Source organism: Paraeggerthella hongkongensis (assembly GCF_003726035.1).
Classification (GTDB): Bacteria; Actinomycetota; Coriobacteriia; order Coriobacteriales; family Eggerthellaceae; genus Paraeggerthella; species Paraeggerthella hongkongensis.
The window spans coordinates 1-57,488 of sequence record NZ_QICD01000001.1 but is presented as its reverse complement, the minus strand read 5'-3'; the positions used below and the strand labels follow the sequence as shown (position 1 = coordinate 57,488).

Genomic DNA, 57,488 nt, shown 5'->3' with positions numbered 1-57,488 from the left:
GACACGTGCGGCAAGATGGCGGGATCCGCGCCGCCAGCTGCCTGCTGGAGAGCGCGGAACATGCCGATCATCTGCGATTCCGAAATGTCGTCGCCGCCCAAACCTCCTATGAAGTTGTACGTGGGAACGCACACGCCCGCCTGCTGCAGCGCCGAATTGACGTTCGTGAACACGGTTCCCTCCGAGCCGAACGAAATGTCTTTCTCCAAAACGCCCACCGCCTTCGTGCCTCGCAACGCCTCGGCAATCAGTTCCGAAGGCATGGGGCGCAGGTAGCGAATGCGCAGCATGCCCGCGCGGACGCCCTCGGCGCGCAACTGCGCGACCGCAGAGCGCGCAAGGCCGGCAGCCGACCCCAGCGTAACAAGAACAACGTCGGCATCGTCGCAGCTCAGCGTTTCGATCATGCCGGTATACTGACGCCCGAACACCTCGGCGAAACGACGCTCGATCTGCGTCACCACGTCAGGGGCGTTCAGCATGTCGCGATGCTCCCAGTACTTGAAATAGCGGTTGTACTCAGGGCCTGCCGAAAATCCGATGTTCACGGGATGCTCGAAATCGAAATGGTTTCCAGCGGGCTCGTAGGGAGGCAGAAACGCATCGGCCTGCTCTGGTTCAGGCACGTCCACGGTTTCGTACGTATGCGTGAGCGCGAAGCCGTCCAGGTTCACCATCACCGGCGTCATGACCGCCGGGTCCTCCGCCAGCGCATACGCCATGAGCGCAAGATCGAGCGCCTCCTGATTATCCTGCGCATACACCTGAATCCAGCCGTGATCCAGCAAAGCGAGCGAATCTCGCTGGTCGCCGTAAATGTTCCACGGCAGCGCGGTCGCGCGGTTCGCGTTCATCATGACAATGGGAAACCGCCCGCCCGATGCGTAGGTCAGGCATTCTGCCATGTACAGCAAACCCTGGCTCGACGTAGCCGTGAACGTGCGGGCGCCCGTGGCCGAAGCACCGATGGCGCACGACAGCGCCGAATGCTCGGACTCCACGTGCACGTACTCGGCGGCAAGCGCGCCCTCTTCCACCATCTCGCTCAAACGCTCAACCACCACCGTTTGCGGCGTGATGGGATACGCGCTGATGACCTGCGGACGCGCCAGGCGCACGCCCTCCGCCAGCGCTTCGTCGCCAGAAAGGAACCTCTTCATCGGGCATCCGCCTCGCTTTCAGGAATCATGGCGATCGCATCGAACTTGCAAGCCTTCGCGCACACGCCGCAACCTTTGCAAAAGTCCAGGTCAATGGCAACAGGAGCGCCGGTGGGCTCAACCTGGTCGACTTTGAACACCGTGCCGTCCGGGCACAGCCAATAGCACTGGAGGCAACCCGTGCACGCAGCAGCGTCGATCACGGGGCGCACGTTGCGCCAACCGGCGTTCTTGGCAGTCAGATAACCCGCCTCGAAGCACGTGGTGCGCGCGAACACGGCGGGGTCCAAGGCATCCCCGCTGCGCAAGGTGCAGATGCGCGCGGGCGGGCGAACGGGCGATCCCAAGGACGAACTCCCCGAGCCTTCGGCCGCCTCGAGGTCTTCCGCGCGCAGATCGCCTTCGTCGGATTCAACCGCAATCCCCGCAGCAGCCATCTGACCGGTCGCAACCGCATCGGAAGCATCGGCCATCCGTCGGAGCGCTTCCTTCACGATCGCCAGGTTCGTCCCGTGCAGTTTTTCCGGCATGTACTGGCGAATCGCCTCGCCCACGTCTTGGAGCGACACCCGATCGCACAGGCCCGCGATCGCTCCAAGAAACACCGTATTGGGAATGGAGCGCCCCAGAAACGAAGCGGAAATGCCATCGGCGTCGATGGCTAGGATACGCTCGTCATCGAAAGCTGCAGCGCTGTTCACCAGCACGCGCCCTCCAGGCTTGAGCTCATGCTCCCAGCCAGACCCCAGCAGCGTTTCATCCAGATACACCACGTAATCGGCGCGCGCGACAGCGCTCCGGTCGCCGATAGGCGCATCGTCCATCTTCGTGAACGCGCGCATCGGCGCACCGCGCCGCTCGGGTCCAAACGATGGAAACGCCAGCGCGTAACGGCCTTCGGAAAGCGACGCTGCCGCACCCAGCAGCCGCGCCGCCGTGAATGCGCCCTGGCCGCCGCGGCCATGCCACAGTACCTCGATCATGCCCTATCTCCATTCGTGCCAAGCAGTAATCATCCCAGTATAGCGTTGCCCTCGCGCGTTCACAGGCGCGCGCAGACGACCAGCCGTCAAACTCCCCCAATTGGGGAGCGAACGCTTTCGACCGACGACGCCGCGCACGACCTCCCCCCCCATTTGCTCCTGCTATGAATCTTGGAGGCCCATCGAACCCGACCCCTATAATGCTTGGAGTGAAACGAATCAGCCTATGCAGCGAAGGAGCTCGACGCAGCCTATGGATCGCATGCCAACGCGAGACGCGCAAACAAACGCCACGGCCAATCGTCGGGAGCGCATGCGCCGCGCGGGCAAGAAGCCGCGCAAACCCAGCTTCATCACGCGCGCCGTCAACCATTGGTGCAATCGCCTGCTAGGAGCAGTCTCGGAGCGCTCCCTTTCAGCGCAGCAAGAGGAATATGCCGCCGGACGCACCACGCGCGACTACGTGTGCAACACGCTGGGCATCGCTACGTGGGGCATGGTATTCCCGTTCCTCACCATCGTAGCCACGCAGCTGGCAGGCGTCGAGCAAGCCGGCATGTTCTCGCTCGCATTCGTCACCGGCACGCTGCTCATGATCCTTGCCAACTACGGCGTGCGCACCTTTCAAGTATCCGACCTAGCCGAAGATCACTCGTTCGCCGACTACCAAGTGAACCGCTGGATCACCTGCGCCATCATGGTGATAGCGGGCGTGGCATACTGCTCCATCCGCGGTTATACCGACCAGATGCTGGTCATAAGCTTGGGCGTATACGCGTACAAGATGATCGACGGCTTGGCCGACGTCTACGAGGGGCGTCTGCAGCAAGTGGACAAGCTCTACCTTGCCGGAATATCCCAAGCTCTTCGTTCGGTAGCCGTGTTCATCGTGTTCTCGCTGGTACTGCTGGTCACGCGCAATCTTGGAGCCGCTTGCATCGCCATGGCCATTGCCGCTGCGGCCACGTTCCTGTTCTTGACGTTTCCCTTGGCATTGTTCGAAACGCCGAAGTCGCGCCGCGTGAGCATGGGCAGTGTCGCAGCATTGTTCAAGCAGTGCTTTCCCCTGTTCGTGGCGCTGTTCATGTATGCGCTCATCGACAATATGCCGAAGTTCGTGATGGAAGGCGTGCTCAGCTACGACAACCAGTTGTACTTCAACGCGCTGTACTTCCCCGCCCAAGCCATCTTATTGACCATCGGTCTCATCTACAAGCCCATGCTGGTTCGCATGGCCGAAGCTTGGGCCGATCCCGACAAGCGCAAGCGGTTCGACCTCACCATTATCGCCGTGCTGGCCGTGATCGTCGCCATCACGCTGATCGTAGCCGGCATCATGGCCACTATCGGCATTCCCGTGATGAGCTTCATGTACGGTTTGGACTTCGAGCAGTTCCGCGGCCTGTGCTTCATCATGCTGGCCGCAGGCGGCGTTACGGCGGCAATCGACTTTCTCTACCAAGTGATCACCGTCCTGCGTCGTCAAAAAGCCGTTACGCGCCTCTATGTGATCACGTTCGGATTCTCGCTCTTCGTGCCCATCCTGCTGGTGAACTTCACCGGCTTGCCAGGCGCCATCATCGGCTACCTCATTGTCATGTGCATCTTGTTCGTGCTGCTGGTCAGCGAATACATCGGCATACGCATGGGCTTCTCCAAGGCCGAGGCCCCGCATGAAACCGCTCCGCAGCACGTCGACCGTCCGCGTCCCAGCGAAGCGCGGGCCGAGCGAGCACGACGCGAACGCGTGCTGGAAAAACGCGGCGCACATGCAGGCCCCATCGTGAGCGAAGAGGCTCGCGACCTGGCCGGCAGACGCCATCCAAACGACGACGAAGGATGAGACGAAGGGACGGGGTCAATGACTCATTTTCTGGCCTGCGGCCGAAAATGAGTCATTGACCCCGTCCCTTCGTCTCATCGAGCGATTCGCCTAGAATCGCGCGTACTTGATCAGATTCTTTTTCAGCGTGTCAACGAAACGCTGGGCGGTTTCGTCCAGCTGCTCGCCCTTGCGCACCACGTAGCCCAAATGCAGCGACACATCGGTATCGAGCGGCACGGTGTTCAGCCCAGCGCCGTCGGAAATGCCCACCAAAATGCCGCTCGTCACCGTATAGCCGTTCAGCGCTACGATCAACTCCGAAAGCGACGCACGGTCGGTGCAGGCGATGCTCTTGGCACGCGGCACGCCCGCAAGCGCTTCCTCGGCGAAGGCAACCGGAGAATCCTCGTCCTGCTCGAAGTACAAGTAGGGATAATCCTCCATATCCTCCAGGGCAAGGCTGGCAGCGTTCACCATGGGATGGCTGGCCGGCAGCGCAACGCGCGGGGCCGACTCGATAAGCTCCACGAATTCAAGGCCCGCCTGGTCAAGCGCGACGTTCAGAGCCTCGGCAGAAGCCGACGTCTGGAACAGCACGCCCAACTGGCTTTTTCCCAACGCAACATCATCGATGACGCCTTGCGTCGTGCGATCCCGCAGCGCATACGCGTACGCATCGCCGCCCAAAGCCAGAACCACATGGGCGAACGTCTGAACGTTGAACAGGTAGTGCTGACCGGAAACTGCAAAGGTGTTAGCCATGGGTAGAATCCTTCCCTATCGAGTCTGGCAGCTGCGCTCGTCGATGAAGCGCGAGGCCTTGTGCTCCGACGACGTTCCCAGCTTGCCCGCATCATACACGATGACCTTCTGCGGGCGCACGCCCACATGCGCCTTGATGGCCGCCATCGTGCGCTTCGCTACCTCGTCGTAAGGCTCGTCGCTGCCCAGCGCGCGCTCCACGGACACCTCGTATTTGCACGTGAAGTCCTGCTCGTACACGCGAATGGAGTACTCGCCCGTCAGGCCTTCCAGGCCGCGCACCACGAACTCGATATCGCTCGGGAACACGTTGACGGCGCTCACGATGAACATCTCGTCCTTGCGGCCCGTAATGTGAATGCGCGCAAGCGTACGGCCGCATTCGCACGTGTCGGTGCTCACGTAGCCGATGTCGCCTGTACGGAAGCGAATCATCGGGCGCGCCTTCTTGCTCAACGTGGTGTACACCAGCTCGCCCGTCTCGCCCGGAGCCAGCACCTCGCCCGTGTTCGGGTTCACCGTCTCGACCAGAATCTGGTCCTCCACGATGTGCAGGCCGTCGTGGGCCTCGCACGCCGCAGCGCATGCGCCGTAAATGTCGGACAGACCGTAGAAGTCAACAACCTTCGCGCCCCACAAGTCCTCGATGCTTTCGCGCGTGGATTTGATGGAACCGCCCGCCTCGCCAGCAACAATGATGGTGTGGATGTTGAAGTCGGTGCGCGGGTCGTACCCCTTCTCCTTCGCCACCTCGCCCAAATGCCATGCGTACGAAGGCGACGTCCAGATGACGGTGGGTTGGTACTGCTTCAGCACGAACAACAGACGGTCGGACGGCACCGCACCCACCCAGATGGCCAGCGCGCCCAGTCTCTGCGCACCGATGACGTCGGGGCCGCCCACGTACAGCGCGAAGTTGAGCGCATGCACGTACCGATCGTTCGGGCGCATGCCGGCCTGCCAGAACAGACGCGCCTCAGTATCCTGCCACAGGTCGAAGTCCTCCTGCGTGAACGGGCTCACCGTGGGCACGCCCGTGGAACCCGAAGACGTGGCCATGAAGATGACGTCCTCTTCGGGCACGGAGCACATCTCGCCGAAGAAGCTTCCCACGTGCTGCGTATCGCGCTCGGTCTTCTTGTCGATGAACGGGAACTTCGCAATGTCCTCAAGCGTTTCGATATCGGAGGGCTTGACGCCGGCCTCGTCGAACGCGCGCTTGTAGTACACCGTGTTCTCGTACGCGTAGGCCACCATATCCTGCAATCGCTGCAGCTGCAGCTCCTCCAGCTGGGGCCGCGGCATGCACTCGATCTCCGGATCGTAGTACTTCTGATCGTAGGGGATGTCCTTCGCCATGAGATGCTCCTTGTTCGCTTCGTCTTTCATGCCGCCGTCGCGCACGGTCGACCGAAGTCGCTCGAACGATTCGCCGAGTTACGCGGCGCGCGCCTCCCTGAAGAAAGAAACGCCCGCATGCGCCGAATCGTTTTGCGCGCGAAGCAGCGTATTGCATGAAACCACGAACAGCCGCTCAATACAACCATATAAGTCATTCAATGTTTTGATGCTTTGCTATCGATATCGACGATAACCCGGTAGAATAGCGATCAGAACGAAGAAAGGGGTCCTTATGACGCTTCAACAGCTCCGCTACTTAATTGCCATTGCAGAGTACGGATCCATCAACGCCGCAGCGCAAAACCTGTATGCCTCGCAGTCGAACCTATCCACCGCCATAAAAGAACTGGAAAGCGAACTGGGCATCACCGTGTTCACGCGCAGCAACCGCGGCGTCACCCTCACCAACGACGGCACGGAGCTTTTGGGGTACGCCCGCCAAGTGGTCGAACAGGCCGACATGCTGGAGGCGCGCTACCAGAACAAGGGAGCCGCGCACCTGCGCCTTGCCGTGTCCACGCAGCATTACGCGTTCAGCGTGCAGGCGTTCGTGAACGTAGTGGAAGCATGCGATGCCTGCGACTACGAATTCATCCTACGAGAAAGCACCACGGCGGAGATCATCGACGACGTGCGGGCGTTTCGCAGCGAAGTAGGCATCCTCTACACCGACAGCTTCAATCGGCGCGTCCTGCAAAAAGCCTTCGACGATGCCGACGTAGCGTACGCGCCCCTTTTCGATGCCGACGTCCACGTGTTCGTCGGCGAGCATCACCCGCTCGCAAAGCGCAACCGCATCGCACCCGACGACCTGGCGCCCTTCCCTCGCTATTCGTTCGAGCAGGGAACCACCAACTCGTTCTACTACTCCGAAGAGCCCTTGAGTTATCTTCCGCACGCGCGCAATATCCGCATTTCGGATCGAGGCACGCTCACCAACTTGCTGACCAGCCACAACGGCTACACACTGTCCACCGGCGTGCTTTCGGCCGAAATGCAGTCCGGCATAGCCAGCATCCCCTTGGACACCGACGAAGGAGAGCGCATGCAAGTGGGCTACATCATGCACAACGAGCGACGCCCCAGTCCGCTGCTGCTGCGCTACATCGAAGAGCTGCATGCCATCATCCACGCGAACCCCAGCGTAGAGGCCCGGGAAGACTGACCGGACGAAATCCCCCCGCTGCTCCGGGCGGCACGTCCCGCCTAAAAAAGCAGGACGACCCAAAGGTCGCCCCGCTCGCAAATCCGTTTTTTCGACCGCGTCCTAGTGGCCCGTGTTGCTCACATAGGGAGTCTTGTCCTTCAGCAGAACGTCGTGCGCGCCGCCTTCCACGATGGACGTGCTGGACACGATGGTCAGCTTCGCCTTGTCCTGCAGCTCGTCGATGGTCAGCGCGCCGCAGTTGCACATGGTGGAGCGCACCTTGGAAAGCGTGAGAGCCACGCCGTCCTTCAAAGCGCCGGCATACGGCACGTAGGAGTCGACGCCCTCTTCGAACGTCATGCCCTTCTTGTCGCCGCCCAGGTCATAGCGCTGCCAGTTGCGGGCGCGCGCCGAGCCTTCGCCCCAGTACTCCTTCATGTACGAGCCGTTCACCATCACCTTGTTCGACGGGCTCTCGTCGAAGCGTGCGAAGTAGCGACCCAGCATGACGAAATCGGAGCCCATGGCCAGCGCAAGCGAGATGTGGTGGTCGTACACGATGCCGCCGTCGGAGCAGATGGGCACGTACACGCCCGTCTCCTTGAAGTACGCGTCGCGCGCGGCGGCAACCTCGATGGTAGCCGTGGCCTGGCCACGACCGATGCCCTTCGTTTCGCGCGTGATGCAGATGGAACCGCCGCCGATGCCAACTTTGATGAAGTCGGCGCCCGCATCGGCCAAGAAGCGGAAGCCTTCGGCGTCCACCACGTTGCCTGCGCCGATCTTCACGGTGTTGCCGTAATGCTCGCGCACCCATTCGATGGTGAACTTCTGCCAGTCGGAGTAGCCTTCGGAGCTGTCGATGCACAGCACGTCAACGCCGGCTTCCACCAATGCGGGAATGCGCTCGGCGTAGTCGCGCGTATTGATGCCGGCGCCCACCATGTAGCGCTTATGGCTGTCCAGCATTTCGTTGGGGTTGGACTTATGGGAGTCGTAGTCCTTGCGGAACACCAGGCTGACCAGGTGATCGTTCTCATCAACGATAGGCAACGAATTCAGCTTGTGATCCCAGATGATGTCGTTGGCAACCTTCAGCGACGTGCTGACCGGGGCCACGATCAGCTTCTCGCGCGGGGTCATGAAATCGGCGACCTTCTCATCCAAGGACATGCGGGACAAGCGGTAGTCGCGCTCGGTTACCACGCCGAGCAGCTTGCCGGTAGCAGTGCCGTCCTCGGTCACGGGCATGGTGGAGTGGCCAAGCTTCTCCTTCAGCTCTACAACCTGGGCCAGCGTCATGTCAGGAGACAGGTTGGCGTCGCTCGTAACAAAACCAGCCTTGTAATCCTTCACGCGCGCCACCATCGCGGCCTGGCTTTCGATGGACTGAGAGCCGTACACGAACGACATGCCGCCCTCGGTAGCAAGGGCCACGGCCATGCCGTCGTCGGACACGGCCTGCATGATGGCCGAAATCATGGGGATGTTCAGCGAAATGGGGCACTCTTCTTCACCCTTGCGGTACCTGACCAGCGGCGTCTTCAGGCTGACGGCAGCCGGAACGCACGTAGACGGCGAGTAGCCGGGAACCAAAAGGTACTCGTTGAATGTACGGGACGGCTCGTCGAAATAATAGGCCATGAACTCCTCCATCTGCTGTCGGCATGTCGCTTCGCCCGCGCGGCCGGCGCGGGCGACGGTCGGCAAGGGGGCGATGTGCGCGAACGCCCCGCATAGCAACCGTTACTCAAGTGTTATCCGCTATTATAGCCACGGGGGAGCCGGAAACGCGAGGTTCCGCCCGGGAAAACTCCGAATATGAAGAAATATTCGCGCCACGGTTCGCGAAAGGCGCTACCCAAGTCCCATCCACGTGCGCACGATGGGCACGTAGCCCATCACGAACACGGCCAAGATAAGGACGGGCAGCACGAACCGCATGTACCCTCGAGCCCACCGGGGAAAGCCAAGGCCCTTGCCGGTGTCGGCCTCGGCCACGAACGCCTTCCAGCCCCATCCGCGCTTGCTCGTGCAGAACAGCAGAAACACGAGCGCGCCCAGCGGCAGCACGTTGTTCGACATGAGGAAGTCCTCGATGGCCTGGATGTTGCCGATGCCCGGCACCTCCACGCCGGCCCACACGTTGAAGCCCAGTACGCAGGGAAGCGACAGCAGCGCCAGCGCAACGCCGTTCACCAGACAGGATTTCTTGCGCGACCAGCCCCACTGGTCCATGCCGAAGCTCATGATGTTCTCGAACACCGCGATCACGGTCGACAGGGCGGCGAAGCTCATGAACAGGAAGAACAGCGTCCCCCACAACTGACCGAACGGCATCTGCTCGAACACGCTGGGCAACGTGATGAACACGAGCCCCGGACCGCTTCCCGGCTCCACTCCAAAAGCGAAGCACGCAGGAAAGATGATAAGGCCCGCCATAAGCGCAACCAGCGTGTCCAAACCCGCGATGCGCACGGCTTCGCCCGCCAGCCGATGGCGCTTGTCAATGTAGCTGCCGAAGATGGACATGGATCCCACGCCCACCGAAACCGTGAAGAACGCCTGGCCCATAGCGGCAAACACCGCATCGGCGAACGTCCCCCATCCGCCTGCGAACAGCTTTCCGAAGTCGGGCATGAGATAGAACTCAAGACCGGCCTCGGCGCCCGGCAGCGTGACTGCGCGAGCGCACAACACGGCGAGTACGGCGAACAACGCCACCATCATGAACTTGGTCACACGCTCGACGCCGTTGCGCAGCCCGGCCCGCGTGACCAGCACGCCGATGACAACTACGGCCAGCATGAACGCCGTCATCTCCAAAGGATTCGCCAACAAGCCGTTGAACACGCCCTCGACGCCGGCGGCATCCATGCCGTTGAACGTCCCCGTCACAGTGAGCAGCATGAACGCCAGCATCCAGCCCGCCACCGTGGTGTAGAACATCATAAGCAGGTAGTTGCCCGCCAAAGCCGCCCACTTGAACCGATGCCACTTAGAGCCTTGGGGCTCCAAGGCATCGAAGCTGCGCGCGACGCCTTTTTGGCTGGCACGGCCGACAGCGAACTCCATCACCAAAATAGGCAAAGCGAAAATCACCAGGAAGAGCAGGTACAGCAAAACGAATGCCGCTCCGCCGTACTCGCCGGTGATGTAGGGGAAACGCCAAACGTTGCCCAGTCCAATAGCGCATCCAGCGCTGATGAGGATGAACCCCAACCTTGATCCGAATTGCTCTCGAGCCATAAACGCCTCGCTATCTAAAAAGCGCCCGGGTCGAACAGCGGCCCGGGCGCGCGCGTACAATGCGAGCAGTGTAGCGGAAAGGTGACGCAAGCACCAGCAATACAATCGACATGTGCATGCACAATCGACCAGGAGCGAGCCGCTTCCGAAGAAGCAGCATCGCTAGGCGTTCTTCAAAAACGCTTCGTAGCCCTTGAACGCCTCGTAGATGTCGGCCTTGCTCGTAACCTCCCACGGCGAGTGCATCGACAGCACGGCCACGCCGGAATCGATGACGTCCATGCCATGCTCGGCAGGGATATAGGCGATGGTCCCGCCGCCGCCTGCATCCACGCGACCCAGTTCGGCCGTCTGGAACGACACGCCCGCATCGTCCATGATACGGCGGATGCGCGCCATGTATTCGGCGCTCGCATCGTTCGATCCGCTTTTTCCCCGAGCTCCCGTGTATTTGTTGAACACCAGGCCGCGACCCAAAAACGCAGAGTTCTTCGCTTCGAAAACACCAGCGTGAGCAGGATCGAAGCCGGCGGAGACGTCAGACGAGAGCATGCTGGAAGCCGCCAGGGCGCGCGCAAGCGGAAGAGGGCCGCCCTCGCCGGCAAGCTCCATGATCTCCGCTATGGTGTTTTCGAAGAATCGCGAGGCCATGCCCGTAGCACCCACGCTGCCTATCTCCTCTTTGTCCACCAGCACGCATACCGCGGTCTTGTCGAGCACCTGATCCGCCATGGCCAGCTGCGCGGCCAGGGAAGTGAACGCGCATACGCGGTCATCCTGCCCGTAGCCGATGACCATGCTGCGATCGAATCCCAGGTCGCGGGCACGACCTGCCGGCACCACCTCCAGCTCGGCTGAGAGAAAGTCCTCTTCCGAAATATCGTATTTTCCAGCCAACAGCTTGAGGGCAAACGCCTTGACCGGCTCTTTGTCGGCCAGCTTTTCAAAAGCCGGCCGCTCGTCGGCAGCGCTCGATTCCGGTTGCGCGTCCTTGTCCTTCTCGATCAGAAGGGGGCGGTTGCCCACCAAAAGATCGAGCGCCTCGCCTTCGACGACTTCCGAGGCCTTCTTCCCCATCTGCTGGCTCGCCAGGTGAATAAGCAGGTCCGTTACGCAAAACACCGGGTCGGAGGGGTCATCTCCCACCTGCACGTTCACCACCGTGCCATCGGTCTTCGCCACCACGCCATGCAGCGCAAGCGGCAACGTCACCCATTGATAGTGCTTGATGCCGCCGTAATAATGAGTGTCCAGGAGCGCGAAATCGTTCGCCTCGTACAGCGGATTCTGCTTGATGTCCAAGCGCGGAGAATCGATATGGGCGCCCAGAACGTTCAAACCGGCCGTCAGCGGACCGGCGCCTAACTGCACCAAGATAAGCGCTTTGCCATGGACGAGCGCCCATACCTTGTCGCCCGGCTTGAGCGTCCGACCTTCGCTCACAGCCATCGCCAAAGGCCGATAACCAGCCGCCTCCGCCATAGCCAACGCGGTCGCCGCGCATTCCCGCTCGGTTTTATTGTCGGAAATGAAATCGATGTACTCCGCGGCCAAATGCTCAAGCGCCTCGATATCCGCTTCGTCGTACTTCTTCCATGCCGTCTCGTGTTCCATATGCGTCCTTTCAAGAGGCTGTTCGTTCGTGCGCATTATCCCCCAAAATCCCCCCGTCAAGGCAACTATTCGGTAACTCGGTGGAGATTGGCGATTCCCATAGGATTCGGAGCGGGAAAATCTACCATAGGAAACAAATCTCCCATAATCGCGTAACGCGCGCGTACTTCTTTACGCGCCGACGAGCCGCGCACCGAAAGGCGCACCATGCTGCAACTGTTGAACATCTGCAAGTCCTATACCACGGCCGATTTCACCCAGACCGCGCTCGACAACGTATCGGTATCCTTTCGCGACAACGAATTCGTCGCCATTCTGGGGCCGTCCGGCTCGGGCAAGACAACGCTGCTCAACATTGTGGGCGGCCTCGACCACTATGACTCGGGCAACCTCGTCATCGACGGCATCTCAACCGAACAGTACAAGGACCGCGACTGGGATGCCTATCGGAACAACCGCATCGGATTCGTGTTCCAAAGCTATAACCTGATCCCCCACCAAACGGTGCTCGCAAACGTGGAACTGGCTCTCACGCTATCGGGCGTGTCGCGCAGCGAGCGGCGCGAGCGCGCCATAGAGGCACTGCGAAAAGTGGGGTTGGGAGATCACGTCAACAAGAAACCCAGCCAGCTGTCGGGCGGGCAAATGCAGCGCGTCGCTATCGCGCGCGCCCTCATCAACGACCCCGAGATCCTCTTGGCCGACGAACCCACCGGCGCGCTCGACTCCAAAACAAGCGTCCAGATCATGGACCTGCTCACGGAAATCGCGAACGATCGCCTGGTCGTCATGGTCACGCACAACCCCGAGCTGGCCGAACAATACGCCACGCGCATCGTCACCCTAACCGACGGCGTGATTCGCTCCGACACCGATCCGTTCGTTCCAAGCCAAGACGAGTTGCGCGTCAGCGAAAAGCCCGCGCGCAGAACGAAGATGTCGTTCTTCACCGCGCTTGCGCTCTCCTTCAAAAACCTGATGACCAAAAAAGGGCGCACGCTCATGACGGCGTTCGCCGGCTCCATCGGCATCATCGGTATCGCGGCCATCCTGTCGCTTGCCAACGGCGTGAACAACTACATCAAGAACGTCGAAGAAGAGACGCTCTCCGAATACCCGCTGCAAATACAAAGCACCGGCTTCGACATGGCTTCGATGATGCTGGGAGCAGCAGGCGTCGAAAGCGATCTATCCAAGAATCAAAGCGCTGCGGCCGGGGACGGGCAGGACACCGTGCGCGTGGCCGAAATGGTCACCAATATGGTATCGAGCATAGGCTCGAACGATTTGGCATCGCTCAAGGCGTACTTCGAAAGCGGCGAGAGCGACATAGACCGCTACACGAACGCCATCGAATACACGTACAACGTCGCGCCGCAAATATTCAGCTCGAACACCGAGAAAGTTCGCCAGGTTAACCCCGACAAATCGTTTTCGGCACTGGGACTGGGATCTTCCACGAGCACCAACAGCCTCATGTCCATGTCCATGAGCACCGATACATTCTACGAAATGCCCTCCGACCCCGCTCTCTACGAATACCAGTACGACGTGAAGGCGGGCAGATGGCCCGACAACTACAATGAAGTAGTGCTCGTCCTGACGGGCAACGGCGCCATCAGCGACCTCATGCTGTACACGATGGGCTTGCGCAATTCGGCCGAACTTGACGATATGGTCAAGAAGTTTGCCGCAGAAGAAGAGATCACGGCTCCCACCGACATCGAACAACCCTCCTACGACCAAATCCTCGGCGTAACGTTCAAGCTGGTGAGCGCAACCGACTACTACGTCCGCGACGACGAATTCGGCGTATGGAAAGACAAGTCCGACGATACCGCGTACATGCGCGACCTGGTGTCGAAGGGCGAAGACGTCAAAATCGTAGGCATCGTGCAGCCACGCGAAGACGCAACCGCGACCATGCTCAGCTCCGGCATCAACTACCCCACTTCCCTCACCAATCACGTGATCGACCAGGCTGCCAGCAGCGCCATCGTAAAAGACCAACTCGCAAGCCCCGGCACCAACGTGTTTACCGGCAAGCCCTTCGGCGAAGAAGACCAGGGCGATAGCGGCTTCAACATGGAGTCCCTGTTCACCATCAATGGCGATGCGCTCCAGGCAGCATTCACCATCGATCAAAGCAAGCTTTCCGTCGACATGTCCAATGCGCTCAATCTTTCCGCCGGCCTTCAAAACATGCCAGCCGTCCCGCAGCCGAACATGGACGAAATCGCCAGCAAAATCAAGTTCGAGATCACGCCCGAACAAACACGCGACATCGTGAACCAAGTCATGGCCGGATACAAAAAATACCTCATTGCCCACCCAATCGATCCCAGCGACCCCGATGCGTTCAGCAAGAGCTTCTCCGAATACATGGCAACGCCCGAAGCCCAAGCCATCATCGTGCAGGCCGCAGCCGGAATCGCGACCGAGGGCAACCTGCAAGCACAGATCGCGGCCGCGCTGCAAGGCTACATGCAAACGACCATGACCACGTACATGAACGCTATGGCCACCGAGCTTCAAACGCAGGTCACCGCAGCGCTTCAGCAGTCGATGAACCAGATGGCCAACAACATGGCATCCGCCATGTCCATAAACCCCGACAAGTTCAAAGACGCCTTCCAGATGAACATGAGCCAAGAGGACCTAGGGGAGCTCATGATGTCGCTCATGAACACGGAGGACGCCTCGTACGACGGCAATCTCAAGAAGCTGGGATATGCCGACCTCAACAAGCCGGGCGGCATCGATATCTATCCCATCGACTTCGAAAGCAAAGAAAGCGTCATCAAAATCCTCGACGACTACAACGAACGCATGACGGCCGACGGGCAAGATGACAAGGTCATCACCTATACCGACTTCGTGGGCACGCTCATGGCCTCGGTTACCGATATCGTGAACATGATCAGCTACGTGCTCGTGGCGTTCGTGGCAATCTCGCTTGTAGTATCGTCCATCATGATCGGCGTCATCACCTACATCTCGGTTCTCGAACGCAAAAAGGAGATCGGTATCCTACGATCCATCGGCGCGAGCAAAGGCGACATCAGCCGCGTGTTCAACGCCGAAACCATCATCGTAGGCTTCACGGCGGGCGTCATCGGCATCGGAGTGACCGCGCTCGCATGCATCCCCGCCAACGCGATCGTGTACTCGCTGTTCGACGTGACGAACGTAGCATCGCTGCCATGGCAAGCGGCCGTCATCTTGGTGGCCATCAGCGTGTTCCTAACGTTCCTGGCAGGCCTCATCCCCTCAAGTGCCGCGAGCCGCAAAGACCCGGTGGAGGCGTTGCGCAGCGAATAGCGCGACAACCCTCGTCCGCGAGCACTCGCACTTCGCAGCGTCTTTTCGAGCGAGCGACCCAAACGGGCCGCTCGCTTTTTCATGCGGAGCACGCGACGGGGAGCACGGCGCGACGAGGAGCAATGCGAAGACGGATGCCGCAGCCCCTCATCCCCCTGTTGCGCCTTGCCCCCGCCCCTCACTTTGAACCAGCCCATTCCGTCACGAATCGTTCGTACAGTTGCGTCTGATGAAAGAGCCGCAAAAACCAAACCACCTCACCGTCTATGCGATACACGATGACATACTTGAGAACGTAGTGCTCCCTGTAGGAACGACCAAGCCAACGAGGTCTGCTGGAAACAGCATTCATAAACGGGCTGCATGTTAAAAGCTCCTTTGCACGATCAACGGCACGCACCATGCGCTCAGCAGCATTCGGCGAACCGCAATCAACCATCAGGTACGACAGGACATCTCGAAGATCATCGTCGAACGCATCCGTTACGCAGATACTAAAATCCGTATTCATCCCGAATCCTAGCGCGCATATCTTCGTATGTCATATAGCGTCCCTCTTCGATATCTCGCTCTGCTTCCTCGACCTTCTCCCTCACCGAGACCACTTTCTTTTTCAAAGAGCAGTATTGCTCAATCAGTTCCTCGCCTTCGTAACCTTCCGAGATCAAATGGCGCAGGATATCAACCGTCACATCCTCGTCTTCCACCTCAAGAGGCTGAAGGAACATCCCTTTGTCGGTCCAGGTGCACAGGGCGTACTCCCCAAAGCCAGCCTTTTCATATATTTTCGCCGGGATGGTGATCTGCCGTTTGCTCGATATTTTGATAGCTTGAGGCTTTTCCAAAACCGCAACGTTCATATCCTTCTCCTTACCAAGCGCTTGGTTCTTGGCGGCAGTATACCATAAGGGTACATTTGTTCGCAATATAAGGGCCGTATGAACTTTGTGCGAAGCCTTGTCATCCGTTTCGATTACCCTCTTGCATGCACCTGGCGTTCAAGGTAGTATTCCAGTTAATGAGATTTATTCTCATTAAGATTTTAAGATGAGAAAACGAACCAAGACGAGAAGGAGCATGCATCCATGAAAGTGCGCGCGCAAATCCCTACCGCTGACAACTCCACGAACATGAACGGCTTCGGCACGTGCGAAGTCGGCTCCACGCTCGACAACCTGAAGGCAGCCATTGGCGGCGAGACGGGCGCTTCCGCAAAGTACGCCGCATTCGCCAAGGCCGCCAAGGAGCAGGGCTACGATCAGATCGCCCGCCTGTTCGAAGCCACCTCGGCAGCCGAGCAGATCCATATCGGCTTGGAATACGCGTTGGTAGCCGAGATGGAGCCGGGCTATGAGAAGCCCGCAGCCCCCGAAGCCGAAGGCGCTCAGACCGACTTGAACCTTATCATGGGAGCCCAGGGCGAGATCTTCGAGACCTCTGACATGTACCCGGCGTTCATCAAGAAGGCCCAGGAAGAGGGCAACGCCAAGGCAGTCCAGGTGTTCACGCGCGCCAAACTGGCCGAGTCCGTGCATGCCGAGCGCTACCTGGCCGCCTACAACGACCTCGACGCTGCCGACGACGACGCGTTCTACCTGTGCCCCATCTGCGGCTACATCCACAAGGGCGAGGATTTCGAGAAGTGCCCCATCTGCTTCTGCCCGAAGGCTTCCTTCAAGGCGTTCTAAGCTAACCTTTTCACCTACACAAGAAACGGCCGCCTCATCGGGCGGTCGTTTCGCATTGTTTCATACCATGCGCCCAACAACACGGACGACGCGAAATCCCGGCAAACGTCCGTCGCCGCCCACCATGTCACCCTTCAAACAAGAGAGGGCACCATGAACCAACGTCGATGCATCACCGCATCCTCCACCGTCGAAGACATCCTCGCCCACAACCGCTCGTTCGTCGAGCAACGCGAGTTCGAACGCTACGCCACCGACAAGTACCCTGACAAAAAACTCGCCATCGTTTCGTGCATGGATACGCGCCTGACCGAGCTGCTGGCGGCGGCTCTTGGCTTGAAGAACGGCGATGCGAAGATCATCAAGGTAGCAGGAGGCGAAGTTTCTCACCCATTCGGCAGCGTGATGCGATCGCTCTTGATCGCCGTATGCGAACTGGGCGTGGAAGACGTCATGGTGGTCGCGCACACGAACTGCGGAGCGCAACACATGAGCGGCGCGAGCATGGTAGAAAACATGAAGCGACTCGGCGTATCCCCCGAACGCATCGAATTCGCCCGCCATTGCGGGATAGATTTCGACCATTGGCTGGCAGGCTTCGGAGATACCGAAGAGGCCGTGCGGAAAAGCGTCGACATGGTGCGCAAACATCCGGTCATGCCTCCGCATGTACGCGTAGGCGGATACGTGATGGATTCCAAAACCGGCGAACTCACGGCCATCTGCTAAGCCCCGAACGTACAACGAAAAATGGATTGTCGCCCGAAACGTACGGTTTTCGCGGCAAAACCGTACGTTTCGGGCGACAATGCGCCTGCGGCAGTGCGCGCACAACGACCTATGCCCCTCTACCCCTTCGGCGTTTTAAGGGAATCCGCCATGCTGCTCAACGCAGAATCGCTGAAACCTTCGCTGTAGGCACTCGGAATGACCACGGTGCCGCCCGAGCCTTTCACGCTTTCGTACAGTAGGTGCATCGTGCGCAAGCGCAAGGCAACTTCGTTCTCCTCGTACACGTGCGCAGCGTCAACCAACATAGAAGAAATATCCTTCTCCACCTCAGCCAACATCATGCGAGCGTTCTTTTCGCGCTCAGCTTGAGCTTCGGTGGACATGACTTCTTGCAGCTCCTGCGGAATAACGATGTCGCGAATTTCCACCGACAACACGGTTATACCCCACAATGACGTGCGATCCTCGATAACCTCTTGGAGCTCCTGATCAAGCTGATTGCGACGAATAGCCACCTCACTCACGCTGGCCCGGCCGATGGCGTCGCGCAAAGCCGTCTGCGCCGCCAGCGAGACGGAGTTGTAGTAGTTCTCCACCTCAAGACACGCTTTCTCAGCATCCCATACCATCCAAAACAACACCGCATCCACGTTGATGGGAACCAAATCGCTGGTCAACGTTTCTTCTGCACCGAAACCCGTCACCATGATGCGCTGGTCAGCCTTGAGCGCAGTTTGTTCGATAAACGGAATGGTGAAGTACAGGCCGGGACCTTTCGTGCGGCTGAATTTGCCGAACCGCAGCACCACGACCTTCTCCCACTGCATAGCAATATGGACCGACATAATGGCCAAAGAAGCAAGGGCGAATGCCGCAACCATGCCCCATACGTTGAACCCATCCGCTACGACATAACCAACAGCAAGCGATATCGCGAACACCGCCACGAATACAAACACCGAAAACGCAAGCGGCCCGTTCTGAGACGTCCTGCGGTCCGTGCGCGAATTGTACTGCTCGATGGAAAACGGCTTGCTCGCTACCGCTTCAGTCTGTTTTTTCCCTTTGCGACTTTTCATACAGCCCCCGCCTCATGCTATCGCTCGAACCTGTTTCCCGCTGAATCTTATGGGCAACATCGATCATTCTGAGCATGACCTCGTCGATCGTCATCCCAAGCGCCAAGCACCGCTTGATGCTCTCCTCTATTTCCGTGTCAGCAATAGATCGCACGTCATCGGCAGCAAGACCCCCGATATCGCGCACAAATACGCCTCGCCCGCGAACCGATTCAACATAACCGTCATGCTCAAGATTAACGTACACCTTGCTCACCGTGTTGTAATTGATGGCCGCCTCAGCGGCAAGCGTGCGCACGCTGGGCAGCTGATCGCCCGGATTGTAGTGGCCCGTCTTGATCAAGTAGACGAACCGGTTGCGCAACTGCACCCACACGGGCAGCCCGGATGATTCGTCTATCTCGAATAACGCCATACCACTTCCCTTATCCGTGCGCATAATGATTATTCGCTCTGCATTGTACAAGAATCAAGCCAGGCCCGCGCCCGCAACCGCACGACCTCAATGCATCCCCGACCAAACAACGCAGAAGCGCAAGATAAGACCGCCCACGATGCATAGCGCGTCCACCGGAAGCAAGCGGAGGGAGCGCTTCGAAAGCGCCATAAACGCCTCCACTCCAAGGGGAAGAGCCAACCCCATGCCCACCACGCCAACAAGAAACCACGCGCCGAGCCCTTCCCCACCCAAAAGGATCCGCATCGATCCTTCCGCAAACGGATCCACAGCGGCGGCGGCAACAAACGCAGCCAAAGCGACCGATTCCAAGCACAGTACGCCAAGATGCACCCGATGAAGCGCCGTCGTCCAACCCTCCAACAGCTGAATGCCCTGCACGAACGGCACCACTAGAAACACCGTCGAAAGCCCCGCTGAAAGCGACGAGAACGCGAACAATGCAGGAATAGCCAGATTGTTCCAAAGTGCAACTGCCTCTACGCACGCCACGTATATGCCGGTATACGTCATCATGCCGATAGACACGACCACGCAAGCAACCTCGGCGATCTTGCGAGCAGCTGCGCGAATGGACGGCATGTACAACATGTTCGACGCCGCCAGGAAGCCGCTTACCAGCAGACTAGCGAGCAGAACGAAAGAGCCAAACGACAGAATTGACCAAGTTGGCCGTGTGAACAGCAGGAAAAACAATTCCGGCCTGCCCAAATCCAACAGCAAGCACAAAGCCGCCAAACACAGCATAGCAAAGCCAATGCCATAACAGCGAGCCTTCAATGCGCCGAATGACTCAGTTTGAGCCTGCGAGCGACTTGTCGTACCATGAAATGCAAGCGACCACAGAGCTGTCACACACAAAACGCCCGCTCCGCATCCTCCAAGAAACAGATACAAAATCACGAACGTCCCCAGCATGGTCGCCTCCCTCCGTTAGACGTTGCCGTCCATGATAGGGTGTTTGCTCTATGTTGCCTAGCCGCGAGCCTTCTTGAACACCTGCGCATCTTCATCAAACGTCACATCAAAGCGCCCTGCGTACAGCTCGCAAAGGCCGAACACGAGCTCTCCAACCCCGCGGAAGTAATCCGAGGTTGCGCTCTTCTCGACACTGTAGCGCCACGCCGCCAGCCAAGGCAGAACATGCTCAGACAAAAATTCTTCCTGCTCGGATGCCGCTTTACCGGCAGCCTCTTCGTCGTTGGCGGCAAGGGCGTCCGCTTCAAGCGCAACCAGCCGGCTCACGAAACCCAGCATAAGCCCTAGATGGTCGTCCGGCTCAGAGTAAAGCTTTTCTATTTGCAAGCCGTATCGGCGATACCAATCCCGCACTTCAAGCGTACGCTTTCCGAACAAGTGACTATTCGGCTCGCGGTAGAACGACTCCCAGCAAGGCGCGTCTGGCGTGCCCACACCAAGGAACAGCCGAAACCACTCCCGACGAAGGGAACCCATGCGATCCTCGAAGGCCGCGGCATCTGCATCGGGAGCGCACTCGTCAAGCCAGGAGCTCATGAGCTCCAGACCATGGCAGACGCGCTTGCTTTCCATGCCATAAGGCGCGGTTGCAAACATCCGACTACGCGCGCAGTTCGCCACATTTTGGCTGTCAGGCTCGCAATACAAAAGCTGGGAAGCCTGCGCAAACACGACTTCCGCTGACGAAAGCTGGTCTTCGCTGTACGAAATTCCCATAGTGACCTCCTATAAACACGTACCGCCAAAAACCGAACGGGGAGGGAGGGTCATCCGGCTTTTGGCGGCAGCGTTGATCGATACCCCGCCGCCAAACGTACGGCGGCGGGGCAGGTTGCTCTACACTTCTTCTTCCAAGTTCACAAGTGCGCCCGTACCGCTGCCAGTCTTCTGCGCGTCGCGGTGCGGCTTCATGATAAGGTTCGGGTGCGTCGTATCCTTTGGCAGAGGCTCAACCTCGATGTCGCCCTCGCCGTACTTCGCGATCATGTCCTCGCGCGTGCCGAAATCAAGCGCACGCATGGGGCAACCGGTGACGCAAATAGGTTTTCCACCAGCTTCGATCTCGGCCTTGCACATGTCGCACTTCATCATGTAGCCCGTTTCTTCGCCAAACGTCGGCGCGTCATAGGGACACACAGTCGAGCATGTCTTGCAGCCGATGCACACTTCATGATCGGTCCACACAATGCCGGTTTCGCCGTCTTTCTGCATGGCGCCCGTCGGGCAGTTCTTCACGCACGCCGGATCAACGCAGTGGTTGCAGGCGATGGACGTGAAGTACCCGAACACGCCATCGGGAACGTAACTACCCGCTTCGTTTTTCGCCCAGGTACCACCCGCATAGTTGAGGACCCTGCGGTACAGGTTGTTCACCGGCAGTTTATAGGTCTCCTTGCAAGCAACCTGGCAGGTCTTACAACCGGTGCACTTGCCCTGATCGAAGTAGAATGCGTACTGGGTCATGATGCGCCTCCCCTATTCTCCGATGCCCACGGGCATAACGATGGGCCTGTTCTTATCGGGGTCAAGCTTCAAATTCCCCGTGTACTTCTCAACTTGGACGAGCGTGCCCGTCCAAGCTTGGCATCCACCACCCGAAGATTTGGGAGCCTGCAAGACGTTAGGACACCCGCCAAGATCAATCCCCGTTTCTTCATCAATCTGGAACCAAGATCCATCCTGAATTGCAACCGCACCGGGAACAAGCGTAGGAATGACCTTCGCAGGCCTGAGAACTTTTCCGTGCGGGCTGGTCATAAGCACCGCATCGCCATTCTTGATGCCACGCGCTTCTGCGTCAACCGTACTTATAAAGCACTCCTGCGGGAAAGCCTCTCGCAGCGACACCACGTTATCGTTCACGGAGTGAGCTCGACGCAAAGAATGGGGGGTCCAGAGGAGAAGCGGGTACTCTTCGGTCTGGGTTCCCGCTCCCTGCTCCGGATCGCCGATTTGGTACATACCAATAGGCGCAATCGTAGAATAGCCAACGGAGTTAATCATGAAAGCAGCTGTCTCGCAATAAATCTCGAACTTGCCGGAAGCGGTCTTGAGCGGATTCGCTTGCGGGTCGGAGATAAATGCCATGTACGGCTCGGGAATAAACATGTCCTCGGACAAATCGGCTTTCAAAATACCTTTTTCGCGGAACTCCTGGAACGTGAACTTACCTTCCTGCGGGGCGCCTTCGACGCCAGGGAAATACTGGTCGATCTCATCCTGGGTAATCGTAAGCAAAGGCGAAGCCTCGAACGTCGTTCCATCCATATACTTTGCATCGCGAACCGTAGCGTAAGTGCGCTCGGCATCGCTCAGTGTATTAACGACCTTCGGATCAAGCCCCAAACGAGCAGCAAGCTCTTCGGCAATCCAGCTCTCGTACTTCGACTCGTACAAAGGATCGATCACTTTGTCATACCACAACGCGGAAGCATAATCTCCGCTGAATGCTTTGCCGGGCTTTTCCCAGAACGTCGAACAAGGAAGCACAACATCACAATACTGGCGAGTTGAATCAAAGAACGGATTAACGCCCCAAACGAAATCCATGCCTCGCACAGCCTTGATGCCGTTCATGGTGTCGGGGATCTGGTTGAGCGTGCTCATATGCCCGCCAAAGTACGCTGCATGAATATCGACCTTACGCTTGCCCGTAGGCCAGCAGTCGCGTCCGTACTCGCCAGAAAGAATGGAACGCCAGCATTCGGAAGGCTCCAGGTTCAGCCAGCCATCCGGATCCTTCAACGTGGCAAAAGAAGGGATGGGGTAATACATGTAAACCGGAGCGCCAGCAGGCTGAAGCGGATTTGCAGGATCCGCGTCGACGGGGCAGTATTGCCCAGGGTTAACACCGCTGCTGGCAAAATCCTTCACGCCCGACCAACCAAAGTAGTGGCCAGGGGTGCCAATGCCGCCGTGCATGAGGGCCATGGTATAGAAGCTCTGCACAAACTGCTCGCCGGCAGGGATCTTCGATGCCGACTGCGCGCAGTTGAAATCCACCTTATCTACCGAGGCAATCTCGGCGGCCAAGGAGCGGATTTTGTCAGCGGGCACGCCGCAGATCTTTTCAGCCCACTCAGGAGTCTTCGGCGTCATGTCATAGCCAGTTCCCATGACGTAATCTTTCCAGGAAGCATTCTCGGGAGCGCCTTCGGGCATATGGTCGCCATCGAATCCGATGCAATACGTATTCAAAAACTCCTGGTCGTACGTCCCGGCGTTGATCCATTCGTAGCAAATCGCAATAACGAGTGCCGTGTCGGAGCCGGGAAGAATCGGGATCCATTCGTCAGCAGCCATTTGAGCCGTCTGGCTCAGCCACGGATCAATAACGATAACCTTGGCCCCGCGCCTACGGCATTCATCAAGATATAGGGTATGGTTGCCGGATTTGTTCGCCGCCCAGTTGCACCCGAATACCACATGGAGGTCGCTGGTGACAAGCTGCAAATGATGCGGGGTAACGGTCATAGCCATACCACCGAGCATATGGGTATCGATGACCGACCATGAACCGAAAGACACGGTACCAGCTTCAGCATGGACCGATCCGCCAAGCGCATTCAAGAGACACACGTTCTGGTCATAATAGCCGTCGCCGATATTGCTGGATGCACCGCACAGGATTCCCGTCGGACCATACTTGTCGAACATTTTCTTAATGCCCTCGGCAACAAGATCCAGAGCCTCGTCCCACTCCAGGCGCTCCCATTCATCAATGCCGCGCAGCTCGCCATGAGGGTCGTCCAAACTGAAGTTCTTTCGCTTCATGGGATACTTGATACGCGCAGGAGAAAGCACTTCGCTGATCTTAGCGCGACCGCGAAGGCAGGATCGGCGCTGAGGCACTGCGTACGTATCTTCTTCCGCCTCGTCCGTTCGGATCTTCAGCGGTACGCCGTCCTCAACGTATACCCTGTTCAAACAACGGGAAGAACCGCAGCTACAGTTGTTGTAGCAAGGAGCATTAAGCCACTGACCCGCTTTTTTCCCAGCGCCGTCTTGAGAAGCGGCGTCGCCATCGCTTCCGCTCGGAGTACAACCAGCGAAACCCACCAGCGCTGTCGCACCCGCAGCAGCCGTGCCCCATTTGACGAAATTACGTCGTGTTAATGTCGTTCCCACATTACCCCCTCCAGATCGCATTCCGGAGAACAGTCCCGACCGAGACCGTCCTCCAACAATTCTCCGTCGACCCATGCATGAGCGTAACCGTCACAACTTCGTATGATAGCTACCTCAGCCATACTATCACCATAGTGTAGGACAGTCAACGAAAGACCGTTGCCCCTATAAACCTATATTGAGCATAATTCACTCACTCAATCCGCTGGTTTACTTTCAATTAGAAATGATCACACTATCATCTATACTATGATAGTGTGACAGTATTCGCGATCAAAGGGGGATGGTCATGAGGTTCATAATCGCACTTATCGTATCCGCCGCGCTCGTTTTTCTCTGCGCAAAACCGCTCAAGAAACACCCGGTCCCGTTCTATTTAGGCGCGCTTGCGCTCGTTGGGCTATATCTATACGGGACAACAATAAACTCCAGCGCAGGGCTTTGGCCTTATTTCATGCCCCTTATGCAACGATGCGCATTGGCGTTCCTCTTGTTCACCGTTGTCATGTTTGTCGGCGTGCTCAGAGAGAATTCGCCTCTGCGATCGCGCCTCATGCCTGTTCGCAGACAGCTCTCCATCCTGGGCTGCATATTCGCCGCAGGACACATCGCGTTTTACACCGCCTCGTACCTTCCTCGCATTACCGCAGGGTTTACAGGCAATCTTACGATCGCGCTTCTTTTGGCCGCTCTCCTAGTTATCATGATGGCTATACTGATGGTAACGTCGTTTCAGATCGTTAAGCACCGAATGACCGCCGCCGCGTGGAAAAGAATCCAGCTCTTCGCGTACCCGTTTTACCTGCTCACGTATGTGCATTTGGCAATGCTCCTAGCACCGTCCGCCCTAGCCGGAAACGAAACCGCCGTAATTAGCCTTACTGTGTACTCCCTGATCACATTTCTCTACGTGATCCTAAGAACCAAAAAGGCCCTTTGCCGCAAAACCACGCACGCCAACGCAACTCCCGCTGCGATGCACTAGCAACTTCCACACGCCCTCCCCTCCCCAACGGGGCGCTCCCCACCAGGAACGCCCCGTTACTCTTTTCGCGAGGCGAACCACGCCCGTGCGCCAGAGCGTCGACATGGTGCGTGCGCATCCCGTCATGCCGCCGCACATGCACGCCACGGGCTGCGCAATGGACTCGGAAACTGGGGAGCTCACCGTCATCCGCTAAGGCCAAGCTCCGAACATACGGCGAAGAGTGCATTGTCGCCCGAAACGTACGGTTTTCACGGCAAAACCGTACGTTTCGGGCGACAATGCGCCTGCGGCAGTGCGCGCACAACGACGTCGACAGCCCCGCAGCGCTATGCCCACAAGTACGTCACCCCGCGCCCTTCGGCGGCGGCCTCGACTCCCCACTGGGCGAACAGGCTGTCGTGATACGTGTCGGGACGGTACGTTTTCGGCTGACCGTAGCCGTCGATCACCTGAATGGCATTCAGCATGTCGCGCGCGATAACGGCAGGATCGTCGGCCTCGGCGGCACTGGCGGGCAGGGCTCGCCACACGTAGGCAAGCGGACGACCGTACTTGTCAATCTGGTTGGTATCGTGCTGCAGCCACAACGTGTCGCCCTCGCCCACAAGCCCTTTCATGTGGTCGGACGCCCATACGCCCTCTTCGCGATTCCGCTCCTTTTGCGGCGCTACGCTTTCGGGCGTGTCTATGCCAATAAGCCTCACCGACGCACGCTCGCCATCGGCAAAAATCACCGCCAGCGTATCGCCGTCTACAACGTGCCGGACCGTCACCTGGTCGAACGCAGCAGGATCCGCGTTCGCACGCTGAACGTCGGTCGAGCGCTTCGCGTCCTGCTCGGCAGCACGGCGCGCATCTTCCGTTACATGCACGGCCTCCCATCCGACAGACGCAGTCGGACGCGCACCCGACCCATCGGGCGAGCCCCCTCCCGACAAAGCAAGCTGCGGTCCCGCCCATGCAGCAACCACCAGCGCAAGCAGTAGCAAACCGCTCGCAATCCTGCCCGCCGGACTCCTTCCCAGCCGCTTCGCCACGCACCGTGCTGCTCGCCGAACGTCCCGCTCCTTCACCGGCGGAAAGCGCCGGTCGCTCACGCCCGCTCCCCTGCGCTCATGATCACGTCGCCGCTCAACGACATGATGTGCACACGCAACACGCGCCCGTTCTCAACCTCCATCCGCCCCGTGCAACGGGGAAACCCGCCGCGCGGGCGAAATGCAGCTCCCGGACACAGAAAATACTCCGCGGGACGAGCGTCTGCGCCGGTCAGCAATTCCGGAACGTGCGTGTGCCCGTGAACGCACACCTGCGGAATGGGATCGCCCGCCGCCAAGGCCGCGCAGCCATTGAAGCCGATGCGAACATCACGGGGGTAATGCGCGACCAAGAAACGCACGCCGTCGATCACCGGATGCGCGAAGCGGCTCACACGAGAACCGTACTCATCGAAATCGTTGTTCCCCAATACTGCCGTTGTGGGGGCAAGCGCCTCCAGGGCGCACAGAATCTCAGGGCCGCCGATATCCCCCGCATGAATGATATAGTCGACGTCGACCATAGCCGCCAGCGCGTCGTCGGACAGATTTCCGTGAGTATCGGATATTAGGCCGATTACCGTCATGTGCGCATCCTTTCCTCGAATGCGCACCAGTATAAGGCATCCGCCAAAGACAAGACTCGCCTTCGTCGAAGCGCCAAAACCAGCGAAGCGCCCCGCACGCGAGCACGACGTTCCCGAGGGTCAACGAGAATGTTACGTTTTAGCACTCTCACTTGACGAGTGCTAAAACGCGTACTATAAATGAATCGTACAAACAAACGACGCAACCGAGGCTTGAGTCACGCCCATGCGACGACGTACCTGCATGACGTGCACGCAAGCCGCACGAAATGGAGATGATGAACATGGCAATGATGGTACCCATGCGCAGGAACCGCAACCTTCTCAGCGAGTTGATGACCGACCCCTTTGACGCATTCCTCAACACGGCAGCCGCGCCAATGCAGGCAATGCAGAAGATGTCGCCCGCCCTCATGCGCACCGACATCAAGGAAACCGACGAGGCATATCAGCTGACCATCGACCTTCCGGGCTTCAAGAAGGAAGACGTGCAGGCAGAGCTCAAGGACGGCTACCTTAGCATCACCGCGCAAACGCAATCCGAATCCGAGGACAAGGATGAAAAGGGCACGTACGTGCGCAAGGAGCGCTTCAGCGGAAAATGCAGCCGCACCTTCTACGTGGGAGACGATATCGAAGAAGACGACATCAAGGCTAAATTCGAAGACGGCGTGCTGAAGATCGCCGTACCCAAGAAGCAAGAGCAGCCCAAAATCGAGGAGAAGAAGACCATCTCGATCGAAGGCTAGCGCAGCATCGGACCGCACTGAAAACGCGGACGGCAGCAAAAGAAACGAGCAGGGCGGCCCCAAAGCCGCCCTGCTCTACGAATGAGGCGAGAGGGCGGAGTCATCGACTCCGCCCTCTCGCCTCATTGCTACACTATACAAAATGCAACAATCGCCTAAGGAGACCCCGTGACCGCAACCGCGCCCCGCCTCAAAGACATCCGACTGGTAGCAGACGGATGGATCAAGAAGTACGTGCTCACCTACACCATGCCGGACGGATCGTTGTACGAATACGAAAGCGCATCCAGAAAAGGAGAAGACGCCTACCGTCGCGCACTCGAAGCAAATGCCGCCGGGAACCCAACTCCTCCCGATGCCGTATCCATCGCGCCTCAAACCCCCGACGGAAAACTGCTCCTGATCAGGGAATTTCGCTATCCGCTGAACAGTTGGTGCATCGCGTTTCCGGCCGGCCTCATGGAGCCGGGAGAAAGCCTGGCGGAATGCGTCGATCGAGAGCTTCGCGAAGAAACAGGGTACGCGCTGCGAACCAACCTAGGCGCTCAAGCAATCGACCCGCTGCCGCAAGCCGGCTTCTCGTCCACGGGGCTAACCGACGAGACCGTGCACGTTGTGTTCGCCCAGGTCGAGAAAGCGGCGGACGCGCAACCGGAACCCACCGAGCTCATCGAGCCGTTCCTGCTCGACATCGCCGACGTCCCGCGATTCCTTGCAGAAAACACCACCCCGTTGGGCACCCGCGTCCAGTTGGTGCTGGAAGCCTTCGCGCGCAGACGGTAGCCGCCAGCGCAAAGACGCCCCACACCAGCGGCCCACGCGACTTCGCGCCTTCGCACGCCGCAAGCAAACCAGCACGGGCCTCGCCTTCGGTTTTCAAGCCAGGCGAGGCCCGCACGTATCACGGAAAAACGCACATCGCACGCTTCAGCTGCTAACTCTCCAACTTACGACGATAGGCGCGCACCGCAATCAGCGACAACGCTGCCGCCGCACCGGCAATGCCGGCAAATGCCGCAGCGGGAAAAACAGCGTCTCCTGTCTTGGGAATAGCTTGCGCCGCTGCACGGCTGTCCGTTTTTGCAGCAACGACCTTCGCCGCATCAGTCGACCCGGCGGCCTGGCCCTGGCCGCCAGACGGCGCAGGCGAGGATCCGGACGTCCCGGCATTTCCAGGATTCGATGGGACAGGCTTGTCAGACGCGTTGGAATTTCCCGGGGCGTCCCCGCCCGGAGTGCTGGGATCGTTCGGCTCCGGAGCCGGAGGCTCCTCGGCATCGGGAACGCTCACTTCTACGGGCATCGTTGCGATATTGCTCTCGGCACCTTCGCCAATTCGCTCTGCGAACAGGTAAAGCTTGTCGGTTTCTTTATTGAAATCGGCGGGCAGCTCAAATGAGACCGAACCGCTCTCGCCCGAAACCTTGCCCACGGTGCCATAGCCGACAGGGGTACCGGTCCTCCAATCGCTGCCTCGCACCACAAGGGCGGACACTACGCGATCATCCTGATCGAGGGCAGCGCTTCGCGACATTCGACCAGAAGGGGAGGCGTTGGCCGCATACTCTACGGAGATCTTTTCGCCGTCAACGCGAGGGCAGCTCGCATCGAACTTCCAATCATCGTTGATCAGCGTGAGTTTCCAAGCGTTATCTTCGGTGGCCAAAGGCTTCTGAATGCCCGAAGGAGCCGCCGCAGACGCCGGCGTAGTCAACAAAACCTTGCTCGGATCAAGCGTGATACCGGGCTGAACTCCCAGATTGGGGGTATAGGGCATCATAGTGTTAAAGCCGCTTTCAAGGTCTCCGTCTGGCAGAACAATCAAGACCATCGTCATGAACGACGCGCTTTCGTCGGTCGTGCGAGTCAAAAGCGATATCTCCTTCGCCGCACGCGATTCATTGGAAACGAACCCGTAAGCCTTGTTCCGGTAATCCTGTATCGAAAGCGCGAAAACCTTGTCCTGCGTGGCAGGCGCCACCTCTTTCGATGCGTCCGCCAAAGACAACGACTTCACTTCCGTGGTCTTCACCGCTTCCTTGGACAGTGCGTCGAACGTCTTGTTGAACCACTCGTCGTTCAGGTACGTACGCAGCGTGGCGGTATTCCAGAACAACTCGCTGGCAGGAATGGACATATCGGTGTTCCATGCCTGACCGGTAACGGTGTGCTCCGAATTGAGCAGGACCCCATCCTTGGAAGTCTGCAGAACCCTCCAGGAAATCGGCTTCCCTTGGTCGTCCTTGCCGAAGTACACACGGCTGCCAGCCCAGGGCTTGCCCGGAGCGCTCTCGTCCGAAAACGGGGCGTTGAATCCGGAAATACCCAGGTTAACCGTATTGCCGCTACCCGCATTCTCCGCAATGGAAAGCTTATCCATCGCCTCGGTCAACGCCGCGAGCGCGTCGTTGACCGTCGTCTGCGAGTGAGAGGTGTCGGCAGCAACGTCCTTGGCTCGAGCAAGCGCCTCGGAAAGCACGGCGAAGCTCGACGCCGTGTAGGCCGGCGCGGCAAGACCGGAAGCCTTTTCTATGGCCGCGGCAAGCTTGCGGAAGTCTGCCGTGGTGCGAATCGTGCTCCAGTCGAATGCCAGGGTATGTATTTTGTCGGGACTGGCCGAAGTTGCCGTCACCTTCGCCTTGTACAGACCGGTGCTTGCGAAGTAAGGCAGATCGAACGTCCAGGTTGCCCCGCCGTTGTCATGCTGCTCGATCGCATTGTTCGCAGCGACCTCCCCTTCGCGATCGAGAAGCGTTGCCGCCGACACCTGATAGGCTCCTAGAAAATCAGAGTACGGATTGAAACGCAACGTCGCCTTGATGGTGCCGGCTTCGTCAACGTCGAACCGGGCTTCAAGGTCAAGCGCTCGACTTCCCGTGGGGTCCTGATCGGTCACGTCGACATAGTAGGTACGACCCGCTTCAAAGGGGCTTTTCGCCGCAGCGTTCAGCCCCTGAACAGCGTTGTTGACGGCGTCGATCGACGCCTGGAATTGTTCGGGCGTCGAATCAGGATTGGCAAGAACCGCATCCGCATCCGCAATCGCGGCCTTCAACTTACCGAAAGAATCCTCGGTGTAGTCGTTCGCGGAGTACTTTTTGGCGCTTTCCACCAAACCGGCCAGCGTATCGCCCAAGCCGCCCGTCTTCTTCAACGTGGGCCATTTCACGTACAGCAACGCGTCTCTGTTCATGATGTCAGAGCGCATCTCAACGCGATACAAGCCGTCATTGGGCACATACGGCAAGACGAACTGGCAGATAGCGGAGTTGTCTTCGCCCAACTTGAACGAAACCCCTTCGATGAAGTTGCTCTGGGAACCCTCTTCATACACGCCAAGGTCGCTCGCATGCACATCAAGGCCCATGATCTGGGCGGGCACGAAGTGCAGCGTGATGCGCGCCCGTCCCGAACCGTCCACGTCGATCTCGGCGTTTTTAGCCAACATGCCGGCAGACATCGACGGCTCGGAAGGATTGCCGGCGTCATGGACGTCAACCGAAACCGTATAGCTTGACCCTGCATCGAGCGGCGGCGCGACGCCCTCCGCTCGAGCCACGCTCGGCGTAATGCTCAACCCCGTCAGCGCTATCATAAGCGCCAACGCAGCCGCGCATACCCGGCGAACCGGTTGCAACGTACTTGTCATATCGTTCGCTCCTTTCTCATGATTCTTCGTATAGCTTGTCCTTTTGCGGAAAGCCGCTTTCATACCGCCAACACGTACGGCTTGCCCCGTACGCGCACCACGTCCAGGTCAACTCCGTACACCTGGCTTAGAAAACCGGGGGTCACCACATCGTGCGGCGCTCCCTGCGCAACAATCCGCCCCTGCACCAAGGCCACGATCTCATCGCTGTACTCGATGGCTTGATTCATATCGTGCAGCACCATGACCACGGTCATGCCGTGCTCTTCGTTGAGCATGCGCACCAACTTGAGTATTTCCAGCTGGTAGCGCACATCCAAAAACGTGGTAGGCTCGTCAAGCAGCAGCACATTCGCCCCCTGGGCAAGCGCCATGGCCATCCACACGCGCTGGCGCTGTCCGCCCGAAAGCGACGAAATGACGCGATGCTCGACATCCTTCAAATCGCAGGTAGCAAGAGCCCACTCGATCATGCGAGCATCCTGCTCCCGATCGGGCAAAGACCGTCGCACCCCCAGCTTTCGATAGGGAGAACGCCCGTAGCCGACCAAAGTTCGCACCTCCGCGTCAGCCGGAGCCATATTGTGCTGATGCACAACCGACACCAACTTGGCGAAGTCCGCAGGACGCACGTCCGCAACGTTTCCGGCGCGCAAGAACACCCGGCCCTCCTGCGGCTTGAGGCGCTTGGTCATCACGTTGAACAGCGTTGTCTTTCCGGAACCGTTCGCTCCGAGCAGCGTGGTCACCGCCCCTTCGCGCACGACAAGATCCAGCCCCTTGAACACGCGGGTCGACCCGTACGAAAATCCAACGCCCTCAAGGGTGAACGCGTTACCCGCCATACGTATCACGCGCCCTTCTCAGCAGCAAAATGAACGCGGGACCGCCCACTACCGACATGACGACAGCGGCGCTAATCTCGTACGGTGCGGCAATGGTTCGTCCCACGGTGTCGGCCAACAGCAGGCAAAACGCGCCAAGCACCATGGAATACGGAATAAGCAGCCGGTGTCCCGACCCCACCAAAATGCGCGCACAATGCGGGACCACCAAACCCAAAAAGCTGATCGGCCCCACGATAGCCGTGGCAACCGATGCCAGCAAAACGGCAAAAGCGGAAACCACCAGGCGGTTTTTCGTCACGTCCACGCCAAGCGAAGCAGCCGTCTCGTCGCTCAGCGACAAAAGATCGCAACGCCTGGCAACAAACAGGGCCGGAACCAACCCGGCAAGCGCATACCCCGCAAGCGTGAAGAAATCGCTCCACGTTTTAGCCGAGATGTTCGCATCAACCAAGCTGGCAACACCCGTCAACACCCCGCCCGATCCCGTGCTGAACGCCGAAGAAAGCCCGGCGAACAGAGCGCTCACCGCGATGCCGGTCAAGATGATGCGCACAGGCGCGAGCGCTCCCCCTTTCCACGACAACGCGTACACCAGCGCAAACGCAAGAAGGCCCCCTGCGCACGCGGCAATCGGCATGAAAAAGAACAGCGAGGGTGCAAACGCCGTCACCAAAATAGCAGCGAACGACGCGCCCGCGTTGACGCCGATAATGCCCGGATCCGCCAAAGGATTGCGCACGGCCGCCTGCAGCAGCACGCCCGACACAGCCAAGGACGCGCCGGCCACAAGCGCAATGAATATACGGGGGAAGCGCAGGTCGAAAATGGTTGCAACCCGATCGTCGTAGGCCACAAACAAGCCCGCAAGCAGCTCGTCGACAGGCACCTTGAGCGTGCCCGCATTGACGGCGAACGCAAACAGCGCTGCCACGGCACCTACCGTAAGCGCGAATGCCGCGATATTTCTGGCTTTACGCATAGCTCCTTGTCCTAAACGGTTTCGCCGTTGCCGTACAGCAGCGGCTTAAGTTCTTCGAGCGCTTCCGGATAGGCAAACGTCGCGCTCATTCCGAATCGCTCATGCGAAAGGTCGTAGACGCGCCCCGCACGCACGGCACGGAAGTGCTTCCACGTGTCGTTCGAGGAAAACTCCTGAGCGAACATCTCCATGACCTGGTCGGGAAGAGCATGTGACGTACGCAAAATGACATCCGGGTCGCGATCGAGCATGTCCTCGACGCTCACGTTAACGAATGCGTCCGCAGCATCTGCGTACACGTTTTCGCCACCGGCCTGCTGCACAAGGCTGCCCGCGTAACTTCGCGGCGTCGCCACCAAATACGACCCGGGAACGCCCATGAGAACCAGAACGCGCGGGCGGACAAGCCCTTCTATTCCCTGCCGATACGCAGTCATGAACGCTTCGTATTCAGCGCGCGCCTTCAGCGCCTCGGCTTCGCGCCCGAAAGCGATGCCCAGGTAATCCATCGAGCGATGCAAGCCCTCCACGCTGTTCAGGTCAACGAACATGGAAGGCGCTCCTATCTGAGCGAACTTCGGCTGCAAGTCGTTCAGCAGCGATCCGGGCGCCACGATGCAATCGGGCCGCAACATCGACAATTTCTCCAGGTCGGGTCCCATAGGAGGGCCTACCACCTCCGCATCGCCGTATCGCTGCGGCAATGCGCGCGACGTAGCGGGAACGCCCACCAGGTCAAGGTCAAGCCGATCGCACATGCTTGCAACGGCCGGCGAAGTGGCCACGATGCGCTTTCCCGATCGCTCGTCCCCGCCGTCGCGCGCAGGATGCTGGTCCACGCACGAGGAAAGGGCGCACAGCACAGCCAGGCACAGCGCCGCAAGCCCAGCCCGGGCAAACGTCTTCCTGCTCATGCAACGAAGCCCTAAGCCTCGGGCGGCGCGCTGCCGCCATGCCCCGCTGCCGCTGCGGCAGCGCTATCGCTTCGCGCCTTGCGCTTGCGACCGTACGCCAGGTAGTACGTCGCAGCCACGGCCGCGACTGCCGCCGTAGCTGCGACCGCGGCAATCGCATACGTCTGCGGAGAAGCGAAGATCGGGGCGGCAGAGCCCGTCACCTCGCGACCTTCTCCGTCGAACTCCCTCACGCCCGAACCTGCGGAATCGCCGGACACGGCAGTTGAAGCGGCAGAACCCTCCAACGCTTCGCTCGATCCCCGAGCCGTTCCACCGTCCGGCGCTTGGCCCTGCTCGGACCCCTGGCCAGCAACGATGCTTTCGACAAAACCTTCCGAGTTTCCGGGAGCCGCATCGGACAACTGCACGAAGTACACCACCGAGCGCCCCATGGGATGCACATACATCGAAATGCGCAACGTAGCCTGCGCCGATGCCACCTGCGCACGATAGTCCGCCGTATTGAGCTCGGCATCGCGCTGCATTACCTCGGCCGCAACGTCCTCGGCATAAACGCCCGTACGATCGACGTCGGAGGCAATGCTGACCTCGCCGATCTGGTCAGCTTGGGAAAGCCTGATGGTCACGAACTCGCTTCCGTCCGCATCTTTCTCGACAAGCGCCGAGGATCCGGTAATGCCTTGGCTCATCGACGTCCCCAAAGCCTCGCTTGCCTGCCCGCCCGAATCCTCGATCACGCCGGTGTCGGGATTAGCGTAGCTCGCATGAACCGCAGCTGTCGAAACCGATGAAACTACCGCATGAGCAGGAGAACCGCCAACGGAAAGCGCAGCAGAGAACGCCAGGGCAACAACGGCGACAAACGCGCGCGAGGACTTCACGGCGAACGATGACCGCACGTTCAACGACCTTCCCCTCGCCCCTGCAGCGAAAAGCGTCGCCGCGCTGCCGCGCCGACCGCAACCGCTCCCGCCGCAACCGCAGCGGCTCCCGCGGCAACAGACAAGCCGTCGTCACCGGTCTTCGGCAGATACGAACCTTGCGCACCGCCGGAAGCGGGACTATTGCCGGTCTTTCCGCTGGTCGGAACACCTGCGTCGCCCGACCCCAAATCCTTCACCTTTGCATCTCCCAAATACAGATGCAGGTCGGCAGACACGTCGCCGCCGCCCATTTCGCGCATGGGCTTGATGGTCATCGTGATGGGCAGCACCACGGTATTCTTCGAAGCTGCGATCACCACGCTGTACGTACGGCTTGCGCCGTTTTCGCTCACCACCGAGGCCGCGTATCCGCCGTACGAGAGTTTTTCGACGTAGTCCGACCTGTTCGTCGTGAAGCGCACTTCGAACATGCCATCGGAACGAGGAACCACGTAAGCGGTGTCGCCGAAATACTGATCGGCCATCGACAGCTCGCCGGAATTTGCCTTGTAAAACTTCATAGGCACGGCATACGTATGCCCGGCAACGTATTCGGCGCGAGAGGAAGCGGCGCTCGGCTGCTGAGGCTGCGAGGGAGTTGTCGTCGAGTTCCCGTTTCCGTTCGAGGCATCGGTATCCGGCTTTTCAGGCGTCGGAGCAGGCTGTTCGGTTCCGGAACCCTCCGGAACAACGGGGTCGACCGCATCAGGCGAGCCGTTGAACGTCTCGATAGCCGACGCTAAATCCGCTTCGGCAGCCACGATCTCCTCCGGCGTTGCAGCGGCGCCCTTTTCCACAACGGCACGGGCGCGCGCGATAGCATCCTGCAAAGATCGATACGCCTCGTCGCTCTTGCCACCCTGCGCGATGGCGGCGGCTTCATCGACAAGGGTCTCCAAGGGTCGGCCCTCGCCGTCAAGGCTGTCAACCGTCAAGCCGCTCCAGTCGATCAGGACCGCAGCGGTCTGGCGATTGTCGCCCATGGCCTGCGCGCCAAGTCGCAATGCAACGTAACCGGAAGTCTTGGCAACCTCGCCCAAAGGAACATCCGCCACGAACGGCCTACCGGCTTCGCCGCCAAAGTCCACAACTGCAACATCGGTTCCGTTGGTGACAAGCGCGTTCCCACCCACGTGATACGACCCGAAATATCCCAGGTAGTTGCAGTACTGACCCAGAACCTGCCCGCTCATATTGAGGCTGAGCGTGTACGCCCCATGACGCACCGTCAGCAAACCAATCGGATCCAGCGCACTGCTTGCAATCGAACCCTGAGACGAACTCAAGTTGGAAGCCTGCAGCATACGCACCGGAACCGCATAAGTTCCGTTCGCAAGATTATCCTTATCCAAGGAGATAGAGCTTCCCGTCGCTGCCTCTGCAGTCGGCATCGGCGCTGCGCCAACAGCCATGGCCTGCGCCGGCACTGCGCCCGCCGCCAAAGCAAACGCCAGCGCAACAGCGGAGCCTCGCGCGACAACGCCCGCCTTCATCGAATGTTCCATGGATATCCTTTCGTGTCGAACCGCCCGCTTCAAAGGGCTTTCCCCTGCATTACATGCATGCGAAGTATATTATTAGCTTAGTCGTAATATGTTATCTAAGGCTAACTTTTTGACACGATACCACAGAACTTTACAAATTCCTATGCAAAAGTTTTTCCGAACTTTGCCGCTACGCCAAAATCGGCACGGCTCGAAGGCGCCGTTTTGCCACGCACCTCGCTCGCTCGAAGCGGCAATCCCATCAAATGGGTGGCAGCGTTTCCTATGCGGAGAAGGCGCGCGCACGAAAAATCGCTTTCCGTGGCAGGTTTTGACGGTTTGGGGGTGCGGCAGGATTCTTGGACTGCTCAGGCTGTCAGCCCGAGTCTTTTGCGACGACCTTCGATGGTCTCGTAAGACGTCTTCTTCCCATTGGCCTTGAACGCCTTGAGACGACCGTCATTGTACCAGGGAACGTAGTGCTCGACGGCCTCGAACAGCTCGGCCACCGAAGCCCCCGCCCGAACGAGCGAATGGAAGAGCTCCACCTTCGCCCGGCCGAAGAAGCCCTCGCACGCCGCGTTGTCGGGGCTGTGCCCCTTGCGCGACATCGAGCGCACGAGCCCCGCCTCCTCGCACAGCGCGATCCATTCCCTCCAACGGTAGTGGCCCCCGCGATCGGAGTGTATGATCGGGCGCTGCCCGTCTCGAAGCGTCGCTATCGCATCGCGGAGCGTGTCGTTGGCGAGCGCCGCGTCGGGGCTCTTCGACGCCCGCCAGGCGACGGCCTTGCCGTCGAAGCAGTCGACGATGGCCGACAGGTAGCACTTGTCGTCGCGGCCCTTCATCTCGGTGATGTCGGTGAGCCACACCTCGTTGGGCGCGTCCGCGACGAACGCGTGCCTTCCGCGCTCGTCGAGCAGGAGGTTGTCCGGCGCGTCCGACGCCTCGCCCGCATAGGAGCTCCATTTCTTCTCCGACCTCGAGCAGCGGGCGACGAGGCCGAGCCTGGCCATCGCCTCTCGCACCTTGCGCTCGGGGGCGCGGACGCCCTCGCCCTCGAGCTGCGCTTTGAGGCGCCGGTAGCCGTAGATCCCCCTGTTCTTCGAAAACGCCTTGGTCACGGCCCTGTCGAAGTCCTCGTCCGGCATGCCGGACGGGCTATCGAGCCTCGCCCGGTGGTAGTGGTAGGTACTCTTCGAGATGCCCAAGAACGTCAAGATCCGGGCCAGGGAGTACCCGAAGTCCCGCCTCAGCTTCTCTCCTAACCCGACGAGCCGCCTCTTCGAGAGGCTCTCCGGGCTTGCGGCTTTTGGGTCGCGCATCAGCTCCTTGTAGACGCTCACTTCGAGAAGCGCCTCTTCGAGCTCGGCCCGGAGCTCGGCTGCCCCGTCATCCGGTTCTTTGGCTTCCATCATGGACGGTCCCGCCTTCTGCGTATCCTTGTCCGGCGCAACCGATGCGCCCGTTTCGGACACGATAGCACGCTTTCGGTCCTTCCGGACCCAGCCGGTGATGACGCGCGCGTCGGTGATGACGCGCGCGTCGGTGATGCCGAGGCGCCGGGCGATATGGGCGCGCTTCTCGCCTAGTTTGTAGAGGCGGACGGCCTCGTCCACGGTGCCCTGGGGATAGCGGGCGTGGGGCGCATGGTCGACTTGCCCGTTGACCCTGGGCCTTTCGGCCGGAAGCTCTCCCCGCTCGGCTTGCCTCGCCCATTCGGACAATGCCGTGCGGGACGGACGCCCCCATTTTCTCTCGGCGGCGCGAGGCGTGAGCCCTTCGGCCCACATCGTTTCGACGTACCTGACTCTCTCCCGCTCCGTGTACATGCAGCGCCCTCCTCACGACCCCTTCGGGGTCATTCGATCGGTCGTGGACCGCCTCGAGGCGGTCCAACTTTCTGCCGCATCCCCGTTTGAGGTCGTCGAAGCCGGCGAATCGCGCGCACCCGAAGACATCACGCAACGACCTAACGCCGTGATCAGGCAAAACAGAATGCAAATCAGACGACGAGAGAAGCGGCGCCCCGTTCGACGACCTCAAACCGCAAGAACCTGCCAGCCATCAAGCTTTTACGAACCCCACGTGCAAAACAAGGCGGCCGAAGACGCGCGCAGCCGTCGCCGGGCGGCTGCGCGCGTCTTCGGCCGCCTCGCATTCCTCAGCCAAATCGTTTTCTCAACCTGGCACGCAATCTCTGCGGCGGAACAAGCAGGAAAGGCTACCGCGCGTCGTTCGGAGCCCGCCCCTCAAGGCGCCGGCTCAGCAGGAAGAACGCAATCCCCGAGCCCAACGCGGCACCCGCGGTGTCAACCGCCCAATCCACGGGATCGCACATGCGACCAGGAACGAACAACTGATGGAACTCATCGGTCACGCCGTACAGACTGCCGCACGCAACAGCCAGCGCGCAAGCACGTCGAAGGGGCATGTGGCAACGCAGCGCATTCGCCCACAACGCACCGAACACGGTGTATTCGCAGAAATGCGCAATCGAGTTGATGGCATCGGCCTCGGGTCCCAAGATGTGCGCCTGCAGCTCCTTCAACGCCTGATACAGGTGCGAAAGGAGTCCCGTGCCTTGATTCAGATCGCTGCCCGTGTTCGCCGACATGCAAAAGATGAACACCGCCCAAGCAGCAACCGCCAACCAGCTCAGAATCGTGAATCGCTTGGATTTCAGGTGGCGCATCAGCGATTGGCCACCTTGATCTGCAGGCTTTCCATCGTATCGAGGGCGGCCTCGTTCAGGCGGGCGTCGAACGAGCCCGTGCATGCAGCATCAACCGTAACCGGCACGCCGGGACACGCGGTCTTCACCAGCACCGCATTGGCCACCACGCATATATTGGACACCAGGCCCACCAGCTCGATCCCCTCGAACGGCAGCGCTCCCGTTTCGTCGGCTACACGCTGAGCCGACCTCAGCCAATCGAACAACTCGACCGAGCCGAAAACGGGCTTGAGGAACACCTTGTCGGAGTCATGCAGCTCCGAAGCGACCGCTCCGTACAACTTGTGCCCAGGCGTATTCTCGATGCAGTGCTCAACCGGAAGGTTGCGCCCTTCCTGGGTGTTCAGGTAGTCGGATCCGTGCGTGTCGAACGTAAATACAACGTCGTCCCCCCGTTTCCGGTACTCCGAAATCTTGCTCGCAATAGGCTGCGCGAGCTTTTCCGCCCCCGCAAAGCCCAACGCGCCATCTACAAAGTCAACCTGATAGTCCACCACAATCAGCAAGCGACTCATGCACATTCCTCCTCTACCCTACTGCCAACTCATCCGAGTTTCGCCATCTCGGCGCGAGCCTTGTTCATCTGCCCCTCGATGTCGATCCCCGCGATATCGAGCCCTTCGGCGGCAATGAAGCGCGTTTCCGGTATTCCGAACATCTTCGCGATTCCGCACAGGTACTCGTATCCGAAGTTCGCGCCTGCCACAAAACCACCAGAGGTCGTGATGTACGTAAGGGTCGCCGCCTTGCACAAACCCTCGCAGCGAGCATCCTCGGTAAAGTGAAACGTGCTGTCGCACACGCTGACATGCTCCAGATACACCTTGAGCGAGGCCGGGAACGAAAGATCCCAGTACGGCGCGCCGATCACAATGTCGTCCGCTTCGGCAAACTGGCGCGACAGCGCGAATACGGGATCGTCCCATGCGCCCGCGGTCTGCTTCTTCACGCGAGCCTCCACCATGGCCGCATCGAAAGGCTTGAGCTCAAGCGCCGCCAAATCAACTTCGACGACGTCCTGCTTCCGCGCAAGGTACTCGCGGCACAACATAAGCGTACGGGATTCATGCCCTCTCATGCAGGCGTTCACGAACAGCGTGGTCATTCCAGACTCCTATCGTTTCAGACAATGCGGCGGCGTTCAACCGCTTATGATACCGCAAGCGGGACCATGTCCAAACGCAGGGCCTGTTCGACCACCTTCATAAGAGCCTCGTCCGATATTTCGGGGTTGATTTTGACCAAGCCCACCAGCCCGAAAATAACTACGCAGAACATCTCGTACACCAGGTCTATCTCGATCTGATGGTACTCGGCATACTCCGTGACAATATGATCATGAATGCAATCGACCGTTTCGCGCACAGCTCGCACATCGAATGAATCGCGCACCCCCAACTCTTCAAGCACGCGAATCATAGGGCGCTGATTCCCTTCCGCGTCATACAGCGCGCGCCGAAACGCGGCTATGCAGGTCTTGAGCGACCCCGACGTGTCGCCGAACGCCCGCGACTCGTTCCATACGACCACGCTCTCGACCAGATCCTCCACGTAATCGTCCAGAACAGCGTCTATGACCGCCTGCTTGTTCTCGAAGTAGTAGTACACCAATTCGCGCGTAACGCCGGCCTCGGCAGCAATATCCTTCACCGTGGTCGAACGCACGCCCTGCCGCTCGAACAGCGCACGAGCCGCGGCCATGATGTCTCCCGCCGGCCCTTCAAGCCGCTTTCTCTCGATGAGCGACCGGCCGCAATCGCGGCGCGCCGGCTCATATCTGGTTTGTCGGGTGCCCAACCGCATTGCATCTCCCCTCGCGCCGAAGCGCGCATGGACGCGCGCAGGATGCTCCTGCACGCGTCCATTATACGAAAGATGAGAAGGCTCGTTCATGGCGAATACGCGTTCGGCCGGATGCGCGACACGCAAGGGATGCGAGGTCCTTTGCGCGCGGCTTGCAGCCTAGCGGTTCTCCTCGGCCACGCGCCGATACGCCTTCGTGTCGGCATACAGCTCGTCTTTCATGGGATTGAGCTTGTTCCGGCGGATCTTGCGGAACTGGTACGCGGCAAGCGCCACGTTGGAAGCCAACGCTACCAAGCTCACGACGAAGAACGCAGCCGGATTGTGCGTGGTCGGAATAGGAGCCAGCACGTCGGCGAACTGGGGCACGGTCATAACGAACATGATCCACAGCCCCAGCGTTTGAGCCCGATGCTGCAGCCAGGCGCCCTTCTTGATGAAGAAGGTGGGAATCGTGCAGGCCAACAGCAATGCCAAACCGCAATACGCAGAGTGGTCGGAAATGCAGTTGTACGTATACGCGAAGTTCCACAAGTCGTACGCGATGATCCACGCCCAGATCATGTCCGGCCAGATCATGTCTTTAGAAGAATCCTTTGAGATGAAAATGCCGAACCAACCGCAAATGGTCACGATGTTCAGAATGCCCGCAATGCCGTTCATGATGTTCCACGGACCGGAAATGGTCCACAGGTTCTCCACGATGCCGCCCTGCCATAGTCCAAAGCTGAACACCTGGAAATCGCGGATGACCGCTTCGGCAATATTGATGGCAAGAATAAGCGGCGGAAAGCACAGAGCCCACTTCTTCTCGTACAAATAATGGATCCGGCCGTCCTTGCCGCGCCACTTCACGAAGCGCAGCGCGATGAACCCCAAGCAGCCGGCTAGCGCCGAATACGTTTTAACCCAGTTGAACCACGTCCCCGTACCGTATTCGTTGCCAGGCGCCGCCGTAGTCGGCCACACGAACACCGTCAGCACGATGGGAACCACCGCGAACAGCGCGATGCCAGCCCACAGCGACGTGCGACCCAGCTCGTTGAACGCCATCAGCGCGAACAGGATGAACAGCCAGATAGCCCAGTACAGCGGATCGGCGGCCTGGTACAGAATGCCCACGTAAATCGCCCCCTTGCGAACCTTCCTGCGGCGAACCCCTTCGTCACCGCCCATACGCCCCGCAGTATACGAGGCGCGTTCGAGGAAGTCTTTCACACAAAGGGGCTGTTTGTGAAAGAAGCCGGTTCTTGGACGATGCTAGACTTTCGCCAAACGCGCCACCTGGGAAAAGCGCGAAAGCCGTCGAGGAGGACGGCAGGGTCGTTTCGGCAGAAAGGGGATTCGCCATGACCGTGCCCGTATGGGTCACACCCGTTTCCATGGTTGTCTACACCGTATTGCTCATGCTGCTCACCGAGTTCATGAGACGCCATTATCGCACGTCAATGTGGGTATGGGTCATTTCGCTCGTCACTGTTCCGCTTTGGATTGCCAACATTCCGGGCGACGACTGGTTCCGCTGGGCCAAGAACCTGTCCGTCATTTTGCCGCTTATCTTCGCGGGACTCGGCCGTATCGCGGCCGTCGAGCAAAAGGACACCCCGTTTTGGCGCATCATGCGCAAGCGCTGGGTGCGCTGGGTGCTCTACGGCATCGTGTTCTGCAACATCGCCGAAGCCACGCTGCGCGATGTGCAAATGGGCAACATGATGAACGCATTGGCCGGATTCATCCTGTGCATTACCATGCCGTTCGGCGACAAGTTCTGGAAGTACGACACGTCGAGCCATGGCGAGATCCTATCTTACACCGTGCCCATGTGGAACTTTCTCTACACCACCTGGAACGCCTGCTTCGTGTACGCCGAGGGACATGAGTTCTTCGCATCCACCTGCTGCATTCTAGCCGCAGCCGAGCTGTACCCCATCATCATGCGAAGGCCGGAGCTCTACATCACTGGGCGTATTTACACGCTGGGCGCCCATCTTCTGCTGCGCAGCTGCTTCCCGCTTTTGTTCCCCACCATCATGAACAGCGCTTCCTGGTTCAATCCCGAGGTCATGTACTGGTGGGGCATGGTCAACGGCATCATCGGCATTCCGTTCGTATTCTGGTACTGCTACCAGCTCAACAGCGGCAAGGCGCCCGTGACATTCCGCCGAGGCGCAGCGCGCCAGAAGTATCTGGAAGGCAGGGAAAACGGAACCATCGACGAATACGGCGACCCCGTAACGCCGTCCGCAACGGCAACCGGTGCGTAGAGGTCAACGCCAACCGTTCAAGAAGCTTTCGTCCCGAACGCACGAAGGCCCGGTCAGACTCGCCCCGCGAGCCCACCGGGCCTTCGACGATCTCGCATCCCGAGCATAACGCGAAGTAGGTACGGAATTGCGGGTTTGCGCTTCCGGATAAGCGCCTTCGACGGTTATCGAAAGCACTGCACTCTGATGACCTGACCTGTTAATGCAAGTGCTCAAAACAACCGCATCCGACCAGCCGGCCGAGGAGCGCAGATCCGCGATCTCGCGCCACGTTCTACTTGACCGCCGCGCGTCGATGGCGACTCAGCGGCAGGGCTGGACGCATCGGTACCGCAGCAACGGGAGCGCACCACGAGCAAAACTCAACTTGCAGACCGTAATCCTCGGGCCGCAAAGCCGTCCTCGTAAAACCCTACCCACGCTTCGGGATATCGTCCAACGCAGCAAGAGCGGCGCCGTAGCCGCCGGACCCGTAGCTCAAGCACTTCGACACGCGCGCGATAGTCGTAGCCGACGCGCCGGTGGCCTCTTCGATGGCCGCGTACGATTTCCCTGCGTCAAGCTGGCGAGCCACAGCCAAGCGCTGCGACGTGTCCTTGATCTCTCGGATGGTGAACAGATCCTCCAACAGGGCGAAAATGGTGTCTTCGTCGTCGAGCGCAGCAAACACGCGCAGCAGATCTTCAACTTCGGGCGTCCTGAGATCGCTCATGCTACTCTCCCATCTTCATAAGGCCATACTCTATGGAATCCACGATGGCATTCCACGAAGCCTCGATAATGTTTTCCGACACGCCCACGGTTCCCCAACTGCCAGAACCGTCGCTTGTGGTGACAACAACGCGCGTGATAGCATCGGTGCCCACGTTCTCGTCCAGGATACGCACCTTGTAGTCCACCAACTCCATGTCGGCCACTTGGGGATAAAAGGCCACGATAGCCATGCGCAGAGCATTGTCCAAAGCCCCAACAGGACCTGCGCCCTCCCCTGTTGCCACGAACCGCTGATCCCCTACATGGATCTTGATCGTAGCTTCGGACATCGCGTCTTTCGCAAGAGCGCCCGTATCCTCATGGTCGTCCACGATAACGCGGAAGCTCTCCAGGGTGAAATGAGGACGATACGCGCCCAAATGCCGCTGCAGCAGCAATGCAAGCGAGCCGTCGGCAACCTCGTACGAGTATCCGCTCGCCTCGCGCTGCTTGATGTCGTCTAGAATATCCTGAACCTTGTCAAGATGGAGCGTCAGGTCGATGCCCAGCCCGCGCGCCTTCGCCATAAGAGACGCCTTGCCTGCAAGCTCGCTTACCAGCATGCGAGCATTGTTCCCCACGCTTTCCGGCGAAGCGTGCTCGTAGGCCTCGGGGAAGCGAGCGATGGCGCTCGCGTGCAATCCCCCTTTGTGCGCGAACGCCGAAGCTCCCGTGTACGGATGATGGCTGGGCAAGGCCATATTGCACGACTCGGCCACGAACTGCGCTACGCTGGTCAGCTGGCGCAGGTTGTCCTTCCCCACGCACGTCATGCCCATTTTGAGCTCAAGGTCGGCGATGACCGTGAGCAGATCGGTGTTGCCCACGCGTTCGCCGAAGCCGTTCACCGTACCCTGAACCTGCACCGCTCCCGCACGAACCGCTGCAAGCGCGTTGGCCACCGCGCACCCGGAGTCATTGTGGCAGTGAATGCCCAGCTGTTGACCGGGAACGGCAGCAGCCGTCGCGCGCACGACCTCCTCCACCTGAAACGGCAGCGCACCTCCGTTGGTCTCGCACAAATCCACGGAGTCGGCGCCAGCTTCGCTGGCGGCGCGCACGCACGCAAGCGCGTACGCGGCGTTGGCGGCATAGCCGTCGAAGTAATGCTCGGCGTCGAACACCACCTGCAGGCCGCAATGCTTCAAAAACGCTACAGAATCGCGAATCATCCGCAGGTTTTCTTCAAGCGTCGTCTGAAGCGCCCGCGTGACCTGCGCATCCCAAGTTTTCCCCACGATAGTGACAACCGGAGCCCCGCTGGCCACCAAATCGGCAAGGCCTTGATCCTCTTCGGCGGCAACCCCTTTTTTGCACGTGGAGCCGAATGCCGCTATGCGCGCGTGACGAAGCGGGAGGGTTTGCACGCGTTGGAAAAACGCGATGTCTTTAGGGTTGGACGCGGGGAAGCCGCCTTCGATGAAGTCGACCCCCAGCGCGTCCAACCGCTCGACGATGCGCAACTTGTCCTCAAGCGACAGCGTGATGCCTTCGCATTGCTCGCCGTCGCGCAACGTGCTGTCGTACGTGAGGATTTTCAATGGCTATACTTCCGCTACCCATTCGGCATACTCTTCGATGTTGCCATAGACAACGTCGAAGAAGCGCTCCTGCAAAGCGCGCGTAACCTGCCCGGGCTTGCCCACGGTGCGGCCGTCCACGGATCCGATCGGCGTAAGCTCGGCGGCAGAGCCGGTCATGAACACCTCGTCGGCCACGTAGAGGTCGGCGCGCGTCAGGCTCTCCTCGATAGCGGGAATCTCCAGGTCATCAGCCAAGCACAGCACCGTGTCGCGCGTGATGCCCTCCAGCAGGCCGTCGGACAGCGGCGGCGTCGACAGGATACCGTCGCGGACGATGAACAGGTTCTCGCCCGTTCCCTCGCACACCAGGCCCGCTTCGTTCAGCATGATAGCCTCGGCGTACCCGTGCTCCTTGGCCTCCAGCTTTGCCAGGATAGAGTTCATGTAGGAAGCAGTGCTCTTCACCGCGGGAGGAATGGCGTTGTTGGAACGCTGGCGCCAAGACGACACGCCCACGGCCACGCCCTGCTCGAGCGCATCGGCGCCCAAGTAGCTGTCCCACGGCCAGCAAGCGATGGCCACGTCGGTCGTGGAGCCCGTCGGATCGACTCCCATCACGCCGTAGCCGCGATACACGATGGGACGGATGTAGCACTTCTCGAGCTTGTTCGCGCGAATGACCTCAAGCGTGGCATCGCATAGCTCGTCAACCGTATACGGCAGATCGATGCAGGCGATCTTGCAGCTGCGATGCAGGCGCTCCATATGGTCGCGCAGACGGAACACGTAGCTCTTCTTGGTGTCGGGATTCTGATAGCAGCGAATGCCCTCGAACACGCCGGAGCCGTAATGCAGCGAATGGGACAGGATGTGCGTCGTGGCATCCGCCCAGGGGACCAGTTCCCCGTTCTTCCAAATGTACTCGACTTCTGTGATGCCTGCCATATTCATCCCTTCTCGCTGACACCGGAACCGTTACCGTCTGCAATGGTCACACCGCTGCGGCCGAACCGCAATGGGCAAAAGGGCGAGTCCATACGGATTGACGTGCAGATTTCGTCTAAGCTACCGCATTTATTGTACTCCAATGCGCTAAAGCGAGCGTACCGGTTCCGGCAAAGGGTCTCCGATTCGACGAAAGGGACAGAAAAGGCGAACCGAGCGCGTCGCTGCCCGAAGCAGCCGGGCGGCACCTCCGCGCTTTCCGCGCCCCCGCGCTCCGCCCAAGAGCATCAAGGACGCCGACGAAGCGCGTCCAGCGCCCCTTGAAGCACAAGCCAAGACGGAACCGGTCCTTGGCAAGTAGCAAGAGCTAGCCCCTCAAGACCTCGACGATGGTGCGGTCGGTCCTCAGTTCAGCATCCCAGATCTCGAACGCCAGCAGGGTGTCGGCGCCGGATGCATCCCGCGCCCCCTCGAAAACCTCGCGATAGCACAGCTCGAACGATTCGCGCTCGACCCGCCAACCGCAAAACGTGCCGCCTGGCAGCGCAAGCAGGCGCATGCCGCGCTCCTGCGGCGGCGCGACCATCTCCTCCCCCGGCAGCGCCTGGACTTCAAGCGCAACGTACCAGGACGACCCCGCCGCTCCGACCCCTTCCTTCGCGCCATTGCCCGGAAGGCAAATCATGCCCTGCAAGAACAGCGGCGCCATGGCCGCGCGTTTCGTTTCGCCGTACAGATCGGACATGGCCCTCGTGTAGCGTTTCGCATCGAACGAAGGATGGTTCCAAGGCATCGTCAAGAACGTGCGCTTCTCCAACACGCGTTCGTACGGAGTCGGCAAGGCGCGCAAGGTATGCTGCACGGCAATCTCACGACGGTACCCATCAAGCTCCAGAAGGATAGCCTGGGTGTCGCGCAGCTTTTGCTGCGCCAGAATGTGCGCCCGCTCCAACAGCGACGATATATCCATTGCACCGCCGTCGGACACGTAGTCTGCCAGCTCTTTGAGCGGCACGCCCAGCTGCACGCACGACACGATCACGTCCAGCTCGTTCATCTGGCGCAATGCATAGTAGCGATAGCCCGTATCGGGGTTCACGTACGCGGGGCGCAAAGCGCCAATGCGCTCGTAATAACGCAGCGCCTTCACACCCACGCCCTTGAGGTGGGCCACTTCGCCGATAGACAGCAGGTCGTTTCTCATGGCACTCCTCTGCATTCTGCATATAAAGCAATTGACTCTCCCCTTAGGGGATACTTTAGGATATCAGAACTTGGCCAATCGAAGCCAAGCGAACAGGAGGAATCATGTCGCCCTACGTACTGCTCGGCATCGCCGTCATCTTCGAGGTGTTTGCCGACTCGATGATGAAACTCTCAAACGGCTTCACGCGAAAAGCACCCATTATCGGCATCGTCATTGGGTACATCGTCGCGTTTTACCTGATCGCGCAAACGCTCGAGCAATTACCGCTCGGTTTCGCCTACGCGGTATGGACCGGCCTCGGCATTGCGCTCACTGCCGTGGTGGGCACCGTGTTCTGGCATGAAGGCATCAATGCGAAGAAGATCGTGGGCCTTATAGCCATCATCGCCGGCGTGGTCGTTTTGAAGATGGGAGTGTAATCATGGACCGCATACATCCCTATGCGCCGCTCAGCGCATCCATCGTCCTTGAAGTGTTCGGGACCACCATGATGAAGCTGTCGGAAGGATTTACCGTACTCCTGTTCACCGCGCTGACCCTTGCGGGCTATCTCGTGTCGTTCACGCTGCTCACGTTCACGCTGAAGCATCTGTCGCTCGGCCTCGTGTACGGCATCTGGGGCGGCGTGGGCACCGTGCTGACGGCCGCTATCGGCATTATCGCCTGGGGAGACCCCTTCAACGGGATCACGTGCGTGGGTATTGCGCTGGTTGTCGGCGGCGTGGTGCTGCTGAACCAAGGAACGCAAGAGCTGGAAGATGCGCGCGAAGCGACGAAGGACGCGCAGCAAGCCTAACCGACGCAGAACGCCAGCCCCCGAAAGACGCAGGGCAAAAAAGCGCCCCCGATTCGTTCTGCGAATCGGGGGCGCTGCCTGTTTCCTTACACGTAGAACAAAATGTCGTTGTACGTGGGCACGGGCCACATATCGCGATCCACCAGTATCTCCATGCGATCCACGGCCGCGCGCAAAGCCTCCATGACGGGAACGATCTCGTGGGCGTACACGTTCGCCTTCTCCTGCTCGTTCTCCATCTTCTGCGCAGCGTGATGCATCGAGTCAAGCTTCTGCAGATGCGTATCGATCTCCTTGATGCCGCCCAGCAGCTTGTGCAGCAACGTTTCCTGCTGGCTGGTCTCGGCGCCGGGCGCCGCCGTCTTGAACGCCGTGATGCTGTCGGCGATCTCGGCCGCATACGCGTTGATGGCGGGCAGAAACGCGCGGCGCACCATGCGTTTCATCGTACGAACCTCGATGTTCAGCAGCTTGGTGTACTTCTCCAGCTTCACTTCGTAGCGGCTGCGAACCTCAACCTCCGACAGCACGCCGAACTCTTCGAACAACGCGATGCTCTTCGGATCGACGAAGCACGGAAGCGCGTCAACGGTGGTCTTGTAGTTTGCCAGTCCGCGACGCTCGGCCTCGACCTGCCATTCCTCGGAGTACCCGTTTCCGTTGAAGATAATGCGCTGGTGCTTCGCAAGCGTCTTCTTCACGTACGCGATGGCCGCCGCTTCGAACTCTTCGCCCGACTTGCCCTCCATAGCGTCGGCGAATTCCTTGAGGCTTTTCGCCATGGCCGTGTTGAGGATCATGTTGCAATCGGACAGGTTCACTGCAGAGCCGGGCATGCGGAACTCGAACTTGTTGCCCGTAAACGCGAAGGGGCTGGTGCGATTGCGGTCGGTGTTGTCCTTGAGGAAGTTCGGCAGTACGGCAACGCCCAGGTCCATGGCCACTTTTTCCGCATTCGTGTACTCATGCCCGTCAACAAGCGCGTCCACGATGGCGTCCAGCTCGTCGCCTAAGAAAATTGAGATGATAGCCGGGGGCGCCTCATCTGCTCCCAAGCGGTGATCGTTGCCCGCCGACGCCACCGACATGCGCAACAGCTCCTGGTAATCGTCGACCGCCTGGATGACGCCCGTCAAAAACACCAGGAAACGCAGGTTGTCCATGGGGCTCTCACCAGGTTCGAGCAAGTTCGTCTTGCCCTTGGAAAGCGACCAGTTATTATGCTTGCCCGACCCGTTAATGCCCGCGAACGGCTTCTCATGCTGCAGGCACACAAGGCCGTAATGGCTGGCCAGAAGACGCATCTTCTCCATGGTCAGCAGGTTTTCATCGATTGCTCGGTTCGCGTTGGTGAAAATAGGCGCCAGCTCATGCTGAGCGGGTGCAACCTCGTTATGCTTCGTGCGCGCCGACACGCCCAAAGCCCACAGCTCGTTGTCGAGCTCTTTCATGAACTCGTTGACCGAAGGACGAATGGCGCCGAAGTAATGCTCTTCCAACTCCTGCCCCTTCAGCGGCGCATAACCGAACAGCGTGCGCCCGCACATGATAAGGTCCTGGCGCTTCGCGTAGTCTTTCTCGGAAATAAGGAAGTACTCCTGCTCGGAGCCCACCGTGGGCACCACGCGTTCGTGCGGCTCGCCAAACAGGGCCAGCACGCGATTCGCCTGCTCGTCGATAGCGCTCATCGAGCGCAGCAGCGGGGTTTTCTTGTCAAGCGCCTCGCCCGTGTAGCTGCAAAACGCCGTAGGAATGCACAGAACCTCGTCCTTGATGAAGGCGTAGGACGTGGGATCCCAGGCCGTGTAGCCGCGCGCTTCAAACGTGGCGCGCAGGCCGCCGGAAGGGAAGCTCGATGCGTCCGGTTCGCCTTGGATCAGCTCTTTTCCAGAAAAGCTCATGATGGCGCGCCCGTCGCTGCACGGGTCGAGAAAGCTGTCGTGCTTCTCCGACGTAATGCCCGAAAGAGGCTGGAACCAATGCGTGAAGTGCGTAGCGCCCTTCTCCATAGCCCATTCCTTCATGGCATGAGCCACAACGTTCGCAACCTCGATTTCGAGCGGCTTGCCCTCTTTGATGGTCTTGAGCAGGCTCTTGTACGTTGCGGAAGGCAATCGCTCCTGCATCGTATGCTCGTTGAACACCATCGAGCCGTAGATATCCGAAATCATCGCCATCGGCGTGCGCTCCTAACTTGTCGCATTCAAGGCGTGGCCCTTCCCCTGTGCGCAATCTGCCACACCCCCGTTGAGTCATCCGCATACGATAGCACGGCCGCAGGGGAAAACGCGCCTTCATCTTGCCTTATTCAAATTAACGGCGAAATGTTTCAAGAAGTTTTCGAGCCTCGGAATTACGGCCGAAGCCGTAGTTTTGGACGCAAATCGGCACCTATGACAATTTTCGGCGCGCCTGAACCCCTATGTTGACCGCATCTTGAAATACGACCAGGCCTTTTGTTCGTGAATCACGCGCAAGCAAGCTCCCGGAACCCCTCGGCAGCATCACCGGCGCCGATTCGCGCCCACATGCCGAACTTCGTCCCATAGCCAAAAAGCCAGGATCCCCCGCAATCGTACGTCATTGCAAGCACCGCCGCCGAGCAATACAATATGCTTGCGTTTTGTGCGCCGCGCAACGTAATCGCAAGCGGCGCCGCGCATTGGAAAGGAGCACGCTACATGGACGCCCTCTGCTCCATGCTCATTGTCGACGACTCTAGAATCGATCGCACGCTTTTGGCCAATATGTTTGCCGAATCGTACTCCATCTTGGAAGCGGCCAGCGGACAGGAGGCTCTCGTCACTATGGCCGAACGCAAGGTCGATGTCGTCGTGCTCGATATAGATATGAAGGGCATGAACGGATTTGCGCTCATCGACGCGATGAAGGCCGACCCCTCGCTTTCAGACATACCCATCATCGTCGAAACCGGGGAATCGGCTCACGAGGAGTCGGCGCTTTTGCGTGGCGCGGACGACTTCATAGCAAAGCCCTTCAACACAACCATCGCCCGCCGGCGTGTCGACAACATTGTCACGAAACACGTGCTCGAGCGAGAGAAGCTGCAAACAGCGCTCCGCAAAACCGAGCTGCTTGCCGCCCACCGCGCGCAGGAGCTCCTTTACGCCGCCGAGCACGACAGCCTTACCGGCCTGTACAACCGCACCGCATTCTGCCGTAAAACCGCCGAATTGCTCAAGTCCCGTCCCCATGAAGAATTCGCCATCGTGCAATTCGATATCGAACGCTTCAAGATATTCAACGAACTGCACGGCAGCATCCGGGGCGACGAAGTTTTGAAGGCCATCGCGCAATGTCTTGACAAGACCCTGCGAAATCGCGGCGTATACGGACGCATGGAGGCAGACCATTTCGCGCTGTGCCTACCCAAAGATATGGCCCTGAGCAACAATCTGGCAACGCAGCTGGAACTTGCCCTCGCCAATGCGGAAGCGGAACACGAGATCGTGCTTTACTTCGGCATGTACGAAATAACGGACCGCACGATGCCGGTCGACATCATGTGCGACCGCGCGACGCTTGCGCTACGTTCTATCAAAGGAAATTACAACACCCGATTCGCGCTGTACGACTCCAACATGCACCAGTCGCTCATAACCAAGCACACCATGAAAGCCGAAGGGGAGCGCGCGCTCGAACATAGGGAGTTTGAACCGTTCATCCAGCCCATTTTCAACCTTGCTTCAGGTGCTCTTGTTGGCGGCGAGGCTCTCGTCCGCTGGCGCCATCCCGACAAGGGCCTTATCCCGCCGGGGCAATTTCTTCCCTTTTTCGAGAACAGCGGCTTCATCGTCAGGCTCGATAGCCATATCCGGGAAGAAGTCTGCCGCTTTCTCGCTTCCATGGAAAGCAGCGGAATCGCCTCGGTCCCTCTGTCGGTCAACATATCGCGTCTGGAATTCTACGACCCGCACCTCTGCAATAATCTTGTCGACCTGGTGAAACGGCATAGACTGCCGCTCTCTCGATTGCGATTGGAAATCACCGAAAGCGCGTACGCCGACAATCTTCCGCAATTGCTGCAGGCAATGGAAAAACTACAGCGATTCGGGTTCACCGTGCTCATGGACGATTTCGGAACAGGCTATTCGTCGTTAAGCATGCTCCGCGACGTCCCCATCGACATGATCAAGCTCGATATGCGCTTCCTTGGCGGGGAAAGCAGAAACCGCGCCCGCGAAGAAAACATCTTGCGCGCCATAGTCCCCATGGCAAAGTCCCTCGACCTGCCGGTCATCGCGGAAGGCGTGGAGACCGCCGATCAGGCATCCCTGCTTGAAAGCGTCGGATGCGACCTCGTGCAAGGGTACCTGTACGCGAAACCCGTATCGAGAGACGAATTCCTGGCGCTCGCAGTGCGTGAAACCGCAAAGAGCCCCCTGAAGAAGCAGAAAGCTTGAGGCACCTTATGGACCATCGGCTTCAACAACTCGAAACACTGGGCATCGACGTCGAAACCACCCTCAAGCGCTTTTGCGGCGACGCGGATCTACTCATGTCCATGCTTGCGGTGCTCATCCAGGAAGACGTTCTTGAACAACTTCCCGAAGCCCTGCGCGCGAAAGACTACCGAGCAGCGGAAAGCATCGCCCATGCCGTGAAGGGCACGGCCGCAAACCTGGGGCTCGCCTCCCTCAGCGCGCAGTGCGACGCCCTTGCGCAGGCTATACGGACAAACCAGTTGCACGACGCCGAAAGCCTGGCTTCGACCGCGCTCGCAAGCTATCGGACCGTTCGAGCACATATCGCCGCGCTCTCTTAGCGCGGCTGCGCTTGCGCCCCATCGCACTCCCGCCGAAAGCTATCTTTTCAGCAAACGATCCAGCACGTCGAACAGCTCGTCTATATCCAAAGGCTTGGTAACGAACTCGTTCATTCCCGCATCATGCGCCGCATCCGCGCTCTCTTTGAACGCATTTGCCGTCATCGCAACAATGGGGATTTCACGCGCATCGGACCGAGGCAGAAGGCGAATGGCGCGCGTGGCCTCCACGCCGTCCATAACGGGCATCCTCATATCCATGAGCACGGCATCGAACTCGCCAAGCCGACTTTCAGCAAAATGGTCCACCGCCTGCTGACCATCAATTGCCCAGGTCACACGAGCACCGTGCAGTTCCAGTACATTTGTCGTAATAGCCGCGTTTACCGATCCATCCTCCACGAGCAGAATATGGAATCCCTTGAATAGCTCCCGATCAACTGAACGATCCCGTCTAGATTCGGGAGTTCCAATTGCAAAGACGAGGGAGAAGCTGAACTCGCTTCCCGAGCCAAGCTCGCTGCGAACCTGCAGTTCGCCGCCCATAAGACGCACCAAGCTCTGGCAAAGCGGCAAGCCGAGACCGGTCCCCTGGCTTTTCGCAGCAGTCGAACCCACCTGGGTGAAAGCTTCGAATATGCGCTTTTGATCTTCCGGGGCAATGCCCACGCCGCTATCGCCAACGCCGAAGAAGAGCGTCACCCGCTCCCCGTCGAAATCCGTTTCCTTGACGATAAGCCGCACGACACCACCCGCAGGCGTGAACTTGATAGCATTCGACAGCAAGTTCGAAAGCACCTGCTTCAACCTGAGCGAATCCCCCATAACGCCCTCATGGGAGATCTCCGTCATCACCTGCAAGTCGACAGCCCGGGCATCAGCCTGCGCTTGCATCATGTCCTGCAGCTCGGCAACGACCTCCGCCAGCGAGAAGGGCTCATGGGCAATGTCCATCATGCCGCTCTCCACACGGCTGGTATCAAGCACATCGTTGAGCAGGCCCAAGAGATAGTCCGAGGAGGCCCGAAGCCGCGCGATGTTCTTGCGCAGGGCCTCCGGATCGTCTTTTTGCATATCCAGCACGTCGGTGATTCCCACGACGGCGTTCATGGGAGTGCGTATTTCATGGCTCATTCGAGAAAGAAACTCGCTTTTCGCACGACCCTCCGCAGCCACCCGCTCGGCCTCAACGCGCATATCCGCCGCACGCAGCCTTGATCGCGTTACGGCAACGGCGACAATCAGGATCAGAAGCACCGCCGTCGCCGCCAAACCGGCAACCAGCATCGGATTCGCATTCAGATAATCAATCAGCTTGAGGGTGCCGTATCCTGCGGCTATTCGATGCTCCTCAATCGCCGCCGTCTTCTCGTCAACAGGCATGCTGTTAAGGCTTTTGTTCACAACGGTCAACAGATCAGGATCCGCCGGACGCGGCAGTGCAAAGCAAATATCGGTTACGCTGTTCGTCAGCGAAACTGGAACGACATTGGAGTACGCCCCTTGCTGCAGCGCGCCCTCGATCTGAGCGGATAAGCCGAACACGACATCAGCCCGACCCTTGTCTACCATATTAAGCGCTTCGTGCTCGGTCCTGACGTAGAGCACATCCTCGGCGGGCACGTCATCGGGAACCTGCGTACCTTCAAGCGCAACGTATCGCAAGTCCTCCGAGGGATATGAAACAAGCTTGTTGCGAGCGATCAAGTTGCTAAGCGTTGCATACGGAGAAGAAAGGGCTAGGCCAGCCTCGATCGCATCGTCTTCGCCGCCCAAGAAAAAGCCCAGCATGTCCGCCTCGCCGCTGCGCACCGCATCAAGGGCGGCGGCATAGGATTCGACGTACAGGCAGTCGACGTTCAACCCGGAAAACGCTTCAACCCTATCGAGAAACCGGCAGGCCACGCCGTCCATCCGCTCGCCGCCCGAACCGTCGCCTATGCTCAACGGGCTGTAGTCGCGAGGAAGCGCCACTGTTATCGACTTCTTGTTTTCCACGTACCGTCGCTCTTGATGATTAACGTGGTACATATTGATATCCGCATCGGGAAAGTTTCTAACGTACGCTTCCTCCGCGAAACTGGGATTCGCTTCCATGATGTGCTCAAGGGCCCAGTTCAACCCGTCAAGCACTTCCTGATTCCCTGCAGTCGTCACCAAATAGTGAGGCTGTCCGTCAAAAACCACGGCAGGACGATAAGCGCCCGTGTTTTCAACAGCGCTCCCCAACAGCAAGTCAACTTCACCGCTATCAAGCAGGTACCGCAAAGACCCGTCGACGAACTGGTCGCTCGTGTACTTTTCAATCGTGCAGTCGATGTTCTCCGTAGCCAAAAAACCCTCGAGCCGCCGCAAGTTTTCCGCCGCACGCGCCGCCACGGCGATCGTCTTGCCGTTCAGATCGGCATACTCGTACCCGCGGATGCTCTCGTCATCCCATCGCGAGAATAGCACCGATTTCGAGGGCCCGCAGCTGTATTCGGGATAGGCTATCTTCGACGTAGCCGCAGCAACATAGTACGTGCCGCCCAAAAGGTCGTACTCGCCCGACAGAAAACTATCCAATGAAGAATCGCCTGAAACAGGCACGTATTCGTATTCCCAGCCGGTGTACTTCGCGATCTCGTTCAAGTAGTCAACAACCAGCCCATGATGCGTGCCGTCCTCGTCCGTCATAGAGAACCCCTCGGTTTGAGGGAACAGCACGCGAAGAGGGGCGCGATCGGACGACTCGTCGGCAAACGCGAGTCCCGTGCCCATCGCCGTCAATACGCATGCAAAGGCGCATGCAAGAATGAATGAACCGAGTTTTTTCATCTCCGTTGCCTTCCGAGATCAGGCTGCGAGCCTAGCCGAGAGGCGCCCTCCCGAGCTTTCGTAGTGCGTACGCAGACCATTCTCCCGCAAAGTCAGCCCCGCAGCAACAATGCGCAATCAGAAGCAGCGGAATTCGATCGAGCGTGCTACAGCGCGAATTCGTACAGAACGAACCCTACCGTACCCAAGTCATCATAGAAAAGGTTGTAGATACCCACTTTTTGAAACCCGCACGACTCGTATAGTCGATGAGATCGCTCGTTATGCACGAACGTGTCCAAGCGCAGGGCTCTCTTCCCGCGCGCCCGCGCGGCAGATATACCGCCCTCCAACAAGATGCGAGCGCACCCGCGACCGTGATACGCGGGAAGAGTAGCCAGCACATGGATCACCAAAACCTCGTCCGGATCGGCGGACACGCACCACGGCACGCTCTCGTAACCTGCAGCCCCGCTTCCGTTCAACACCATGGCAGAAGCGATCGCACCGTCTTCAAGATCCTCGACAAGGTACACTTCGCCCGCATCGACCGACACACGCAAGAACGCGGGCGACGGGTGCTCTCCATGCTTCCAGCGCACATCGAAATCGGTGCCGTGCATCTCATCAATCATCTTGGTGTAAAAAGCCATAACGCGATCGAATTCGTCCGATCGAGCCGCCCTCGCATGAAGCATACTCCCGCTCCTTCCTGGTTTGCTGGAGCGCCCGAAGCCTCCGACCCGTCGATCCCCCCGAACGCGAAGAGGGCCCCGGAGCCTCTCCCGGCTCCGGGGCCCTCCCGCCCTCGGCGGAAACGCCGAGCGCCCTGCGCGAGCGCGACGTCCTATCCTCCCACAGCCTTGCGCTGCAGTACTTTCGGCGATGGCGGTCTTAACTTCCGGGTTCGGAATGGGACCGGGTGATCCCCGCCTCCAAGGTCGCGCTCGCGCAGGGCGCTTCGGCTCCGCACGGCTTCGTATGCCGCAGGGCGCGCTCTCCGCGCCACCCTGGCGGTTGCACAGCGTTCGGTCGTGACGGACCGCGAATCGATTCCAATGTGTGAAGACGAAGAGCTCGGGCTATTAGTACCGCTCGGCTGAGGCGATCGCTCGCCTTGCACCTGCGGCCTATCGACCAGGTGTTCTGCCTGGGCCCTTACCGAAAAGAGGACTCATCTTGGAGACGGCTTC

The 57,488-nt window shown here is 59.3% G+C and carries 49 protein-coding genes and 2 rRNA genes (1 of these 51 running past the window's edge); 13 read left to right on the top strand and 38 right to left on the bottom strand.

The genetic code is table 11. The features are described 5' to 3' along the window. Both DMP08_RS00255 and DMP08_RS00250 read right to left on the bottom strand, forming a co-directional pair. Positions 1–1,160 carry the 5' portion of a transketolase C-terminal domain-containing protein gene (locus DMP08_RS00255; RefSeq protein ID WP_123191014.1) on the bottom strand. Its footprint begins 61 nt before the window's first position, so only the first 1,160 of its 1,221 coding nucleotides appear in the window; the start codon lies at positions 1,158–1,160; its stop codon lies off the left edge, out of view. Next, positions 1,157–2,143, bottom strand: coding sequence for a 2-oxoacid:acceptor oxidoreductase family protein (locus tag DMP08_RS00250; RefSeq protein ID WP_123191013.1), 987 nt, complete (start codon positions 2,141–2,143; stop codon positions 1,157–1,159). Before DMP08_RS00250 ends, DMP08_RS00255 begins: the two co-directional genes overlap by 4 nt. Before the next feature lie 253 nt (positions 2,144–2,396). On the opposite strand from DMP08_RS00250, the gene DMP08_RS00245 reads away from it, so the two are divergent. Beyond that, a complete protein-coding gene (locus DMP08_RS00245; protein WP_123191012.1) occupies positions 2,397–3,986 on the top strand; it encodes a lipopolysaccharide biosynthesis protein in 1,590 nt (529 codons plus the stop codon). A 90-nt stretch (positions 3,987–4,076) separates the two neighbouring features. Here the strand turns inward: DMP08_RS00245 and DMP08_RS00240 are convergent, their stop codons facing one another. Together DMP08_RS00240 and DMP08_RS00235 are read right to left on the bottom strand one after the other, a co-directional pair. Then, positions 4,077–4,730, bottom strand: coding sequence for a LysR family transcriptional regulator substrate-binding protein (locus tag DMP08_RS00240; RefSeq protein WP_123191011.1), 654 nt, complete (start codon positions 4,728–4,730; stop codon positions 4,077–4,079). 15 nt (positions 4,731–4,745) lie between these two features. Beyond that, on the bottom strand, positions 4,746–6,089 hold the full coding sequence (locus tag DMP08_RS00235; RefSeq protein ID WP_123191010.1) for a phenylacetate--CoA ligase family protein: 1,344 nt from the start codon (positions 6,087–6,089) through the stop codon (positions 4,746–4,748). Positions 6,090–6,363: 274 nt separating this feature from the next. Between DMP08_RS00235 and DMP08_RS00230 the strand changes: the two genes are divergently transcribed. Then, positions 6,364–7,296: a LysR family transcriptional regulator gene (locus DMP08_RS00230; RefSeq protein ID WP_123191009.1), complete on the top strand. Its 933-nt coding sequence runs from the start codon at positions 6,364–6,366 to the stop codon at positions 7,294–7,296. A gap of 102 nt (positions 7,297–7,398) precedes the next feature. Here DMP08_RS00230 and DMP08_RS00225 read toward each other — a convergent pair whose 3' ends face one another. From DMP08_RS00225 to DMP08_RS00215, 3 genes are all read right to left on the bottom strand, one after another. Beyond that, entirely contained in the window at positions 7,399–8,922 is a 1,524-nt protein-coding gene (locus DMP08_RS00225; RefSeq protein ID WP_123191008.1) for an IMP dehydrogenase, read from the bottom strand. Positions 8,923–9,135: 213 nt separating this feature from the next. Next, positions 9,136–10,527: a sodium-dependent transporter gene (locus DMP08_RS00220; RefSeq protein ID WP_123191007.1), complete on the bottom strand. Its 1,392-nt coding sequence runs from the start codon at positions 10,525–10,527 to the stop codon at positions 9,136–9,138. Positions 10,528–10,689: 162 nt separating this feature from the next. Next, entirely contained in the window at positions 10,690–12,141 is a 1,452-nt protein-coding gene (locus DMP08_RS00215; protein ID WP_123191006.1) for an aminopeptidase, read from the bottom strand. Between the two features lie 207 nt (positions 12,142–12,348). Here DMP08_RS00215 and DMP08_RS00210 point away from each other — a divergent pair, with 207 nt between their 5' ends. Further along, positions 12,349–15,462 (top strand): ABC transporter ATP-binding protein/permease, encoded by a 3,114-nt coding sequence (locus DMP08_RS00210; RefSeq protein ID WP_123191005.1) that lies wholly within the window; start codon positions 12,349–12,351, stop codon positions 15,460–15,462. A 178-nt stretch (positions 15,463–15,640) separates the two neighbouring features. Here DMP08_RS00210 and DMP08_RS00205 read toward each other — a convergent pair whose 3' ends face one another. Beyond that, on the bottom strand, positions 15,641–15,973 hold the full coding sequence (locus tag DMP08_RS00205; protein WP_123191004.1) for a type II toxin-antitoxin system RelE/ParE family toxin: 333 nt from the start codon (positions 15,971–15,973) through the stop codon (positions 15,641–15,643). Beyond that, positions 15,957–16,322, bottom strand: coding sequence for a delta-aminolevulinic acid dehydratase (locus tag DMP08_RS00200; RefSeq protein WP_123191003.1), 366 nt, complete (start codon positions 16,320–16,322; stop codon positions 15,957–15,959). The genes DMP08_RS00205 and DMP08_RS00200 overlap by 17 nt, the downstream gene beginning before the upstream one ends. 225 nt (positions 16,323–16,547) lie before the next feature. Here DMP08_RS00200 and ngr point away from each other — a divergent pair, with 225 nt between their 5' ends. Both ngr and DMP08_RS00190 read left to right on the top strand, forming a co-directional pair. Beyond that, positions 16,548–17,150, top strand: coding sequence for a nigerythrin (gene ngr / locus DMP08_RS00195; protein ID WP_123191002.1), 603 nt, complete (start codon positions 16,548–16,550; stop codon positions 17,148–17,150). 153 nt (positions 17,151–17,303) lie between these two features. Beyond that, a complete protein-coding gene (locus DMP08_RS00190) occupies positions 17,304–17,879 on the top strand; it encodes a beta-class carbonic anhydrase (protein ID WP_123191001.1) in 576 nt (191 codons plus the stop codon). Between the two features lie 119 nt (positions 17,880–17,998). Here DMP08_RS00190 and DMP08_RS00185 read toward each other — a convergent pair whose 3' ends face one another. The 6 genes from DMP08_RS00185 to DMP08_RS00160 form a co-directional block, all read right to left on the bottom strand. Then, a complete protein-coding gene (locus DMP08_RS00185) occupies positions 17,999–18,961 on the bottom strand; it encodes a slipin family protein (RefSeq protein ID WP_123191000.1) in 963 nt (320 codons plus the stop codon). Continuing rightward, on the bottom strand, positions 18,930–19,376 hold the full coding sequence (locus DMP08_RS00180; protein ID WP_123190999.1) for a GntR family transcriptional regulator: 447 nt from the start codon (positions 19,374–19,376) through the stop codon (positions 18,930–18,932). Before DMP08_RS00180 ends, DMP08_RS00185 begins: the two co-directional genes overlap by 32 nt. An 87-nt stretch (positions 19,377–19,463) precedes the next feature. Beyond that, on the bottom strand, positions 19,464–20,336 hold the full coding sequence (gene nrfD / locus DMP08_RS00175; RefSeq protein WP_123190998.1) for an NrfD/PsrC family molybdoenzyme membrane anchor subunit: 873 nt from the start codon (positions 20,334–20,336) through the stop codon (positions 19,464–19,466). Positions 20,337–20,393: 57 nt separating this feature from the next. Then, positions 20,394–21,113: a TorD/DmsD family molecular chaperone gene (locus DMP08_RS00170; protein WP_123190997.1), complete on the bottom strand. Its 720-nt coding sequence runs from the start codon at positions 21,111–21,113 to the stop codon at positions 20,394–20,396. Positions 21,114–21,233: 120 nt separating this feature from the next. Continuing rightward, on the bottom strand, positions 21,234–21,860 hold the full coding sequence (locus DMP08_RS00165) for a 4Fe-4S dicluster domain-containing protein (protein WP_123190996.1): 627 nt from the start codon (positions 21,858–21,860) through the stop codon (positions 21,234–21,236). A 12-nt stretch (positions 21,861–21,872) separates the two neighbouring features. After that, a complete protein-coding gene (locus tag DMP08_RS00160; protein WP_123190995.1) occupies positions 21,873–24,524 on the bottom strand; it encodes a molybdopterin-dependent oxidoreductase in 2,652 nt (883 codons plus the stop codon). 289 nt (positions 24,525–24,813) lie between these two features. Between DMP08_RS00160 and DMP08_RS00155 the strand changes: the two genes are divergently transcribed. Beyond that, complete coding sequence (locus DMP08_RS00155; RefSeq protein ID WP_123190994.1) at positions 24,814–25,509, top strand: ferric reductase-like transmembrane domain-containing protein; 696 nt, start codon at positions 24,814–24,816, stop codon at positions 25,507–25,509. Between the two features lie 329 nt (positions 25,510–25,838). Here DMP08_RS00155 and DMP08_RS00150 read toward each other — a convergent pair whose 3' ends face one another. Both DMP08_RS00150 and DMP08_RS00145 read right to left on the bottom strand, forming a co-directional pair. Then, positions 25,839–26,549, bottom strand: coding sequence for a thermonuclease family protein (locus DMP08_RS00150; RefSeq protein ID WP_161555390.1), 711 nt, complete (start codon positions 26,547–26,549; stop codon positions 25,839–25,841). Between the two features lie 56 nt (positions 26,550–26,605). Continuing rightward, the gene (locus DMP08_RS00145; RefSeq protein WP_123190992.1) at positions 26,606–27,136 is read right to left on the bottom strand and encodes a metallophosphoesterase family protein; all 531 of its coding nucleotides are present in this window, start codon (positions 27,134–27,136) and stop codon (positions 26,606–26,608) included. A gap of 284 nt (positions 27,137–27,420) precedes the next feature. On the opposite strand from DMP08_RS00145, the gene DMP08_RS00140 reads away from it, so the two are divergent. Both DMP08_RS00140 and DMP08_RS00135 read left to right on the top strand, forming a co-directional pair. After that, positions 27,421–27,885 carry an Hsp20/alpha crystallin family protein gene (locus DMP08_RS00140; RefSeq protein ID WP_114566288.1) on the top strand — a complete coding sequence of 155 codons (465 nt, stop codon included), beginning with the start codon at positions 27,421–27,423 and terminating at the stop codon, positions 27,883–27,885. Between the two features lie 168 nt (positions 27,886–28,053). Further along, positions 28,054–28,668, top strand: a complete 615-nt coding sequence (locus DMP08_RS00135; RefSeq protein WP_123190991.1) for an NUDIX hydrolase — start codon at positions 28,054–28,056, stop codon at positions 28,666–28,668. A 151-nt stretch (positions 28,669–28,819) separates the two neighbouring features. Here the strand turns inward: DMP08_RS00135 and DMP08_RS00130 are convergent, their stop codons facing one another. The 12 genes from DMP08_RS00130 to DMP08_RS00075 form a co-directional block, all read right to left on the bottom strand. Next, the gene (locus tag DMP08_RS00130) at positions 28,820–31,534 is read right to left on the bottom strand and encodes a DUF6273 domain-containing protein (protein ID WP_123190990.1); all 2,715 of its coding nucleotides are present in this window, start codon (positions 31,532–31,534) and stop codon (positions 28,820–28,822) included. 59 nt (positions 31,535–31,593) lie between these two features. Then, a complete protein-coding gene (locus DMP08_RS00125; protein ID WP_123190989.1) occupies positions 31,594–32,379 on the bottom strand; it encodes an ABC transporter ATP-binding protein in 786 nt (261 codons plus the stop codon). Beyond that, positions 32,369–33,361, bottom strand: a complete 993-nt coding sequence (locus tag DMP08_RS00120) for a FecCD family ABC transporter permease (RefSeq protein ID WP_123190988.1) — start codon at positions 33,359–33,361, stop codon at positions 32,369–32,371. The genes DMP08_RS00125 and DMP08_RS00120 overlap by 11 nt, the downstream gene beginning before the upstream one ends. Before the next feature lie 11 nt (positions 33,362–33,372). After that, on the bottom strand, positions 33,373–34,275 hold the full coding sequence (isdE, locus tag DMP08_RS00115; RefSeq protein WP_123190987.1) for a heme ABC transporter substrate-binding protein IsdE: 903 nt from the start codon (positions 34,273–34,275) through the stop codon (positions 33,373–33,375). Between the two features lie 11 nt (positions 34,276–34,286). Beyond that, positions 34,287–35,177, bottom strand: a complete 891-nt coding sequence (locus tag DMP08_RS00110) for a heme-binding Shp domain-containing protein (protein ID WP_244596728.1) — start codon at positions 35,175–35,177, stop codon at positions 34,287–34,289. A gap of 2 nt (positions 35,178–35,179) precedes the next feature. Further along, the gene (locus DMP08_RS00105; protein WP_123190985.1) at positions 35,180–36,706 is read right to left on the bottom strand and encodes an NEAT domain-containing protein; all 1,527 of its coding nucleotides are present in this window, start codon (positions 36,704–36,706) and stop codon (positions 35,180–35,182) included. Between the two features lie 347 nt (positions 36,707–37,053). After that, entirely contained in the window at positions 37,054–38,517 is a 1,464-nt protein-coding gene (locus DMP08_RS00100) for an IS3 family transposase (protein ID WP_123190984.1), read from the bottom strand. Between the two features lie 392 nt (positions 38,518–38,909). Continuing rightward, positions 38,910–39,380, bottom strand: a complete 471-nt coding sequence (locus DMP08_RS00095; RefSeq protein ID WP_123190983.1) for a VanZ family protein — start codon at positions 39,378–39,380, stop codon at positions 38,910–38,912. Further along, on the bottom strand, positions 39,380–39,937 hold the full coding sequence (locus DMP08_RS00090; protein WP_123190982.1) for a cysteine hydrolase family protein: 558 nt from the start codon (positions 39,935–39,937) through the stop codon (positions 39,380–39,382). The genes DMP08_RS00095 and DMP08_RS00090 overlap by 1 nt, the downstream gene beginning before the upstream one ends. Before the next feature lie 29 nt (positions 39,938–39,966). Next, positions 39,967–40,527 (bottom strand): NAD(P)H-dependent oxidoreductase, encoded by a 561-nt coding sequence (locus DMP08_RS00085; RefSeq protein ID WP_123190981.1) that lies wholly within the window; start codon positions 40,525–40,527, stop codon positions 39,967–39,969. A 44-nt stretch (positions 40,528–40,571) separates the two neighbouring features. Further along, positions 40,572–41,225 (bottom strand): TetR/AcrR family transcriptional regulator, encoded by a 654-nt coding sequence (locus DMP08_RS00080; protein WP_123191199.1) that lies wholly within the window; start codon positions 41,223–41,225, stop codon positions 40,572–40,574. Between the two features lie 159 nt (positions 41,226–41,384). Then, positions 41,385–42,347, bottom strand: a complete 963-nt coding sequence (locus DMP08_RS00075) for a DUF5692 family protein (protein WP_123191198.1) — start codon at positions 42,345–42,347, stop codon at positions 41,385–41,387. Positions 42,348–42,574: 227 nt separating this feature from the next. Here DMP08_RS00075 and DMP08_RS00070 point away from each other — a divergent pair, with 227 nt between their 5' ends. Continuing rightward, on the top strand, positions 42,575–43,489 hold the full coding sequence (locus tag DMP08_RS00070; RefSeq protein ID WP_123190980.1) for a hypothetical protein: 915 nt from the start codon (positions 42,575–42,577) through the stop codon (positions 43,487–43,489). 412 nt (positions 43,490–43,901) lie between these two features. Here the strand turns inward: DMP08_RS00070 and DMP08_RS00065 are convergent, their stop codons facing one another. The 4 genes from DMP08_RS00065 to DMP08_RS00050 form a co-directional block, all read right to left on the bottom strand. Continuing rightward, positions 43,902–44,201, bottom strand: a complete 300-nt coding sequence (locus tag DMP08_RS00065; RefSeq protein WP_123190979.1) for a YerC/YecD family TrpR-related protein — start codon at positions 44,199–44,201, stop codon at positions 43,902–43,904. Position 44,202: 1 nt separating this feature from the next. Then, the gene (cimA, locus tag DMP08_RS00060; protein WP_123190978.1) at positions 44,203–45,783 is read right to left on the bottom strand and encodes a citramalate synthase; all 1,581 of its coding nucleotides are present in this window, start codon (positions 45,781–45,783) and stop codon (positions 44,203–44,205) included. Positions 45,784–45,786: 3 nt separating this feature from the next. After that, on the bottom strand, positions 45,787–46,710 hold the full coding sequence (locus DMP08_RS00055) for a branched-chain amino acid transaminase (RefSeq protein WP_114566146.1): 924 nt from the start codon (positions 46,708–46,710) through the stop codon (positions 45,787–45,789). Positions 46,711–47,077: 367 nt separating this feature from the next. Next, positions 47,078–47,914, bottom strand: coding sequence for a MerR family transcriptional regulator (locus DMP08_RS00050; RefSeq protein WP_161555389.1), 837 nt, complete (start codon positions 47,912–47,914; stop codon positions 47,078–47,080). Between the two features lie 104 nt (positions 47,915–48,018). On the opposite strand from DMP08_RS00050, the gene DMP08_RS00045 reads away from it, so the two are divergent. Both DMP08_RS00045 and DMP08_RS00040 read left to right on the top strand, forming a co-directional pair. Further along, the gene (locus DMP08_RS00045; RefSeq protein WP_123190976.1) at positions 48,019–48,336 is read left to right on the top strand and encodes a DMT family transporter; all 318 of its coding nucleotides are present in this window, start codon (positions 48,019–48,021) and stop codon (positions 48,334–48,336) included. Between the two features lie 2 nt (positions 48,337–48,338). Beyond that, positions 48,339–48,713, top strand: coding sequence for a DMT family transporter (locus tag DMP08_RS00040; RefSeq protein WP_123190975.1), 375 nt, complete (start codon positions 48,339–48,341; stop codon positions 48,711–48,713). Between the two features lie 86 nt (positions 48,714–48,799). Here DMP08_RS00040 and DMP08_RS00035 read toward each other — a convergent pair whose 3' ends face one another. Further along, positions 48,800–50,890 (bottom strand): glutamine synthetase III family protein, encoded by a 2,091-nt coding sequence (locus tag DMP08_RS00035; RefSeq protein ID WP_123190974.1) that lies wholly within the window; start codon positions 50,888–50,890, stop codon positions 48,800–48,802. A 504-nt stretch (positions 50,891–51,394) separates the two neighbouring features. Between DMP08_RS00035 and DMP08_RS00030 the strand changes: the two genes are divergently transcribed. Together DMP08_RS00030 and DMP08_RS00025 are read left to right on the top strand one after the other, a co-directional pair. Next, complete coding sequence (locus DMP08_RS00030; RefSeq protein WP_244596699.1) at positions 51,395–53,137, top strand: putative bifunctional diguanylate cyclase/phosphodiesterase; 1,743 nt, start codon at positions 51,395–51,397, stop codon at positions 53,135–53,137. A gap of 8 nt (positions 53,138–53,145) precedes the next feature. Then, complete coding sequence (locus DMP08_RS00025) at positions 53,146–53,499, top strand: Hpt domain-containing protein (protein ID WP_123190973.1); 354 nt, start codon at positions 53,146–53,148, stop codon at positions 53,497–53,499. A 39-nt stretch (positions 53,500–53,538) separates the two neighbouring features. Here the strand turns inward: DMP08_RS00025 and DMP08_RS00020 are convergent, their stop codons facing one another. From DMP08_RS00020 to DMP08_RS00005, 4 genes are all read right to left on the bottom strand, one after another. Then, positions 53,539–56,316: an ATP-binding protein gene (locus tag DMP08_RS00020; RefSeq protein WP_123190972.1), complete on the bottom strand. Its 2,778-nt coding sequence runs from the start codon at positions 56,314–56,316 to the stop codon at positions 53,539–53,541. 146 nt (positions 56,317–56,462) lie between these two features. Continuing rightward, positions 56,463–56,993: a GNAT family N-acetyltransferase gene (locus tag DMP08_RS00015; protein WP_123190971.1), complete on the bottom strand. Its 531-nt coding sequence runs from the start codon at positions 56,991–56,993 to the stop codon at positions 56,463–56,465. Positions 56,994–57,129: 136 nt separating this feature from the next. Further along, positions 57,130–57,244 (bottom strand): 5S ribosomal RNA (gene rrf / locus DMP08_RS00010). Positions 57,245–57,359: 115 nt separating this feature from the next. Further along, positions 57,360–57,488: ribosomal RNA gene (locus tag DMP08_RS00005) — 23S ribosomal RNA — on the bottom strand; the annotation flags it as partial.

What these genes read in the sequence shown, in the direction of transcription:
- DMP08_RS00250 (WP_123191013.1), bottom strand. Translation starts at nt 2,143, where the DNA reads ATGATCGAGGTACTGTGGCATGGCCGCGGCGGCCAGGGCGCATTCACG.
- DMP08_RS00245 (WP_123191012.1), top strand. Translation starts at nt 2,397, where the DNA reads ATGGATCGCATGCCAACGCGAGACGCGCAAACAAACGCCACGGCCAAT.
- DMP08_RS00240 (WP_123191011.1), bottom strand. Translation starts at nt 4,730, where the DNA reads ATGGCTAACACCTTTGCAGTTTCCGGTCAGCACTACCTGTTCAACGTT.
- DMP08_RS00235 (WP_123191010.1), bottom strand. Translation starts at nt 6,089, where the DNA reads ATGGCGAAGGACATCCCCTACGATCAGAAGTACTACGATCCGGAGATC.
- DMP08_RS00230 (WP_123191009.1), top strand. Translation starts at nt 6,364, where the DNA reads ATGACGCTTCAACAGCTCCGCTACTTAATTGCCATTGCAGAGTACGGA.
- DMP08_RS00225 (WP_123191008.1), bottom strand. Translation starts at nt 8,922, where the DNA reads ATGGCCTATTATTTCGACGAGCCGTCCCGTACATTCAACGAGTACCTT.
- DMP08_RS00220 (WP_123191007.1), bottom strand. Translation starts at nt 10,527, where the DNA reads ATGGCTCGAGAGCAATTCGGATCAAGGTTGGGGTTCATCCTCATCAGC.
- DMP08_RS00215 (WP_123191006.1), bottom strand. Translation starts at nt 12,141, where the DNA reads ATGGAACACGAGACGGCATGGAAGAAGTACGACGAAGCGGATATCGAG.
- DMP08_RS00210 (WP_123191005.1), top strand. Translation starts at nt 12,349, where the DNA reads ATGCTGCAACTGTTGAACATCTGCAAGTCCTATACCACGGCCGATTTC.
- DMP08_RS00205 (WP_123191004.1), bottom strand. Translation starts at nt 15,973, where the DNA reads ATGAATACGGATTTTAGTATCTGCGTAACGGATGCGTTCGACGATGAT.
- DMP08_RS00200 (WP_123191003.1), bottom strand. Translation starts at nt 16,322, where the DNA reads ATGAACGTTGCGGTTTTGGAAAAGCCTCAAGCTATCAAAATATCGAGC.
- ngr (WP_123191002.1), top strand. Translation starts at nt 16,548, where the DNA reads ATGAAAGTGCGCGCGCAAATCCCTACCGCTGACAACTCCACGAACATG.
- DMP08_RS00190 (WP_123191001.1), top strand. Translation starts at nt 17,304, where the DNA reads ATGAACCAACGTCGATGCATCACCGCATCCTCCACCGTCGAAGACATC.
- DMP08_RS00185 (WP_123191000.1), bottom strand. Translation starts at nt 18,961, where the DNA reads ATGAAAAGTCGCAAAGGGAAAAAACAGACTGAAGCGGTAGCGAGCAAG.
- DMP08_RS00180 (WP_123190999.1), bottom strand. Translation starts at nt 19,376, where the DNA reads ATGGCGTTATTCGAGATAGACGAATCATCCGGGCTGCCCGTGTGGGTG.
- nrfD (WP_123190998.1), bottom strand. Translation starts at nt 20,336, where the DNA reads ATGCTGGGGACGTTCGTGATTTTGTATCTGTTTCTTGGAGGATGCGGA.
- DMP08_RS00170 (WP_123190997.1), bottom strand. Translation starts at nt 21,113, where the DNA reads ATGGGAATTTCGTACAGCGAAGACCAGCTTTCGTCAGCGGAAGTCGTG.
- DMP08_RS00165 (WP_123190996.1), bottom strand. Translation starts at nt 21,860, where the DNA reads ATGACCCAGTACGCATTCTACTTCGATCAGGGCAAGTGCACCGGTTGT.
- DMP08_RS00155 (WP_123190994.1), top strand. Translation starts at nt 24,814, where the DNA reads ATGAGGTTCATAATCGCACTTATCGTATCCGCCGCGCTCGTTTTTCTC.
- DMP08_RS00145 (WP_123190992.1), bottom strand. Translation starts at nt 27,136, where the DNA reads ATGACGGTAATCGGCCTAATATCCGATACTCACGGAAATCTGTCCGAC.
- DMP08_RS00140 (WP_114566288.1), top strand. Translation starts at nt 27,421, where the DNA reads ATGGCAATGATGGTACCCATGCGCAGGAACCGCAACCTTCTCAGCGAG.
- DMP08_RS00130 (WP_123190990.1), bottom strand. Translation starts at nt 31,534, where the DNA reads ATGACAAGTACGTTGCAACCGGTTCGCCGGGTATGCGCGGCTGCGTTG.
- DMP08_RS00125 (WP_123190989.1), bottom strand. Translation starts at nt 32,379, where the DNA reads ATGGCGGGTAACGCGTTCACCCTTGAGGGCGTTGGATTTTCGTACGGG.
- DMP08_RS00120 (WP_123190988.1), bottom strand. Translation starts at nt 33,361, where the DNA reads ATGCGTAAAGCCAGAAATATCGCGGCATTCGCGCTTACGGTAGGTGCC.
- isdE (WP_123190987.1), bottom strand. Translation starts at nt 34,275, where the DNA reads ATGAGCAGGAAGACGTTTGCCCGGGCTGGGCTTGCGGCGCTGTGCCTG.
- DMP08_RS00105 (WP_123190985.1), bottom strand. Translation starts at nt 36,706, where the DNA reads ATGGAACATTCGATGAAGGCGGGCGTTGTCGCGCGAGGCTCCGCTGTT.
- DMP08_RS00100 (WP_123190984.1), bottom strand. Translation starts at nt 38,517, where the DNA reads ATGTACACGGAGCGGGAGAGAGTCAGGTACGTCGAAACGATGTGGGCC.
- DMP08_RS00095 (WP_123190983.1), bottom strand. Translation starts at nt 39,380, where the DNA reads ATGCGCCACCTGAAATCCAAGCGATTCACGATTCTGAGCTGGTTGGCG.
- DMP08_RS00090 (WP_123190982.1), bottom strand. Translation starts at nt 39,937, where the DNA reads ATGAGTCGCTTGCTGATTGTGGTGGACTATCAGGTTGACTTTGTAGAT.
- DMP08_RS00085 (WP_123190981.1), bottom strand. Translation starts at nt 40,527, where the DNA reads ATGACCACGCTGTTCGTGAACGCCTGCATGAGAGGGCATGAATCCCGT.
- DMP08_RS00080 (WP_123191199.1), bottom strand. Translation starts at nt 41,225, where the DNA reads ATGCGGTTGGGCACCCGACAAACCAGATATGAGCCGGCGCGCCGCGAT.
- DMP08_RS00070 (WP_123190980.1), top strand. Translation starts at nt 42,575, where the DNA reads ATGACCGTGCCCGTATGGGTCACACCCGTTTCCATGGTTGTCTACACC.
- DMP08_RS00065 (WP_123190979.1), bottom strand. Translation starts at nt 44,201, where the DNA reads ATGAGCGATCTCAGGACGCCCGAAGTTGAAGATCTGCTGCGCGTGTTT.
- DMP08_RS00055 (WP_114566146.1), bottom strand. Translation starts at nt 46,710, where the DNA reads ATGGCAGGCATCACAGAAGTCGAGTACATTTGGAAGAACGGGGAACTG.
- DMP08_RS00050 (WP_161555389.1), bottom strand. Translation starts at nt 47,914, where the DNA reads ATGAGAAACGACCTGCTGTCTATCGGCGAAGTGGCCCACCTCAAGGGC.
- DMP08_RS00045 (WP_123190976.1), top strand. Translation starts at nt 48,019, where the DNA reads ATGTCGCCCTACGTACTGCTCGGCATCGCCGTCATCTTCGAGGTGTTT.
- DMP08_RS00040 (WP_123190975.1), top strand. Translation starts at nt 48,339, where the DNA reads ATGGACCGCATACATCCCTATGCGCCGCTCAGCGCATCCATCGTCCTT.
- DMP08_RS00035 (WP_123190974.1), bottom strand. Translation starts at nt 50,890, where the DNA reads ATGGCGATGATTTCGGATATCTACGGCTCGATGGTGTTCAACGAGCAT.
- DMP08_RS00030 (WP_244596699.1), top strand. Translation starts at nt 51,395, where the DNA reads ATGGACGCCCTCTGCTCCATGCTCATTGTCGACGACTCTAGAATCGAT.
- DMP08_RS00025 (WP_123190973.1), top strand. Translation starts at nt 53,146, where the DNA reads ATGGACCATCGGCTTCAACAACTCGAAACACTGGGCATCGACGTCGAA.
- DMP08_RS00020 (WP_123190972.1), bottom strand. Translation starts at nt 56,316, where the DNA reads ATGAAAAAACTCGGTTCATTCATTCTTGCATGCGCCTTTGCATGCGTA.
- DMP08_RS00015 (WP_123190971.1), bottom strand. Translation starts at nt 56,993, where the DNA reads ATGCTTCATGCGAGGGCGGCTCGATCGGACGAATTCGATCGCGTTATG.